Raw genomic sequence first — 55,766 nt, 5'->3', positions numbered from 1 at the left:
GCCGCTGGTCACGGTCGAGGAATCGACCGCGGCGAAGATCGATACGGCCATGAAGCACGCCGGCTTGATTAATTGAGGATGAGGCGCCACCTCTCCACATCATGAATCAAGTCAGAAAAGCCGATCCCAACAACAAGACCGTTGCGGAAAACCGCAAGGCACGGTTTTCCTATGAGGTGCTCGACACGATCGAGGCCGGCTTGGTGCTGACCGGCACCGAGGTCAAGTCCCTGCGCCAAGGCCAGGCCAATATCCAGGACAGCTATGCCTCGGTCGAAGGCGGCGAGATCTGGCTGATCAATTCCTATCTGCCCGAATATCTGCAGGCCAACCGCTTCAACCACGAGCCCAGGCGGCGGCGCAAACTCCTGCTCAACAAGCGCGAGATGGCCAAGCTGTCGCAGAGCGTCGACCGCGAAGGCATGACGCTGGTGCCGCTGAAAATCTATTTCAACGACCAGGGCCGCGCCAAGCTGCTGCTCGCCGTCGGCCGCGGCAAGAAATTGCACGACAAGCGCGAGACCGAGAAACAGCGCGACTGGTCGCGTGAGAAGGGCCGGCTCTTGAAGGAGCGTGGGTGAGAGACATCAGGCGGTAGCCCTCGAAAAGCCAGTTTGGCTTCCAAATTTCGGGCAAGCGCAATCGGCAGATACCAGAGGGGATCGCTTTGAAGAACCGGATCATCCTCTGGGGATTGATGAGCCTGGCGTTTGCAGCGATGGCGGTGGCCGGCGGCTTCTTCTACTTCCACACCTATTCTCCCGACCGTAGCAAATATCCGGTCAGAGGCATCGACGTCTCGCATCATCAAGGCCAGATCGACTGGCGGCGCGTTGCCGCCGACGATGTCGCCTTCGCCGTCATCAAGGCGACCGAGGGCGGCGATCATGTCGATCGTGCTTTTGCCGCCAATCTACGTGAGGCCCGCGCGGCCGGCCTTGCCGTAGGCGCCTATCATTTCTTCACCTTCTGCCGGCCCGGCGCCGACCAGGCGAAGAATTTCATCTCGGTGGTACCGCACGATCAGCCCTTGCTGCCGCCGGTCGTCGATGTCGAGTTCGGCGGCAACTGTCCGCAGCGCCCATCGCCCGAGCAACTGAATGCTGAACTCCAGGCTTTCCTCGGACCTGTCGAGCAGGCATTCGGCAAGACGGCGATCGTCTATCTGACCGATGAGGCCGAGGCTGCCTATGCCGGGCAGATCGCCGCTCGCCCGCTCTGGCTTCGCTCGCTGCTGGTGGAACCTGACCGCCACGACTGGATCTACTGGCAGTACCACAATCGCGGGCGCATAGACGGTATCGAGGGTGACGTCGACCTGAACGTTCTGCAGGGCGGGCTGGAGAAATTGGCGGCGCTGCTTGCGCCGGCGCATTGAGGAGTGAATCTATATCTTCAGGAACGCCGCGATCTCGCTGAAAACGCTGACGAACATCGCCTCGGTCAGCACGCCCGTATTGGTGTTGTAGCGTGAGCAGTGATAGCTGGAAAACAGCGTGATGCCACCGGCCGGCAACTGCCCGCCATGCCTGAATGGATAGGCGGCGACGCGCTCGCCGAGCGCCCGCACGGTCGACTGGTGCGCGATCGATCCGAGCGCCAGCACTGCGCGTAGCTTGGGAAAGCGTGCAATCGTCGGCACCAGGAAGCTGCGGCAGGTCGAGATTTCGGCGCCGACAGGCTTGTTCTCCGGCGGCACGCAGCGCACGGCATTGGTGATCGCCGTGCCGACAAGCTCCAGCCCGTCATCGGGCCGCGCCTTGAACTCACCGCGTGCAAAGCCGTGCGCGATCAGGGTCGAGTAGAGCAGGTCGCCGGCATAGTCGCCGGTGAAGGGGCGGCCGGTGCGGTTGGCGCCGCGCAGACCGGGCGCCAGCCCGACGATCAGAAGCTGGACGGTGTCCTCACCCTGCGGCGGCAGGAAGGTCGGCACCGGCGCGTTGAACCATGACGGCTCGCGTTGCCGCCACTCGGCGACGAAGTCATGCAGCCGCGGGCAGAGCGGGCAGTCGCGGCTGGGTTCGGAAGCGGGGAGGGCGGTCAAGGTGCCCGCCCTCAGTAGTCGTCCTCGTCGACTTCAGCCGGCTCGGGCCGGCGCACGGGCCGCTCGGAAGGATCGCGGCCGACTTCGTTCTTCAGCGTCGTCAGGTCGATGAAATGGTCGGCCTGGCGGCGCAGATCATCCGAGATCATCGGCGGTTGCGAGGCCATGGTCGAGACGATCGACACCTTGCGGCCGCGCCGCTGCAGCGCCTCGACCAGCGTGCGGAAGTCGCCGTCGCCGGAGAAAATGACATAGTGGTCGACGACATCGGCGAGCTCCAGCGCATCGACCGTCAGTTCGATGTCCATATTGCCCTTGATCTTGCGGCGGCCGGTCGAGTCGGTGAACTCCTTGGCCGGCTTGGTCACCACCTTGAAGCCGTTATAGTCGAGCCAGTCGATCAGCGGGCGGATCGAGGAGTATTCCTGATCCTCGACCAGCGCCGTGTAATAATAGGCGCGCAAGAGATAGCCGCGCTTCTGGAAACTCGACAACAGCTTGCGATAGTCGATGTCGAAGCCGAGCGCCCGCGACGTAGCGTAGAGATTGGCACCGTCGATGAACAAGGCGATTTTTTCACGTGGGTCGAACATGGAAAATATTCCTTTTCGAAAAATGCGGCCGTCTAAACGAAATGCGGTAGCGACTATCGGTCGGGCTCATAATAAACCGGCTGACCTTGTCCATCCGAGATAACGCCAGTTTGGTGGCAATCCAAGGCGTGATGGGGCAATGCAAGCAATTGTGATCGCGGCGTCGAGCGAACGACGCGGGCGGTTTGCCAAATCCAGTGTTTAGGCAGGGATTGGGCGCCAACAGTCCCGCCAATGCCATGATGCTTGTATTTTGGCGGCGTTCGGGTTATGGACCGCGCCTGTTTTCCATCAAATCCAGGCATGAAAGGGGCAGTCCATGGCCCGCGTAACCGTTGAAGATTGCATCGACAAGGTCGACAACCGCTTCGAGCTGGTGCTTTTGGCCGGCCATCGTGCTCGCCAGATCAGCCAGGGCGCGCAGATCACCGTTCCTCGCGACAACGACAAGAACCCGGTCATTGCCTTGCGCGAGATCGCCGACGAGACACTGTCGCCCGACGACCTCAAGGAAGATCTGATCCATTCGCTGCAGAAGCATGTCGAGGTCGACGAGCCCGAGGCCGATGGCGAGGTGATCGCCGACCAGACCGGCGGCGCTGTCGCGGCCACCGAAACCGACGAAGCCGAGGACAACATCACCTTCGATCGCATGACCGAGGAAGACCTGCTGGCCGGCATCGAAGGTCTGGTACCGCCGGAAAAGAGCGACGACTACTAAGAGAGTTTTCTGGACCTGCCCGGAACACGTTTCCGGCACTTCCGTCCCGGCAGTTTCGTGGCTATCTATGACATGCGCCGTACAGCAGTGCGGCGCATGATTCATTTCATCGCTGAGAGATTCCGCCCATGATGCGTCAGTATGAGCTTGTCGAGCGCGTCCAGCGCTACAAGCCTGACGTCAACGAGGCGTTGCTCAACAAGGCCTATGTCTATGCCATGCAGAAGCATGGCCACCAGAAGCGCGCTTCCGGCGATCCCTATTTCTCGCATCCGCTCGAAGTCGCCGCCATCCTCACCGAAATGCACATGGACGAGGCGACGATCGCCGTCGCTTTGCTGCACGACACGATCGAGGACACCACGGCGACGCGGGCCGAGATCGACGATCTGTTCGGCCCCGAAATGGGCAAGCTGGTCGAGGGCCTGACCAAGCTGAAGAAGCTTGATCTCGTTTCCAAGAAGGCAGAGCAGGCCGAGAACCTGCGCAAGCTGCTGCTGGCGATCTCGGAAGACGTCCGCGTGCTGCTGGTCAAGCTCGCCGACCGGCTGCACAACATGCGCACCCTCGACCACATGCCGGAAGCCAAGCGCCTGCGCATCGCCGAGGAGACGATGGACATCTATGCGCCGCTGGCCGGGCGCATGGGCATGCAAGGCATGCGCGAGGAACTGGAGGAGATCGCCTTCCGCTACATCAATCCGGAAGCCTACCGTGCCGTGACCGCGCGGCTCGCCGAGATCTTCGAGCGCAACAAGGGCGTGCTGACCGATATTGAAAAGGCGCTGTCGGCGCTGTTTGAAAAGCATGCCATCAACGCCGGCGTGAAGAGCCGCCAGAAGAAGCCCTGGTCGGTGTTCCGCAAGATGGAAGCCAAGGCGCTGTCCTTCGAGCAGCTGTCCGACATTTTCGGCTTCCGCGTCGTCGTCGATACGGTCGAGGACTGCTACCGCGCGCTCGGTGCCATCCATACCACATGGTCGATGGTGCCCGGCCGCTTCAAGGACTACATCTCGACGCCGAAGCAGAACGACTACCGCTCGATCCACACCACCATCGTCGGCCCCTCGCGCCAGCGCGTCGAGCTGCAGATCCGCACCCGCGAAATGAACAAGATCGCCGAATACGGCGTCGCGGCGCACTCGATCTACAAGGACACCGGCGGCAAGACGAACGGCGCCGGCCATGCGATCTCGAAGGAGACCAATGCCTATGCCTGGCTGCGGCGCACCATCGAGCAGCTTGCGGAAGGTGACAATCCCGAGGATTTCCTCGAAAACACCAAGCTGGAACTGTTCCAGGACCAGGTGTTCTGCTTCACGCCCAAAGGCATGCTGATTGCCTTGCCGCGCGGCGCCACGCCCATCGATTTCGCCTATGCGGTGCACACCGATGTCGGCGACACCTGCGTCGGCGCCAAGGTCAATGGCCGCATCATGCCGCTGATGACGGAACTGAAGAATGGCGACGAGGTCGAGATCATCCGCTCCAAGGCGCAGGTGCCGCCGGCGGCGTGGGAATCGGTCGTCGTCACCGGCAAGGCGCGCGCCGCCATCCGCCGGGCCACCAAGAACGCCATCCGCAAGCAGTATTCCGGTCTCGGCGCGCGCATTCTCGAACGCGCCTTCGAACGGGCCGGCAAGAATTTCACCAAGGAAAGCCTGAAGCCGGTCCTGCACCGGCTGGCACGCAAGGACATCGAGGACGTGCTGGCGTCCGTCGGCCGTGGCGAACTGGCTTCCACCGACGTCATGAAGGCGGTCTTCCCCGACTATAAGGACGAGCGTGTCACGCCGGCAGCGCCCAAGCAGCGCGAGGAGGGCTGGTCGAAGATCCGCAACGCCGCCGGCATGCTGTTCCAGATTCCGGGCCGGGCCGCGCGCAAGGACAAGGACCAGCCGCGCGACGGCGCCGTGCCGATCCGCGGCGTGCGCGGCGACCTGCCAGTGCGCTTCGCGCCGGAAGGCGCGGTGCCGGGCGATCGCATCGTTGGCATCGTCCAGCCGGGCACCGGCATCACCATCTATCCGATCCAGTCGCCGGCGCTGCAGGCTTTCGATGACCAGCCCGAGCGCTGGATCGACGTGCGCTGGGACATTGACGAGCGCACCAAGGAGCGCTTCCCCGCGCGTGTCTCGGTCACCGCCATCAATGCGCCGGGCTCGCTCGCCGATATCGCCCAGGTCGTTGCGTCCAACGACGCCAACATCCATACGCTGTCGATGGTGCGCACCGCGCCCGACTTCACCGAAATGCTGATCGATCTCGAAGTCTGGGATCTGAAGCATCTCAACCGGCTGCTGTCGCAGCTCAAGGACAATTCGAGCGTCAGCGACGCACGGCGTGTGAATGGCTGACACGGCTGATCTATCTGGGGGCAGGCGCAGATGAAGACCGATGAAGTGCTGGGCATTTTCCGCGAGGCGGGTGCTGTTCTAGAGGGGCATTTCATCCTGACGTCGGGCCTGCGCAGTCCAGTCTTCCTGCAGAAGGCGCGGGTGTTCATGCATGCCGACAAGACCGAGCGGCTTTGCAAGGCGCTGGCCGAAAAGATCCGGACAGCGGTGCCAGGCAAGATCGACTATGTCGTCGGCCCGGCGATCGGCGGCCTGATCCCGGCCTACGAAACCTCGCGCCATCTCGGCGTGCCGGCGATCTGGGTCGAGCGGGAAGGGGGCGAGTTCCGCCTGCGCCGCTTCGAGATCGCCAGGGGCGCGCGCGTCGTCATCGTCGAGGACATCGTCACCACCGGCCTGTCGATCCGCGAAACCATCGAGTGCCTGCGCGAGCTTGGCGCCGAGGTGGTGGCTGCCGCCTGCATCATCGACCGTTCAGCTGGCAAGACCCATGTCGGCGTGCCGTTGATCGCGCTCGCCGAATACGAGGTTCCGGCCTATCCGCCCGACCGGCTGCCGCCGGAGCTTGCGGCGATACCGGCGGTCAAGCCCGGCAGCCGCAACATCTGACCGTTCATGTCGCCCAAAAGTGCGCGGCGGTTTTGGGAGTGACGACATGCGTGAAGGCAAATTCGAAATGATCGTCGGGATCGATCATTTCGTGCTGACGGTGGCGTCGCTCGAAGCGACCTGCGCCTTTTACCAGCGCGTGCTGGGTTTCGAGCGCATCGACACGCCGGGCCGGCCGACGGCGCTGGCTTTTGGCGGCCAGAAGATCAATGTCCACGAGATCAGCCGCACCTTCGAGCCCAAGGCGAAGGCGCCGACGCCAGGGTCAGGCGATTTCTGCCTGATCACCGAACGACCGCTCGACGAAATCCGCGCCCGTCTTGAAGCCAATGGCGTTGTGCTCGAACTGGGGCCGGTCGAACGCATCGGGGCGCGCGGTCCGATGATGTCTGTCTATTTCCGCGATCCGGACGGCAATCTTGTCGAAGTCAGCCGGTACTTGCGGTGATGTCTCAGGCATCCGGCTGCGACCATAGGCCGAAGCCATTCTCAAATTCGCCGCGATTGTCAGGTGTTGAAGACGTGGACCTTACCAAAGATCATGGCGGCGCGGTCGCTGTACAGGTACCGTTCGGTTGTTGTCGGGCTTGCGGATCGCTATATCAAAGTCGCGATTGCCTTCGGGTGACCGTAAAGCGCAAGATGTGGCGGTTGAAGCCCGGCTGAAGATGGCCGGCACGCAAGCTGTAAAGTATCGGGAATAGGAAGAGAGTGCTTTTTCGTCGCCGCAAGCCTGATGGCCTTTTGGAGCGGGTGCGCACCTATCTGTGGCCGCGCCGGTCGTTCACGCGCTCGCTGCAGTATTTCTCCAAGCGCATCCTGCGGCTGAAGGCCACGCCGCACGCGGTGGCAGCCGGTGTGGCGGCTGGTGTCTTCGCTTCGTTCTTTCCCGTGGGCTTCCATTTCATCATTGCCGCCGTTCTGTGTTGGGTGATCGCCGGCAATCTGGTGGCGGCGGCACTCGGCGCTGTTTTCTTCGGCAATCCGCTGACTTTTCCCATTCTGTGGGGCGCATCCTGGGAAACCGGCAAGCTCATCCTGCACGATCGCCTGCCGGCGCATGGTCCGCCGGCGCATCTGGGCGAGATGCTGCACACGCTTTCCTTCGCGAAACTATGGCATCCCGTGCTGGAACCCATGCTGATCGGCGCGGTGCCGCTCGGGCTGGTGTTTGGCCTCCTGTTCTACGGCGTCACGCGCTGGGGCATGAATGTCTTTCGCGAGCAGAGGCGCAAGCGGCTGGCCGAGCGCGCAAGCCGCCGCGAGCAACCGCCTCATCCCGGAGCAAGCATCGGTTCCGCTACGCGATGATCATCGGCATCGGCAGCGATCTGATCGATATCAGGCGTATTGAGAAATCGCTGGAGCGTCACGGTCGGCGTTTCATCGAGAGAATCTACACCGAGGTCGAACAGGCGCGTTCGGAGAACCGCCGTGCCCGCGCCGCTTCCTACGCCAAGCGCTTCGCCGCCAAGGAGGCCTGCGCCAAGGCCCTCGGCACGGGTCTGGCGCAAGGTGTGTTCTGGCGCGACATGGGCGTCGTCAACCTGCCCAGCGGCGCGCCGACCATGGCACTGACCGGCGGGGCGCTGGCACGGCTCGAAAAAATCCTGCCCCCAGCGCACAAGGCGGCGATCCACCTCACCATCACCGATGATTTCCCGCTCGCTCAAGCCTTTGTGATCATCGAGGCGCTGCCCGTCGAACAAGCGCCACATTGATTGCATCTGACGGACCGGCATTGACGTTGCCCAGCGCGCGCCGAGACTCTATACATCCAACGCACAATCGAGGACGACATGAGCGTGGCTGAAAAATCCCAGAAGAAATCCGGCGGGCTTGGCGAAACCGTCAGCGTCATCGTCCAGGCGCTTTTGCTCGCGCTGGTCATCCGCACGCTGCTGTTTCAGCCCTTTTCGATCCCGTCGGGATCGATGCGGCCGACACTCCTGGAAGGCGACTATCTGTTCGTCACCAAATGGTCCTACGGCTATTCGCGCTATTCGCTGCCGTTCGGGCCCGATCTCTTCTCGGGCCGCATCTGGGGCTCCGAGCCCAAGCGCGGCGACGTTGTGGTGTTCAAGTTCCCGCCGGATCCGTCCGTCGACTACATCAAGCGCGTGGTCGGCCTGCCCGGCGACAAGATCCAGATGAAGAATGGCCAGCTGTTCATCAACGGCGTCGGCGTGCCGCGCGTGAAGACCGGCCAGATCGACAATCCCGATATCACTGAAATGCCTCAGCCGATCGACGTCTACCGGGAAACCCTGCCCAACGGCGTCAGCTACGACACGCTCGACCTCAATCCGAATTCGATCGGCGACAACACGCGCGAATTCGACGTGCCGCCCGGTCACTATTTCATGATGGGCGACAACAGGGACAATTCCGCCGACAGCCGGTTCACCGTCGGCTACGTTCCGGCCGAAAACCTGGTTGGCCGCGCCAACCTTGTCTTCTTCTCGATCGCCGGCAAGGCCAGCCCTCTCGAAATCTGGAAATGGCCGTCGCTGATGCGCGTTTCGCGCCTGTTCCATTTCGTCAACTAGGGTCATGGCGGCAACAAAACGGTTGACCGCCGATGCGCTCGCGCAAGCGCTGGTGGAACGCACGGGCCATGCTTTTGCCGACCGCCAACGCTTGCAGCGCGCGCTGACCCACGCCAGCGCCCGCGGCGCCAATGCCGGCACCGATTACGAGCGTTTCGAATTTCTCGGCGACCGGGTTCTCGGCCTGGTCGTTGCCGATATGCTGCTGGCGGCGTTTCCCGACGCGGCGGAAGGCGAATTGTCGCTGCGGCTCAATGCGCTGGTCAATGCCGAGGCGCTTTCCGAGATCGCCGAACATATCGGGCTGCCGGATCTGATCCGCGCCGGATCGGATGTGCGCGGGCTCGAGGGGCGCAAGCGCGTCAATCTGCGCGCCGATGCCTTGGAATCGCTGATCGCCGTGCTCTACCTCGACGGAGGGCTGGAGGCGGCACGCGCCTTCATTCACAAATACTGGCAGCCGCGTTCGCAGGCTTCCGGTGCGGCGCGCCGCGACGCCAAGACCGAATTGCAGGAATGGGCGCATCAGGCGGCAAGTGCGGTTCCCGCCTACCAGATCGACAGCCGCGAGGGGCCGGACCACGATCCATTGTTCACCGTCAGCGTCAGGGTCGGTGCATTTCAACCGGCGATCGGCAGTGGCCGTTCCAAACGTGAAGCGGAGCAGGCAGCCGCGGCTGCCCTTCTGCTGCGCGAAGGTGTATGGAACGCGGCATGACCGATATTGAAACTGCCGAAACCCCCACCACGCATTCCGGCTTCGTCGCGCTGATCGGCGCGCCGAATGCCGGCAAGTCGACCCTGGTCAACCAGTTGGTCGGCGCCAAGGTGTCGATCGTCACCCACAAGGTGCAGACGACGCGTGCCATCGTGCGTGGCATCGCCACCCATGACAATGCGCAGATCGTCTTCGTCGACACGCCCGGCATCTTCAAACCCAAGCGGCGCCTCGACACCGCGATGGTGACCACCGCCTGGGGCGGCGCCAAGGATGCCGATATCGTGCTTTTGCTGATTGATGCCGAGCGCGGCATCCGGGGCGACGCCGATGCCATCCTCGAACGGCTGAAGGATGTGCGCCAGCCGATGGCGCTGATCCTCAACAAGGTCGACCGGGTCAAGCATGAGACGCTTCTGGCTCTGTCCGCGGCGGCGAACGAGAAAGTGCCGTTCAAGCGCACCTTCATGGTCTCGGCGCTGACCGGCTCCGGCTGCAAGGACCTGCTCGATTATCTGGCGCAGGCGCTGCCGGCCGGCCCCTGGTACTATCCGGAGGACCAGATTTCCGACCTGCCGATGCGGCAACTGGCGGCCGAGATCACCCGCGAAAAACTCTATCTCAGGCTGCATCAGGAACTGCCCTATTCCTCGCATATCGAGACCGAGAAATGGGAAGAGAAGCCGGACGGCTCGGTGCGCATCGACCAGACCATCTATGTCGAGCGCGACAGCCAGAAGAAGATCGTGCTCGGCCACAAGGGCGAGACCATCCGCGCCATCGGCCAGGCGGCGCGCATGGAGATAGCGGGCATCCTCGAGCAGAAGGTGCACCTCTTCCTTTTCGTCAAGGTGCGCGAGAACTGGGGCGATGACCCCGAACGCTACCGCGAGATGGGGCTCGAATTCCCGCAGTAGCGCCCTGGCGTGTCATCGACGCGGCGCTAGCCGACCGCAGTCGCTGACATAATGTGATTCCTCGGCCGTCTTTGTTCTCGTTCGCGCACCTGTTGCGCTGGGCTCCCTAAAGCCTGTCCGGTGGCACGCACCGGCATGTGATTGTCATGGAGCGAGAGCGCTACCGCCACAAATCGGGAACGCGACAGCGCGCGCCGGTGCGTTTCGATTGCTTTGGCAGATAAGGCCAACCCAGCGACCAGCGTGGGTATCCATCGCAACCTCGATGTGGATTGGATGCCAGTCAACGATAGATGGAACGAAAAATAACCGCCGATTGTTGTCGTAGATGGCCAAAAAGTCCCATTTAGCGAGGTTCTTTTGGAATGTTAACCTGTTTAGAATATAGTTAGTCGAGAAATTATCGGGATATATATTGATTTCATGACGTTGTGCCGATTGTGCCATTTGCTATACGGCGAGTGTTATTTGTGCAACATGGAATTAATCTGTTCGAATAATCGCTGTTATTTTCAAAACCGTCATTGAAGGCGGAAGATTGATGGGTATGTTCGCCGCGAAAAGGGGACGCGGTGCGCGCCTTTTTCGTTGTGGGGGTGAGGCGGGAAAACATATCCGCCAGCCACAAATCCGAAGCCATTTAAACTATGACTGGAGAGGTCAGAAAATGAACATCAAGAGCCTCCTTCTCGGCTCAGCCGCGGCCCTGATCGCGGTCTCCGGCGCTCGCGCCGCGGACGCCGTCGTTGTCGCCGAACCGGAACCGGCCGAATACGTCAAGATCTGCGACGTCTACGGTGCCGGCTACTTCTACATCCCGGGCACCGAAACCTGCCTGCGCATCGGCGGCTATGTCCGTTATGACATCGGCGTCGGTGACTCCGGCTCGTTGGATGGTGTCAACCATGTCCCGGACCATCAGGACGGCGACACTCATTCGACCTACTACAAGAACACCCGCTTCACGCTGAAGACCTGGACCGGTCAGGAGACCGAACTCGGCACCCTGAAGACCTACACCGAGACCCGCTTCAATTTCGGCAACAGCAGCGGCGACTATACTTCGGGCTCCACTGACTGGCAGGGCCGCAACAAGTCTACGTCGCTGCGGTTCGCCTACATCCAGCTCGGCGGCCTGCGTGTCGGCAAGGACGATACGGCTTTCGATACGTTCATCGGCTATGCCGGCGCCGTCATCCAGGATACGCTGGTTCCGTATGGTGGGCAGGAGAGCAACGTCGTTCAATACTACTTCGACGCGGGCAACGGCATCACCGCGGTGGTCTCGCTCGAAGAAGGCGCCGGCGCCAACACGATCGACAGCTACGTTCCGCATGTCGTCGGCGGCTTGAAGTACAAGGCCGACTGGGGTGCGCTCACCGGTGTTGTCGCCTATGACAGCAACTACGAGGAAGTGGCCGGCAAGGTTCGTTTGGACGTCAACGTCACCAAGGAACTGTCATTGTTCGTCATGGGTGGCTACGGCACCGATGACAACCTGACCGACCCGACCAACGCTGTCAACGCGAAGGGCCGTGGCTTCTACAAGCAGTGGGGCGGCAACTGGGCAGTCTGGGGCGGCGGCACCTACAAGTTCAACGACAAGACTTCGTTCAACGCCCAGGTCTCCTATGACGACTGGAAGAACCTCGGCATCGCCGCCAACGTTGCCTATACAGTTGTGCCCGGCATGACGGTCACGGCCGAAGTCGACTACCTGAATGCTGGAAAGTTCGACGACGCCGACTTCAGCAACTGGACCAAGGCCAACAAGAAGAGCAGCGTCGGCGGCATTCTCCGCTTCCAGCGCTCGTTCTAAAGCATCGACTGACCCTACCAGACCGCCCGCAGCGTATCGCTGCGGGCGTTTTTTTGCTCGCCGTCCCAGTGCCCGGTCTGTCAGGTACCCAAACCGCATACCTTGATTTCGCTGTCCAACGGGTGAAAAGCTCTAGGCATGGAATGGCGCGACGAGGGAATCATTCTCGGCACCCGCAAGCATGGCGAAACCAGCGCCATCCTCGAGGTGATGACCCGCGCGCATGGCCGCCATCTCGGTCTCGTGCGCGGCGGCCGCTCGCGCAAGCAGCAACCCGTTCTCCAGCCCGGCAATCGCGTCGACCTCTTGTGGCGGGCCCGCCTTGACGAGCATCTCGGCACATTCCAGGCCGAGGCGATCGAGATGAACGCTGCCAGGCTGATGGACAGCGCCGTTGCCGTCTACGGCCTGCAGACCATGGCCGCGCATCTGCGCCTCTTGCCCGAGCGTGACGCTCATGGCGGCCTTTACGAGGCGCTTTCCGTGATGATCGTCCATCTCGATGATGCCGACGCCGCCGGCGAACTGGTGGCGCGCTTCGAGCTTCTGATCCTTGATGAACTCGGTTTCGGCCTCGACCTCAGCCAATGCGCCGCCACCGGAACGAAGCAGGATCTGGCCTATGTCTCGCCGAAGTCGGGTCGTGCGGTGTCGCGCGAAGCCGGCGCGCCATGGCGCGACAAGATGCTGGCGCTGCCGGCCTTTCTGCAACGCGGCTCCGGCCTGCGCGGAGATCCTGCGGCGGTCGAGGACGCCTTCCGGCTGACCGGGTTTTTCTTCACGCGCCACGTCTATGAGCCGCGTGCCATCGAACAGCCCGATGCCCGCGCCGGCTTTCTCGCCGCCTTGCGCAAGCATCATGCGACGCTCAAGGCCATTGCCGGAGACAATGCCGCATGATGGAGGTCGACCTTTATCCAGACCGGTTCGTCGCTCGGCGGCAAGTCCTTGGTTTTCGGTACCGAGACATGTTCCAGCCGCCGATCTGGCGGCGCGTTGAGTTTTTCAGCCGTGTAGCCGCCGTATTTGGATGTCAGTGAGATGAAACGTCAGTGAAAACTGGCCTGGTTTGGGGGAACCGCCATGTTTGAAAGTCTGATCGGCCTTGTCGCCATCATCGCCTTGTTCGTTATCATTTCGCGCCAGCAGAGCCGCATCGGTCTGATCGAACGCGAGCTTGGCGCGCTGCGCAGTCTCGTCCTTTCAGGTGCCGTGCCGCCGGTGGCCAAACCGGCAGAACAGATAGCTGCCGAGGGCAAGGCTGACGCGGCGCCGATGGCTGCGGCAGCGGCCGATATCGCCTCGCCGGCGGTGAGTGAACCGATCGTACAGGCGCCGGCTACAGAAACGGAAGCTCCAGCTGGCGAGGCTGTGTCCGGCCCCTGGTCCGCGGGCGAGGCTCCGAAGGCAGCAGAACCTGTCGAGCCGGTTGCAGCGCCCAAGGCTCCCGGCAAGCCGGATATCGAGACGGCACTCGGCACGCGCTGGGCGGTCTGGGTCGGCGGCATCGCGCTGGCGCTGGGTGGCCTGTTCCTGATCCGCTACACAATCGAGGCCGGTATTTTCGGCCCCGGCGTGCGGCTCACCATGGCAGCGGTGCTCGGGCTGGTGCTGGTTGCCGGCGGCGAGTTCATCCGCCGCACCGGCTTCAAGGTGCCGGTGCAAGGCGTTGCCGGCGCCTATATTCCGGCGATCCTGACGGCGGCCGGTGCCTTCATCCTGTTCGGCACCGTCTATGCCGCCCACGGCATTTACGGCTTCATCGGCCCGGCGCTTGCCTTCACGCTGCTTGGTGCCATCGGTGTGGCGACGATCGCGGCGGCCCTGGTCCATGGCCAGGCGCTGGCCGGCATCGGTCTTGTCGGCGCCATGGTGACGCCGGTGCTGATCGCCTCGCAGGCGCCTAATCCCTGGGCATTGTTCGGCTACCTCGCCATCGTGCTTGCCACCACCGCTGTCATCGCCCGCATGCGTGACTGGACAGCGCTGATGGCCGCCGCCTTTTTCGGCACCGGCATCTGGACCATTCTTTACATGACCGACGCGCCGGGCGCGAACCTCTCCGCCATCCTGTTCATCGACGCCGTCACCCTGGCCGTGCTCGCTTTTGTCTGGCTCGGCCGCCATCGCGACGAAACCGCCAGGGCCTTCGACTGGCCGTCCATCGTGCCTGGCCTGTTCGTTGCCTTCTCGGCGCTGGGCCTGTCGATCGACCCGGCCTTCGCCGCAGCCGGCTACGCCTTGCCAGGCGCCGTGATCCTCGCGGCGATGGTGGCCGTCGCGCTTTATCGCCCGCTGGCGCTGCCGCTGCTTTACGCCGCCGGACTGGCAACGGTCATGATCTATCTTGGCATCATCCCGCCAACCTCGATCGCATCCGACTTTTCGGCCGGCGCTCTCGGTGTCGATGGTTTGCCCGTGGCGACGTCCAATGCACTGACTTTGCGCATCGGCCTTGCGCTGGGCCTGGTCTTCATCGGCTCGGGCATGTGGGCCGCCCGCAAATTCGCGGCATCTGCCTCGTTTCGATCCGCCTCATGGGCGGCATCGGGTGTCATCGTGCCGTTGGTCATCCTGCTGGCACTCTGGTTCACCTTCGGCAATCTGGACCGCGATTTTGTCTACGCCGCCGTCGCCGCACTGCTGGTCGTGGTTTTCGCCGGAGGCGGCGAATGGATCGCGCGCGCCGAAGAGCCTTCGCTCAAGGGCGGGTTGGCCGTGTCGTTTGCTCTGGTCGGTGCGGCGCTCGCCAGCCTCTTGATGCTGCACATGGCTTTCAATTCCGGCTGGACCACTATTCTGCTTGGTGCAGCAGCCATCGTGCCGGCGCTGGCTACGCGTTGGCGCTCCTACCCGGTGCTCGGCTGGATTCCGGTTGGCGCCGTGATCGCCGTACTTGGCCGTGTCGCCTTCGATCCGACCATCGTCGGCGCCGAGTTCCTGTCGACGACACCGGTGTTCAACTGGCTGCTGCCGGGCTATGGCGTCCCGGCGCTCGCCTTCGGCTTCGCCGCCTGGCAACTCGCCCGCACCACCAATGGCCGGCCGCGCCTCGCCATGGAAGCGGCGGCGGCGCTGTTTGCGCTGCTTGCCGTTGCCATGCTGGTGCGCCACGCCATGCATGGCGGCGTCATCGACACAGGTCCGATGACGCTCGCCGAACAGGCGATCTACACGCTGATTGCCATCGGCGCCGGCGCCATCCTGGTCGCTATCGACATGCGCTCGCCAAGTTCGGTGCTGCGCTATGGCTCAATGGCGGCGGGCGTGGTTTCTGTCGCCCTGATCGTCATCCTGCACTTCGTGGTGCTCAATCCGCTGTTTACGGACGAATCGACCGGCCGGATTCCGGTCTTCAACCTGTTGTTCCTCGCCTATCTCCTGCCGGCCGTCGCCGCCGGCGGACTGGCGCTCTATGTCAGGGACAAGCGGCCGAAATGGTATGCGCAGATGTTGGCGGTGGTGGCGGCCATGCTTGCGCTGGCTTATGCCACCCTGTCGGTCAGACGGCTGTTCAAGGGTGAGTTCATCGGCCTGTGGAGCGGGCTCGGCCAGCTGGAAACCTACACCTATTCGGCGCTCTGGCTGGCGATCGGCGTGGCGCTGCTCACCGCCGGCGTCTGGCTGAAGTCGCAGGTGCTGCGCATTGCTTCGGCCGCGTTGATCGCGATCGCCGTGCTGAAGGTCTTCCTCTTCGACATGTCGGAGCTGGAGGGCGTACTCAGGGCGCTTTCCTTCATCGGCCTCGGCGCCGTGCTGATCGGCATCGGCCTGTTCTACCAGCGACTTTTGACGCAGGCGGCGAGGGAGAAGATACCGGTCGTCGAACAATGACGGCAGGCGTTCAATCGAGCCGGGAATAAACCGGCTCCCGCCAGCGTTATCTCATTGCTTGGGTGACCGGGGCGGCGGACCGCTTCGCGCTGGCCGCTTGCGTCGCGCCGGGAAGGCGCGTTGAATCGGGATCAACAAGGGCGATTTCAGAACCAGCGGTCATGGACGAAAAGAAGGCAGCAATCCTTGGCGAAATACCGCGCCTGCGCCGCTACGCACGCTCGCTATTGCGCGACCGGGATTCTGCCGACGACCTCGTCCAGGATTGCCTCGAGCGCGCACTCGTGCGGCTCGACAACTGGCAGACGGGAGAAAGCCCCAGGAGGTGGCTGTTTACGATCATGCATCATTTGTTCATCGACCAGATGCGCAAGGTGAACCGTCGCGGTGAAGCGGCGATGCTGCCCCTGGAAGCGGGCGAGGCGGTTGCCCAGCCGGCCGAGCAGTTGGACGGCATAGCCTCACGCGAGATCATCGACGCGCTGCAGGCGATCAGCCCCGATCGCCGCGCGGCCCTTGTCATGGTCGCCATCGAGGGTTTTTCCTATGCCGAGGCCGCCAACATGCTGGGCGTGCCCGCCGGCACGCTGATGTCGCGCATTGCGCGCGGGCGTGAGGAACTGCGCGGTTTGCTGGATGACACGGCGCGTCGCCGCGCGATAAGGATCGTCGAGAAATGATCCGCCACGATTTTTCAGAACGTGACATCCATATGGCGCTCGACGGCGAACTGCCGGCCGACGAGCGCGCCGCCTATGATGCCTGGCTCGACGCCAATCCCGAGATGAAGGCCAGGAGCGCCCGCTTCACAGCCGACCGGGAGGCAGTGCGCTCGGCCTTTGCCGGCGTGCTGGATGAACCTGTTCCCGCGCGCTTGCGCAAGGTGGTGCTCGGCGAAGCGCCGGTTAAGGCTGCGATGCCGCGCTCGCGCTGGTGGCTTGCGGCTGCCGCCGCGGTGCTTTTGGCCACGGGTGGATTTGGCGGCTACTTTGCCGGCATGGACGCCATCCGACAGGAGGATCCGGCGGAAGATCGGCTCGCCGAACAGGCGATTGCCGCCCATGTCATATACGCCGCCGAGAAGCGGCATGCCGTGGAAGTGCCGGCCAGCGACAAGGATCATTTGCAGACCTGGCTGTCCAACCGGGTCGGGCTGAAGCTGGTGGCGCCGGACCTGACCGCGAACGGCTTCCAACTGGTTGGCGGCCGCTTGCTGCCGGCCGGCGACAGCAAGGCCGCGATGCTGCTCTACGAGGACGACAAGGGCGAACGCATATCCCTCTTCGTCACCGCGGAATCGGTGGAGAATGCCAAGGGCACCTATGCTTCGGCGCAGGACGGCCCGCAGGCCGTCTACTGGCTGGACAAGGGCTATGGCTGCGCCGTCGTCGGCTCGCTGCCGCGCGAGCAATTGGCGGTCGTGGCCAAGAATGCCTATGGCCAGCTTCTGGCAGGCCTCGCAAGCTGAGTTGGCCGCAATTGTTCGCAGCCGGTCGCCTATCAAAACAGCGATCCTGTTCAAAGCCCGCGAGCTTCCTTGCCTCGGCGGAAACTGTCACAATTCGGCCCTAATCAAGGAGCGATAGCGCTTGATGAATACCGGCGCTTCGGCTGGTGTTTGCGACGCTTTTGACCGGGGCCGTTTCCGCAACGCAATCGAGGTTTTTGCGAGTCGCATGCCTGCCGAGATCCGCACGGCCCGCGCGTCTGACGTCGATGATCTCGCCGCCATCGAGAAAGCCGTTTTTTCGAGCGATCGCATTTCCCGTCGCTCCTTTCGCCTGTTCATAGAGCGCGAGACCGCCGAGACGCTGGTCGCCGAGCTCGACGGCCGCGTCGCGGGCTACGCGATCGTGCTGTTTCGCAAGGGCAGTGGGGTGGCGCGGCTCTATTCCATAGCCGTCGGCCCATTTTTCGGCGCGCTCGGCATCGGGCGCCAGCTTTTGACCGCGGCGGAGGAGGCGGCCTTCGGGCACGACCGCATGATGCTGCGTCTCGAAGTGCGCGAGGACAACGGCCGCGCCATCGGCATCTACGAGCAGGCCGGCTACCGCAAGATTGGCCGCGAGCCTGGCTATTACGAGGACGGCGCGACCGCGCTTCGTTATGAGAAAACCCTGCGCGGCGACCTTCCGGTCGCCACAAGGGTGCCGTTCTACCAGCAGACCTGCGAGTTCACCTGCGGCCCATGCTGCCTGATGATGGCGATGGCGAATTTCGATCGCGGCTTCGTGCCCGATCCGGTGATGGAAATCCGCCTCTGGCGCGAAGCCACGACCGTCTTCATGATGTCGGGTCCGGGCGGCTGCGAGCCATTCGGCCTGGCTGTCTCGGGTTATGAAAGCGGACTCGCGGCGGAGATCTTCGTTTCCTTCTACGGCGCGCTGTTCCTGCAATCGGTGCGCAGCGAGGACAAGCGCCGTGTGATGGAACTGGCCCAGGTCGACTTTCGCCGCCGCGCGGAACTTTACGGCATCCCGGTGAATTACCGCCCGTTCACCCTAGATGACATCAGAACCGCGATCGCCGCGGGAAAACTGGTGCTGGTGCTGATCAGCGGCTTCCTTATGTTCGGCAAGAAGGTGCCGCACTGGGTGCTGGCCATCGGCGACGACGGCGACCATATTCTGATCCACGACCCCTGGGTCGAGGACGAAAGGCAGGAAACCATCCTTGATGCCGCCAACATTCCCGTGCCCTACGGCATCTTCATGAACATGGCGCAGTTCGGCCGCGACGGACTGCGTGCCGCCATCACCTTGGGGAAGCGCGACACACAATGACCTGGGTCATCCTTACCGGCCGGCAGAGCGATCTCGACCAGGTGGCGACACCGCACAAGATCATCACCAATCGCGACTATCTCGCGCATCCGTCGCTGTTCCGCGGCCAGCGGCCGAAGGTCATCAACCTGTCGAACAATTACGGCTACCAGAGCCGCGGCTACTATGCCTCGCTGCTGGCGAGTTCACGCGGCCACAAGGTCATTCCGACCGTCGAGACGATGATCGACCTGTCCGAACGCAAGCTCTACGAACATGCGCTGCCGGAACTGGAACTGGCGCTCAACAAATGCCGCAAGGACCTCGGCGGCGCCTTTCCGGCCAAGGTGTGCATCTTCTTCGGTATCGGCCCGTCGAAAGTCTGGGACCGCTTCTCCAAGCTCCTTTTCGACTGGTTCCGGGCGCCGGCACTCGAGGTCCACATCAAGGACAGCGCCGAATGGGCCTCGATTCGCAAGATCGGCTTCCATCCGCTGGCGCGCATGACCGAGGATGAGGAAAAAAGTTTCATCCAATGCCTGGAGACCTACACCAACCGCGAATGGCGCGACACCAAGGGGCGCACGCCGGCGCGCTACACCTTCGCCACGCTGGTCGATCCGCACGAGGAACTGCCGCCGTCGGAAATCTCGTCGCTGCGCTACTGGGCCAAGATCGCCGAAAAGATGGGCGTCGAAATCGAGCCCATCACCAGGAAGGACCTTGCCAAGCTCGCGAACTATGATGCGCTTTTCATCCGCGAGACCACCTCGATCTCCAACCACACCTATCGTTTCGCCCGCCGCGCCCAGCAGGAAGGCATGCCCGTCATCGACGATCCGCTATCGATGATCCGCTGCACCAACAAGGTCTATCTCAACGAGCTGATGGCCTACAACAAGGTGCCGGTGCCGCCGACGGTGATGATCGCCGGCACCTCCGACTTCGAACTGGCCGCACAGACGCTGGGCTTCCCGCTGGTGCTGAAGATCCCGGATTCGTCCTTCTCGCGCGGCGTCAAGAAATGCGAGAATCTCGAGGAACTGACACGGCTTGCGACCGAGTGGCTGGAGGATTCCGACCTTCTCATCGCGCAGAAATTCATTCCGACCGAATATGACTGGCGCGTCGGCGTGCTCGGCGGCCAGCCGCTGTTTGCCGTGCACTATCTGATGGCCAAGAAGCACTGGCAGATCGTCAATCACAAGGCCAATGGCAAGCCCGACCAGGGCGGCATCAAGACCTTCACGCTGAAAGAGACGCCGCCCCATGTCGTCGAGACGGCGGTCAAGGCGGCGCGCTGCATCGGCGACGGCCTCTACGGCGTCGACCTCAAGGAGACCAAGGACGGCGTCTTCGTCATCGAGGTCAACGACAACCCAAATCTCGACCATGGCTGGGAGGATTCCGGCGAGAAGGACGAGGTCTGGGTGCGGCTGACGCAGTGGTTCCTGGAGCGCCTCGACCGGCCGGGGCGGTAACGGTCAACCAAGGGGAAGACATGCAGTTCATCGTGATCGAGGATTTCACCGGCTGCGACCGCAAGGATATCTACCACCGCTTCTGCGATCGGGGCCGCCTGAAGCCGGAGGAGCTTGTCGTGCACCACAGCTGGATCGCCGCGGATATGAGCCGCTGCTTCCTGCTGGTGGAGACGGACGACGTCACACTGCTGCAGCGCTGGGTGATCGAATGGGCTGATCTGGTCGAGTTCGAGATTGTTCCGGTGGCGACGAACAAGGACATGGTGGCGGCCTTGAGCGGGCACCTCTGACTAAAGGACGGGTCAGCGGAGCGCCGGCGAGCCCACAGCGCGCCGGCATTCCTCTATCAGCCAATCGCGGAACGCCGCCACGACATCGCGCCTGGCGCTGCGCTCCGGAATGGTCAGGCAATAGGGCTGGCGCAGCGCGATCGCCCTGGCGGCGGGTCGGTCCAGCCTGCCGTCCTCCACCGCTTCGGCACAATAGACCCCTTGCGCCAGTGCCACGCCCAGCCCCGAAATGGCGAGGTCGAGGGCGGCGCGCGACGAGTTGGCCGACAGGCCCCGCTGCGCCGCCCGTCCGGGCTGGGCACCTTCAGCCTCGAACCAGTTGCGCCAGGACGGAAACGAGGCGCCGGTCGGTCCCCAGTCGGTGTGGATCAGCGGCAACCCGGCGAGTGCCTCCGCCTTGATCGCGCTGGCAAGCCCCGGTGCGCAGACCGGATAGACGGCGTCCCGGGTGATGTCCTCGGTCGGGTGCTCGCGATAGTGCAGACCGTAGGAGAGCCTGATGTCGATCAGTTCACGGTCGAACGGCACCGGGTCGTCGTCGCCACGCAGCGAGATGTCGGCGGCACCGTGGCTGGCGACGAAGCCCGCCAGACGCTGGGAAAGCCAACCCATGGCCATCGAAGGCGGCACCGATACCACCAGGCGCGGGCGGAAGGCATCGCCGCCCAATTCGCGCGAGACACTGCCGATTTCCTGGAAGGCCATGGTCAACCGTGGCAGCATTTCCACGCCGGCCTCGGTGAGCACAACCGTGCGGTTGACCCGATGAAACAGCTTGCGCCCCATCTGTTCCTCGACGGTGCGGATAAGCTGGCTGACGGCGGCGGCCGAGACCGAAAGCTCTTCCGCTGCCGCGGCGAAGCTGCCCGTGCGCGCCGCGGCCTCGAAAGCCTGAAGTCCTTTGAGCGATGGAGATGTGACCATGATCGCCAGATAGATAAGGTGAGCTTATCCAAATCGCAGGAATCGTCGTTTTTGGAAAGCTTTTTCACCGCCTAGATTGGGCCTTGTCAAATCGCCAGCCTGGATCGAAACCGATGGACCATCGCGACATCATCGCGTCACTAACCCCGGAAGAGCGCGGTCGCCTGACCGCCAAGTCCAACGCTGCGGGTCTCGTTCAGCTCGGCGCCCATTGGGGGGCGATTGCGATCATTGGATCGCTGATCGCCGCGAAAGTACCATTCTGGCCGCTGCTGATACTGCCGCAAGGCATCCTGATCGTCTTCCTGTTCACGCTGCTGCATGAGACGGTTCATCGCACGGCCTTCGCGACGCAGTGGCTGAACGATGCCGTGGCGCGCGTATGCAGCCTGGCGCTGGCGCTGCCGGCCGACTGGTTCCGCTATTTCCATTTCGCCCACCACCGCTTCACCCAGGACCCCGAAAACGATCCGGAGCTGGCCTTTCCCAAGCCGGAAACGCTAAGACAGTATCTCGTGCATGTTTCCGGCATCCCGCTGTGGTGGGGCCATCTCAAGACGCTCTACGCCAATGCGGTTGGCGGCAGCCAGGAAAGCTATGTGCCGCCGAAAGGCCGGCCCAAGGTGCGGGCCGAAGCGCGCGCCATGATTGCTTTCTACGCGGTCGTCCTTCTGCTTGCCGTCTATTTCCGGCTCTCCGTGCTTTTCTATGTCTGGATCATTCCCGCTCTGCTGGGGCAGCCGTTTCTGCGCCTCTATCTGCTGGCCGAGCACGGCCGCTGTCCGTTCGTGGCCAACATGCTGGAGAATACGAGAACCACGCTGACCAACTGGGTGGTGCGCAAGCTCGCCTGGAACATGCCGTTCCATGCCGAGCATCACGCCTATCCCGGCGTGCCGTTTCACCAATTGCCGCAGTTTCACGCGCTGATCGAGCGGCATCTGAAGGTGGTCGAGCCGGGCTATGTCAGCTTCCACGAGAAATATATCGAAACGCTGAATTGACCGATGCCATCAGCCGGTCTGGCTGTGTAGCGCACGCGCCTTCAACAGACGCTGGATGTCCGCTGCCTTCGACGGCACGCCGATCAGATAGCCTTGCGCCTCTTCACAGCCATTGTCGCGCAGCATGTCGAGTTGTACCTCGGTCTCGACGCCCTCGGCGGTGACGACAATACCAAGCTCGTTGCCGAGGCCGATAATGGTGCGGACGATCGCCGCCGTGTCGCGATTGCCCATATCGCGGATGAAGGAGCGGTCGATCTTGATCTTGTCGACCGGGAAACGCCTGAGATAGCCGAGCGAGGAATAGCCGGTGCCGAAATCATCCAGCGCGATGCGGATGCCGAGATCGCGCAACTGCCGCAGCGTCTTCAGCACGGCCTTGCTCTCGTCCATCAGCACGGTTTCGGTGATTTCCAGCTCCAGCTGTCCGGCCGGCACCCCGGAAAAGGCCAGGGCCGAGATGACGCTGCGGGCAAACCCGCCGCTTTTGAGCTGCACGGCCGAGACATTGACCGCGATGCGCAGGCCGGGAGGCCAGCTGGCCGCCGCTGCGCAGGCCTTCCTCAGCGCCCACTCGCCGAGCGGCACGATCAGTCCGGTCTCTTCGGCGACGGGAATGAACGCGTCTGGCGCGACCGTGCCGCGCGTCGGGGAATGCCAGCGCATCAAGGCCTCCGCGCCGATGATCTCGCCGGAGGCGATGTTCATGATGGGCTGGAAATCGAGATCGAACTCCTGGCGCGGCAGCGCCGCGTCGAGGTCGACCTCGAACGCCCGCCGGGCCTGCACGATGGCATCCATCGCGGGCTCGAAGAAGCGATAGAGGTTTCTCCCTTCGCTCTTGGCCCGATAGAGCGCCGTATCGGCGTTTTTCAGCAGCGTATCGGCGTCCTTGCCATCTTCAGGGAAAACGGCGATGCCGAGGCTGATGCCGATATGCATATCCCGGCTCTTGTCGCGAAACGGTTTTGCGATGGCCTCGACGATGCGCTTCGCCAGTTTTTCAGCATCGGCGATGCCCCTCGAGTTGAACTGCATGACGACGAACTCGTCGCCGCCGAAGCGGGCGACCACGTCTGTTTCATTGCGCAGGCAACGCTGCAGCCTCTCGGCGACGCTTTTCAGGAGCCAGTCGCCGGCGGGATGTCCCCAGGTGTCGTTGATCGCCTTGAAGCGGTCGAGATCGAGCGAGAAGATCGCCAACGGCGGTGCCGCCGCATCCTCCAGCGCCACGTCGAGCCGTTCGCGGAACATCGAGCGATTGGGCAGTCCGGTCAGCGTGTCGTGATGCGCAAGATGGATCATGCGCTCTTCGGTGCGTCGACGTTCGGTGACGTCGTCGAAGGTCACCACCCAGCCGCCGCCACTCATCGGCTGACGCGTGACCAGGATCGTCCTGCCGTCGGTTAGATAACGATAGGCCTCGTGCATTTTTGCCGCTTTCAGGCAGGCTTCGGTTTTGGCGACTTCGCTGTCGACGTCGATCTTCTGGTAGATGCCGAGCTCCAGCAGTTTTTCGAGCGCGTCGCGATGCGTCGTCCCAAGCGGAAAGTCCGCCGCGGTGGCGTTGTAGAGCTCTAGAAAACGCCGGTTGCGTACGATCATCTTGCCGTCGGCGTCGTACATCAGCAGGCCTTGCGACATGTTGGCGAGTGCCGCGTCGAAACGGCGATGCTGCTCCTTGAGATCCTGCTCGGCGCGCCGCTGTTCGGTGATGTCCTCGTAGATCGAGACCCAACCGCCGAGGGCCAGCGGGCGGTGCGAGATGTTGATGATGCGACCGTCCGACAGCGTTTCTTCGTAGGTCGAGGGTTTCGCCTGGTCGATATAGGGTTTGCGGATGGCATAGAGCTCGTCGGCGCTTTGCGAGGCGATGCCGATGTCGACACTGTGCCGCAGGATGTCGATGAAGCGGATGCCCGGTCGTACCAGCTTGGCGTCGAGGCAGAAGATGTCGATGTAGTTGCCGTTGCAGATGATCATGCGTTCGTCGGCATCGAACATGCACAAACCGTGCGACATGTTCTCGACAGCGGCGGAAAAGCGCTCGTTCTGTTCGCGCAACTCGTCTTCCATGTGGCGAGAGCGCTCCACGCCTTCGGCTGCCCGCTCCGGGACGATCGAACCATCCTTGACATCCACGACGGGCATGAGGCGCGCCTGCGGTGCGTGATCGAACACCACACTGTTGCCGTTTCCGGTTAATTTAGCGTTCTCTACCCTACCGCCGATGTCGCAACTGGATGCCGCGACTTCTCAAGCGCCGAAAACCGCTTCAGGAAGGCATCCTGCGCCCAGGTCACCGAGCGTGGTGTGAAATCGAAGCGCTCGGCGGAGAAACCGCGCGGACGGCCGAAGAATTCGGTCGCTTCGGCGGTCGAGAAGCCCGCAAGCAGCGTTGCCTCGAAATAGGCGGCGATCTGGTCGGCGCGCTTGATGTCCCTGCGCACCGCCGCGGCCGGTTCGGGAGGCAGCGAGAAGCGCTGATGGATGGCGCGCTGCAGGCGCAATTCGCAGTCCTTGTAGCTGCCGCCCATCACCGACTTGAACGGCGAGATCATGTCACCGATGACATATTCAGGTGCGTCGTGCAGCAGCGCGGCGAGCCGGTCGGTGGCAGAAGCCTGAGGCACCAGATTATTGAACAGGGCTTCGACCAGCAGCGAGTGCTGGGCGACCGAAAACGCATGCTCGCCGCTGGTCTGGCCGTTCCAGCGGGCGACGCGGGCGAGCCCATGGGCAATGTCGGAAATCTCGATGTCGAGCGGCGAGGGGTCGAGCAGGTCGAGCCGGCGGCCGGACAGCATGCGCTGCCAGGCGCGTGGCGGCGCCCCGGTGCGGTCCGCCGCCATCAGGCTTCCTCCGCGCTGACGGTTTCCTGCGGAAAACTGAATTTGGCCCAAGTGGGAATGGCCATCGTCACCGGCACATCGCCAGCCAGGATCGGCTGGCCGGCGTCGAGCGCCGCCTTGACCCTGTCGATGCGGGCAATGGCAAGCCCGATGTCGCCGGCGCTCGAGCCGAGCGTGCCGACCGGCCGGCCCTCGACGGTGAGTTCGGTGCCGGAGGCGGGCAGGGCAAGCCCAGCTTGCACGATCAGCACACGTCGCCTGGCGGTGCCGCGATGCTGCATGCGCGAGACCACTTCCTGGCCGACATAGCAGCCTTTCTTGAAGCCGACGCCGCCGGTCTGGTCGAGCAGCACGTCATGCGGGAAGGCGTCGCCCAACGCATAATCGGCACCGCTCTCCGCGATGCCATGGGCGATGCGGAAGGCCTGCCATGCAGCGATGTCGCCGGCGTCCGCAATGCCGGCATAGGTGCGTGTGACGCTTTCCTTGGCAAAGCGCTTGTCGGCAAACGCGGTTGAATCATTTTCTGAGGCGATTGACTCCTTTCCCCACGCAACTGCGACAAGGGACTGTTCCGACTTGGCAATCTCGACCTTGGCGCGAAGCTTGTAGAGCATCAGCCGGCGAATGAAATCGTCTGAAATGTCGGCCCGGCATTCCAACCGGAAGGCGTTTTCGCCGGCACGCGAGATCAGGAAGTCGAACAGGATCTTGCCTTGCGGCGTCAACAGCGCGCCCGGCTTGGCTTCGCCGGCGCCGAGTGTATCGAGATCGGTGGTCAGGATGTTTTGCAGAAAGTGCTCGGCATCCGGGCCGGAGACGGAGATGAGCGCGCGGTCTTTCAGCAGGGCAAAGGGCATGGGGAGGATAAAAGCCTGATCTTGCAAAACGGTTGGCCATTACGTAAGCCGCTGACACTCCCCCCGCAAGAGAGCATGGCCATGACCTACGACCTCATCCTGACAGGCGGCACAGTGGTCAACCATGATGGCGAGGGGGCACGTGATATCGGCGTGAAGAATGGACGCATCGCCACAATAGGCGATCTCCGCCAGGCCTCGGCCGGCGAGACGATCGACTGTGGCGGCCTGCATATCCTGCCGGGCGTCATCGACAGCCAGGTGCATTTTCGCGAGCCTGGACTGGAGCACAAGGAAGATCTGGAAACCGGCTCGCGGGCGGCGGTGCTTGGCGGCGTCACCGCGGTGTTCGAGATGCCCAACACCAACCCGTTGACCACCAGCGAGGCAACGCTGGCCGACAAGGTCCGACGCGGCAGCGGGCGCATGCATTGCGACTTTGCGTTCTGGGTCGGCGGTACCCGCGACAACGCCAGGGATGTCGGCGAGCTCGAGCGGCTGCCGGGCGCCGCGGGCATAAAGGTTTTCATGGGTTCGTCCACCGGCGACCTGCTGGTCGAGGATGACGAAGGCGTCGCCTCGATCCTGCGGAACACCCGCCGCCGTGCCGCCTTTCATTCGGAGGATGAGTTCCGCCTGCGCGAGCGCCTTGGCGAACGCATCGAGGGTGAGCCGTCATCGCATCCGGTCTGGCGCGACGAGATCGCCGCCTTGCGCTGCACCGAACGGCTGGTGCGCATCGCGCGCGACGTTCGTGCCCGCATCCATGTCCTGCACATCTCGACCGCCGAGGAGATCTCATTCCTCGAACGGCACAAGGACGTCGCGACCTGCGAAGCGACGCCGCACCATCTGACGCTGAGCGCCGACGACTATCTCAGGCTCGGCACGCTGATCCAGATGAACCCGCCGGTGCGTGCCTCCCGCCACCGCGACGGCGTCTGGCACGGCATCGCGCAAGGCATCGTCGACGTGCTCGGCTCCGATCACGCACCGCACACGATGGCCGAAAAGGCAAAACCCTATCCGGCCTCGCCCTCGGGCATGACCGGTGTGCAGACGCTGGTGCCGATCATGCTCGACCACGTCAACGCAGGCCGGCTGACCTTGCAGCGCTTCGTCGATCTCTCCAGCCACGGCCCGCAGCGCATTTTCGGCATGGCCAGAAAAGGCCGCATCGCCGCCGGCTACGACGCCGACTTCACGGTTGTCGACATGAAGCGGCGCGAGACCATCACCAATGCGCAGGCCGGTTCGAAGGCGGGCTGGACGCCTTATGACGGCAAGGAAGTCACCGGCTGGCCGGTCGGCACCGTCATTCGCGGCCGCCGCGTCATGTGGGAAGGCGAAATCGTGACGCCCGGGCAGGGCACGGCGGTGGAGTTTTCCGAGGCCCTTGTCGTCTGAGCTTCCTTTCCCCTTTGATCAGGGGCAAGCCCTTAGTCTCCGGCGACGAAAAATGTCCACTGGCCCGCAGGCGTGATGCCGACGCGATAGAAAATATAGGCGCCGAACTGCTTCATGTCGTCGAAATCGCCGGCGGTGACGATCTTGAACAGTTCGACCCGCTGCTTGGCGTCGAGCTTGTCCAGCGGCAGCGCGAAGAAATACGGCCAGACATAGAGTTCCTGCGCTGTTCCGGCGTCGACATGGACATAGCCGGCGCTGAGCACTTCCTCCAGTATGGCCAGGATCTCCTGGCCGTCAGGGTCGCCGGACAGGCCCTTGAGGAAGGCGATGGCGTCGCCGTCGATGTCGGCCAGCGACAGCTGGGTCATACTGTCGCCCTTGCCGATCAGGGGCCGCAGCTTTTCAATGTCGCCGCTCTTGCAGGCCTCGATGATCAGATCATGCATGCGCCGCACGGGCTCGGGCAGCTTGCTAAGGTCGTAGACGACCTCGGGCAAGGGTGCTTCGGGATCGACACGCGGCCTGTTGGTGCCGCCATCCGCTGGACTGTCGGGCTCCGCCGCGTCCGGAGCGGCCGGCTGCTGGCCGGTCGAAGGCGGCGTTCCCACCGGGTCGGGCATGGGAATCGCGCCGCCGGGCGACGAAACGTCGTCATCCGCTGACGGTGTGACAGGCGAGGGAAGTTCTTCGCGTTGGATCTCGCTCAGCGCATGAGCAGGGCTGCTTGCCAGGCACGTTACAAAGGCAATCGCGGCACAGTACGCGGCGAGACGGATGTAGAGGACCAAGCCCTTAGGCCGGCCTGACATCGGAAAATTCACTGCCCGTATCTCCTTGGCCCCGGGCATAATGCCCAAACGGCACTCGATCGTCAAAGAACCGGATGTCGGTTCAGTGCCGCAGCCGCTCGGGTTCGAAGGCGCCAGCAATCACCTTTTCACGCATGCGGTCGAGCAGGGCAAGGGCCGATGTCTCGCCGTTGGCGCGCAGCATTTCACCAAACGCGGTCTCAAGCGCCGCCTCGGCAATGATCTCGGGCTCGATGCCGGCCGAAAGGCCCTCGGCCCAGGCTTCGCTGTGGCTTTCCACCGCCGTCAGGCGCTTTTCTTCCCTGACCAGCGCGTCGATGTCGTTGACACCATGTTCCATAAGCGATGTCCACCCTTTCAAGCTGCGATCCCTCAGTGCGGATCAGGCTTGATCTGTTCCGTTTACACGCAGCCTTAAGTAAGTATCTGTAAATACGACATTTTTTTGATCGTCTTTTACAGCAGACGGCTGTGTTTGGCGAAGCTGCGTTTCAACCCGGATCAAACTTAGCCGATTAGGCCGGCCTGCGGGGTGAAAACCTTCAGTTTGAGTTAATTTCGCATTCTTGCGGTAACGTTTGATTAACGTTGTTGCAGAAGTGCAACATCAGGATTGCACCAAGACACAGATCGCTACAAGCCGGATTTGTCTGATAGGACCAGCGACAGCGCGGATATCTGTTGATGGCCGCCTAATTGCCGTAGCGCGAGGCGATGTCGCGCGACAGCGTCTCGCCTTCCTTCATGTAACGGCTGATGGCTTCCGTGGCTGAAGCCGTGCACTGCGTATAGGTGCCGCCGAAGGAACGATAGCCGCGATTGAAGCTGGCGATGAAGCGGGCGCGACGCTCCGGATCCGGATTTTCCGATTCGAGCAGTTTTTCCATTTGGCCACGCCACTGGTCGCCCTTCTCGCCGCACAGATTGCGCAGGAAATGCAGCGACCCCAGCACCTCCGCCAGCCGCATCAGTCCCGGCTCGAACGGTGACTCGGCGCTGAACGCCGGCCGCGCGGCCACGGCCGTACTGACGGCAAGGCACAAAGCGACAAGGAAAGGAGCGCGGCTCATAAGTCTATGTGGCCAAACAATTTGTCGCCTGCAAGGCGTTTCCGGCGCGGCGGTTGGGGAATTCAGCGGCTTTCGGGGGAACCAGCTGGTCGGCCAAGCAGATCCTCCGCCACCGCGAACACCGAGCCGGCAAGCGGCAGCGCCGCCATCTCGCGGAGCGTGTAGAAGGCTGCTGTCGCGGCATCGTCGCTGGCCACGGCCTCGCCGCCGGCATAGGCGGCACCGAAGACCGTGAGGCGGTAATCAACAGGGTGGGAATCGTCCCTGCCGTCGATATGGATTTCCCGAAGCGGGCGAAAACCGGTGGCACGCAAGCCGGTCTCTTCCAGCAGCTCGCGCCTGACAGCATCCTCCAGCGTCTCGCCGGCCTCGACCTTGCCGCCAGGAAAGGCGTAGAGACCCTGTGAAGGTTGCCGTGCCCGCTTGACCAACAGCACGGTGTCGCCGCGCACCACGGCTACCGAGACCGCCGGCAGTATCTTTCGTGTATCGTTCATGGCTCCCACCGTTCGGCCGCCGCAGCCCGCTGTGGACGGCCGCCGCCGGACAGCTTTAGCGGTTGCAGTGCGGCTGTTCCATTGTCACTTTCCGGCGGCGCCATTCGAAGGCAGGAGCAATCGATCATGTGCGGACGTTTCGCCTTGACCGCCACACCGGATCAGACCGCTGCCTTTCTCGGCCTGGCGGAGCTGGAGGATTTCCCGGCCCGCTACAACATCGCGCCGACGCAACCGGTGCTGATGGCGACCGCCGCTGCGCCGCGGGCACCGGGTTCCAATTTGCCCGATCGGCAACCGATGCTAGTGCGCTGGGGGCTCATTCCCACCTGGGTCAAGGACACAAGGGAGTTTCCGCTGCTGTTCAACGCGCGCTCGGAAGGCGCAATCGAAAAGGCCTCCTTCAAGGCCGCCATGCGCCATCGCCGCACGCTGGTGCCGGCGTCAGGCTTCTACGAATGGCGGCAGAGCGGGGGCAAGAAGGGGCAACCCTACTGGATCCGGCCCAGGCAAGGCGGCCTGGTCGCCTTTGCCGGCCTGATGGAGACCTATGCCGAGCCCGGCGGTTCGGAAATGGACACCGGCGCCATCCTGACGGTCAACGCCAATGCCGCCATCGCCCACATCCACGATCGAATGCCTGTGGTCATCGATCCGGGGGATTTCGCCCGCTGGCTGGATTGCCGCACGTTGGAGCCGCGCGATGTCGCCGACCTGCTGCGGCCGGCGCAACCGGATTTCTTCGAAGCTATCCCCGTCTCCGACCTCGTCAACAAGGTCGCCAACACCGGCCCGGAGATTCAGCAGAGGGGCGAGGTCGGGCCGGAGCCCGAGAAGACCAGGCGCCAGAAGCCCGACGCGGACGACAGTCAGATGACGTTGTTCTAGCTGAAGTTTCTGTCTGGAGGCTTATACGCCTCATGCCCGGCGCCTTTGGAGCCGGCCGCACTCTGCTTCAGGCAGCGCGGGGCGATATGATCTTCGGCGCCGGCTTCTTTTTCTTCGCGGTGTGAAGAAGGGCGGCGACGATCGCGGCCGGGCCGATGGCGCGATAGTGGCTGGCCAGCGCCGGTTGCTTGGCGCGGGTGGCTTCCTGCTTGCTTCGAGGCATGTTTCTCTTCCCAGGTAACGTTTTCGTGTTCGCGTTTGACCGTCGAATCCGACCAAATCGTGACGTTTGGTGATCTAGCCGGCCAATGTTTCATGACTGTGCCGACATGTTTAATAAAATGTTTCACTGCCTGATTCCGCGTGATCGAGCGACGCGTTTGCCAATCTTTACGGCGTTTTTCTCGGAAGCAGCGACTTGACGGCAACACTGACCAAGGCGATAAAGCCGCCCATGAAAACGTCTTTCGCCATTTGTGGCATTTGCATTATTGGCTAGCCTCGCGCTGGTCCGGACGTTTTCGCCTCATCTTTCCCCAGAGTGGACAAACGCCCCGGCCAGCAGGCTGGAGTCTGATTTGCGCCTCGGCGCGGGACTGGCTCCATCCAGATAAAAAGTTCTGAACCGGGAAGGCATGGAATGTCCGACGCATCGCAGGGCCTGCGCCTCTACAACACGCTGACGCGCACGAAAGAGAATTTCGTTCCGATCGATGCGCTCAATGTGCGCATGTATGTCTGCGGCCCGACCGTCTACGACTTCGCCCATATCGGCAATGCCAGGCCGGTTATCGTCTTCGACGTGCTGTTTCGCCTGCTGCGCCATCTCTATGGGCAGGCGCATGTCACCTATGTGCGCAACATCACCGACGTCGACGACAAGATCAACGCGCGTGCGCTGCGCGATTTCGGTGGCGAGATATCGGCCGGAAAGCTGTCGCTCAACGAAGCGATCCGGCGGGTGACCGAAAAGACCGCCGACCAGTTCCACAGGGATGTCGCCACACTCGGCTGCCTTGAGCCGACGGTCGAGCCGCGCGCTACCGAATTCGTCGAGCCCCGCGCCGACGGCAAGGCCGACATGATCACCTTGATTCAAAGCCTGATCCAACGCGGCCATGCCTATGTCGCGGCGGGCGAAGTTCTGTTCGACACCGCGTCGATGCCGGACTACGGCCAATTGTCGAAGCGCAATCTCGACGAACAGCAGGCCGGCGCCCGCGTCGCCGTCGATGCGCACAAGAAGAACCCTGGCGATTTCGTGCTGTGGAAGCTGTCATCGCCGGAAGAGCCGGGCTGGCAGAGCCCGTGGGGCAGGGGCCGGCCGGGCTGGCACATCGAATGCTCGGCGATGTCGGCAGCCTATCTCGGCGAGGTGTTCGACATCCATGGCGGCGGCCTCGATCTCATCTTCCCGCATCATGAGAACGAGATCGCCCAGTCGCGCTGCGCCCACGGCACATCAGTCATGGCCAATGTCTGGATGCACAACGGCTTCCTGCAGGTCGAAGGGCAGAAGATGTCGAAGAGCCTCGGCAATTTCTACTCGATCCACGAACTTCTGGAGACCGAGACCTTCGGCGGCCGCAATTGGCCGGGCGAGGTGCTGCGACTGGCGATGCTGATGACGCACTACCGCGAGCCGATCGACTTTTCCGTGCGCAAGCTGGAGGAGGCGGAGAACACGCTGCGCAAGTGGAAACGCGCCGCCGATCTGGCGCCTGCGGCAGGGCGGTTGCCGGTGGAGGTCATCAATGCCTTGTCGGACGATCTCGCCACCTATGCTGCCTTCCAGGTCCTGACGCAGTTGGCTGGCGAGGCCGCGGAAGGCAACGAAGCCGCCGCCGCGCTGAAGGCGTCACTGCTGTTCCTTGGCTTCGATGTTGCCTCGGCAAAGGTCGACCAAGACAAGATCGCCAAGGCAATCGCCAATCGCCTCGCTCTCATCGCCGCCAAGAACTGGGCCGAAGCCGACCGCATCCGCGACGAGCTTTTGGCGCAAGGTGTACAGTTGAAGGACGGCAAGGATCCCGCCACAGGCGAGCGCATCACCACTTGGGAGGTAAAGAGATGATCGACCATCTCGGCATCGACGTTGCAGATTTCGACGCTTCGAAGGCTTTCTATGACAAGGCGATGGCGCCGCTTGGTGCTTCCCTGCTCTATATGGTGCCGCTGGAATACACCGGCGGCGAAAAGGTCGGAGGCTATGGCCGTGATCGGCCGGTGTTCTGGTTGCAGGAAGGCAAGCAGGGGCAAAAGGCCCATCAGCATGTCGCTTTCACCGCGCGCAGCCGCGCCGAGGTCGATGCCTTCCATGCCGCGGCCCTTGCCGCCGGCGGCAAGGACAATGGCGCGCCGGGCCTGCGCCCGCACTATCATCCGAACTATTATGGCGCGTTCGTCTTCGATCCCGACGGCAACAATGTCGAGGCCGTCTGCCATGATCCGGAGTGAGCCATGAGCCTTGACAACCGGCCGGTCTACACAGGCGGCTGCCAATGCGGGGCGGTGCGCTTCCGCGTCGAAGGCGCGCTTGGCGATGCCTCGATCTGCCACTGCCGGATGTGCCAGAAGGCGAGCGGCAATTTCTACCTGCCGTTGGTCTCGGTGCGCGGCGCCAGGGTTGACTGGACACGAGGTGAGCCCAAGCGCTTCCGTTCCTCCAATGCCGCCCGGCGCGGCTTCTGCGCCGAATGCGGCACGCCGCTGACCTTCGAGGCGCCCGACGGCATGGCGCTGGCGATCGCCGCTTTCGACGATCCGGCTGGTATCGCACCGACCATCCAGTGGGGTACGGAGGCAAAACTGCCTTATGTCGACACTATTCCGCAACTGCCGGGCGAGGACACGATGGCGGACATGGGTTCGGCTCCCTATCTCGCCGAGCTTGTGTCCTACCAGCATCCCGACCACGACACCGACCAATGGCCGCCGGAGGAAAGACCATGATCGAAACTGTCCGAACCGGCGGTTGCCAGTGCGGCGCCGTGCGCTTCCGCATCAAGGGCGCGCTCGGGCGCTCGTCCATCTGCCATTGCCGCATGTGCCAGAAACAGTTCGGCTCGTTCTTCGGTGCGCTGGTGACGGCACCCAGGGGCGGTGTCGAATGGACGCGTGAGGAACCAAGCTATTTCCAGTCTTCGGTCAACATCGATCGCGGTTTTTGCGCCCGCTGCGGCACACCGTTGACCTACCGCCAGCCCGGCGGGCTCGAGATCGCGATCGGCGCCTTCGACGATCGCTCGGATCTGGCGCCGCAAATTCAGGTCAACTATGCGGCGAGGCTGCCCTGGGTGGAAAAAATCTTCGAGGCGCCGGTCCATGACGATCCCGACTTTTATGCAAGGCAGGAGCAGATCATCTCCTTCCAGCACCCCGATCACGAAACGGCCAACTGGCCGCAACAGGGCCTGAAACTATGAGCTTGCGTACCCTCTACCCGGAGATCGAACCGTTCGACAGCGGCATGCTCGATGTCGGCGATGGCCATCAGGTCTACTGGGAGCGTTCCGGCACCAAGGGCGCCAAACCGGCCGTGTTCCTGCATGGCGGGCCGGGCGGCACAATCTCGCCCAAACACCGGCGGCTGTTCGACCCAAAACTTTACGACGTCATCCTGTTCGATCAGCGCGGCTGCGGAAAATCGACGCCGAACGCCTCGCTGGAGGCCAACACGACCTGGCATCTCGTCGCCGACATCGAGCGCCTGCGCGAAATGGCCGGCTTCGACACATGGCTGGTGTTCGGCGGCTCCTGGGGCTCGACGCTGGCGCTCGCCTATGCCGAGACGCACCCCGATCGCGTCAGCGAACTGGTTGTGCGCGGCATCTACACGCTGACCCGCGCCGAGCTCGAATGGTACTATCAGTTCGGTGTCTCCGAGATGTTTCCCGACAAGTGGGAGCGTTTCGTGGCGCCGATCCCCGAGGTCGAGCGCGGTGAAATGATGGCCGCCTACCGCAAGCGGCTGGTCGGCTCGGACCGCAAGGCGCAGCTGGAAGCAGCCCGCGCGTGGAGCCTGTGGGAAGGCGAAACCATCACGCTGCTGCCGGAACCGGAAACCAGCGGCAAGTTTGGCGAGGACGACTATGCCGTCGCCTTCGCTCGCATCGAGAACCATTATTTCGTCCATGCCGGCTGGCTCGACGAGGGGCAGCTTCTGCGCGATGCCTGGAAGCTCATGGATATCCCCGGTACCATCGTCCATGGCCGCTACGACATGCCGTGTCCGGCACGCTATGCCTGGGCCCTGCACAAGGCCTGGCCGAAAGCCGATTTCCATCTGATCGAGGGCGCCGGCCATGCTTATTCGGAGCCCGGCATCCTCGACCGGCTGATCCGTGCGACGGACAAATTTGCAGGCAAATGACCATGACCCGCGAACGCCTCTATCTCTTCGACACCACATTGCGCGATGGCCAGCAGACGCCGGGCATCGACTTTTCCGTCGAGGACAAGATCGCGATTGCAAAACTGCTCGACGATTTCGGCATGGACTATGTCGAGGGCGGCTATCCCGGCGCCAATCCGACCGACACGGCGTTCTTCCAGCAGAAACGCACGGCACGCGCCAAATTCGTCGCCTTCGGCATGACCAAGCGGGCAGGGGTCTCGGCCTCGAATGATCCCGGCCTTGCGGCGCTTGTGCAGTCGAAATCCGACGCCATCTGCTTCGTCGCCAAGAGCTGGGACTATCACGTCCGCGTCGCGCTCGGCTGCACCAATGAAGAGAATCTGGAGTCGATCAAGACTTCGGTCGAAACCGCTGTCACCTCGGGCAAGGAGGCGATGGTCGATTGCGAGCACTTTTTCGACGGCTTCAAGGCCAATCCGGACTATGCGCTGGCCTGCGCCAGGACGGCATACGACGCCGGCGCGCGCTGGGTGGTGTTGTGCGACACCAATGGCGGCACGCAGCCATCGGAAGCGCGCACCATCGTCGCCAAGGTCATTGCATCAGGCATTCCCGGCGATCATCTTGGTATCCACGCCCATGACGACACGGGCCAGGCGGTTGCGAATTCCCTGGCCGCGGTCGAGGCCGGCGTGCGCCAGATCCAGGGCACGCTGAACGGCATAGGCGAGCGCTGCGGCAACGCCAACCTGATCACGATCGTGCCGACACTGGCGCTGAAGCCGGCATTCGCGGATCGCTTCGAGACCGGCATTTCGGCCGAGGCGCTGACCGGCATTTCGCGTCTGTCGCGCGCATTCGATGAATTGCTGAACCGAGCGCCGGAAGCGCAGGCGCCCTATGTCGGCGCCTCGGCTTTCGCCACCAAGGCCGGCATCCATGCCTCCGCACTGGCCAAGGAGCCGGCGACCTATGAGCATGTGCCGCCGGAATCCGTCGGCAACCGCCGTCGCGTCATGGTCTCGGACCAGGGCGGCAAGGCCAATTTCCTCGCCGAACTGAAGCGGCGCGGCATCGAGGTGCCCAGGGACGATCACCGGCTCGATGCGCTGATCGCGGTCGTCAAGGAGCGCGAGGCCGAGGGCTATGCCTATGAGGGCGCCGATGCGTCCTTCGAGCTGCTCGCCCGCAAGATGCTGCACGGCTTGCCGGAATTCTTCAACGTCACCTCGTTCCGCTGCATGGTCGAGCGCCGCTTCGACGCCAATGGCCAGCTGAAGACGGTGTCCGAAGCGATCGTGAAAGTGCTGGTCGACGGCGAGGAAAAAATGTCGGTGGCGGAAGGGCACGGCCCGGTCAACGCGCTCGACATCGCGCTGCGCAAGGATCTCGGCAAATACCAGAGCGAGATCGTCGATCTCGAGCTCGCCGATTTCAAGGTGCGTATCCTCAATGGGGGCACCGAGGCCATCACCCGCGTCCTGATCGAATCGCATGACGGCACCGGCGCGCGCTGGTGGACGGTCGGGGTTTCCGAAAACATCATCGACGCCTCGTTCCAGGCACTGATGGATTCGATCATCTACAAGCTGATGAAGAACCGTGAGATGGCCGGGCTTGTTGCCGCCGAATAAGGTTGAACCATCAGCGAAAGTCCATTGATCCATCAGAACTTTGCGATGGTCTTGCCAAGGTTACTGGGCCATAGCGTTGGGCCATGGTCACTGAAGCAATTACCCTGGACGCGGAATCAAAGGCCCGCCGCGGCTTTCTGCTGGCGCTGGGCGCCTATCTCTTGTGGGGGATGCTGCCTTTCTACATGAAGGCCGTGGCGCACCTGCCGCTTGCCGAGGTGATCGCCCACCGCATCGTCTGGTCCGTGCCGATCGCCGCGGCGGTCCTGGTCTGGGCCGGCCGTACGGCGGACTTCAAGGCGGCAATTCGGTCGCCCCGCACCATTGCCATGGCGGCGCTGACGGCGGCGTTGATTTCGGTCAACTGGGGCATCTATGTCTGGGCGATCGCGGTCGACCGCACCGTCGAGACCGCGCTTGGCTATTACATCAACCCGCTGGTCAGCGTCGTCGTCGGTGCGCTGCTGCTTGGCGAGCGGCTCGACCGTCTGCAGATCGCGGCGGTGGTGCTGGCGACGGTCGCCGTCACGGTGCTGACAATCGAGGGCGGCAAGCTGCCCTGGGTGTCGCTGGCGCTGGCGTTTTCCTTCGCCGCCTACGGCTTCTTCCGCAAGACGCTGCCGATCGGGCCAAGCCAGGGCTTTCTGCTCGAAGTGCTTTTGCTGTCCGTGCCGGCTCTCGGCTATATCGTCTACCTGATCGCGACGGGACAGGACCACATCGTGTCGAGCACCGGCACCGACACGGCGTTGCTGATGGGCTGCGGTCCGGTCACGTCGGTGCCGCTGCTTTTGTTTGCGTTCGGCGCCAAGCTTTTGCGCCTCTCGACCATCGGCATCATGCAATACATCGCGCCGACCATGGTTTTCCTGATCGCGGTTCTGATCTTCGACGAGCCGTTCGGCACGGCACAAGCCATTGCCTTTGCCCTGATCTGGACGGCGCTGGCGATGTATTCCTGGTCGATGCTGGTCACGGCGCGACGGGCGGCGGCTACATCTGTCCGAGCCGTCTGACGAACAGGTACGTCACGCCGGCGATCAGCAGCGAAACCGCCGTCACCACCCAGAAGCCCATCGGCGTGTCGACCAGGGGCAAACCGCCGACATTCATGCCGAACAGGCCTGAGATGATGGTCATCGGCAACAGCACCGCCGTCATGACGGAGAGAATGTAGAGAAGCTGGTTCGACTGCATGGTCAGTTTCGCCATCAGCTCGTCCTGCAACAACCTTGTGCGTGCCTGCAACTGCTCGCCGTCATTATAGAGGGTGAGGGCCCGGTGCGAGAGTCTGGCCGCCATATCATTGATCAGATCAGGCAGCTCGTCGCGATGCGAATGGTCGAGATGCCGGAACAGGTTGGTGAGCGTCGCCATCTGGCGGTGGATCACCACCAGTTGCCGGCGCGCCTCGACCAGCGCCTGGCGTTCATTGTGCCATGCATCGCGCACGACGCGATCCTCTATGCCGTCGAGCGCATCGCCAAGCTTGCCGAGCTCGCCCGACATGCCGTCGAGCGACTGGCCCATGACCGCCTCGATCAGGTCCGATGGCGAGCGGAATTTCCGCGATCCGTTCTCCACCGCCTTGCGGACGGCGTCGACCGACTCCAGCGGCTGTTTGCGGGCGCCGATCAACATCGTGTCGTTGAAGGCGAAGCGGAAATGGACGAGCCCGCGCGCCTCCGAGAAGTCATGCTTGAGGTCCGGCAGATCGCCATAGAGCCAGCCATCCTCATAATCGATGTGGCAGCCATGGCTGGGGGCGAGGAATGCGTCGCGCGCCGGGGCCGGCAGGGCCAACTCGGCGCCGATTTCCTGGCGTGCGTGGAGGTCGGTGATCTGGTAGCTGCGCCAGGTCCAGTGGGCTTGCGCCGGATCCTTGGTGCGCACGCCTTCAGCGGTGAAATGGTAGATGAAGAACAGCCCGTGTTCATCAGGCAAATAAGGCGAAAGATCGGTGCCTTCGGCGGGGAGGGCGATGTTCACTGTCGCTTCTCCAGATGGTCCAAGCAACGAACCGCGCAAGCGGCTCACTGCAAGGTCTTAGCATGCGGGAAGCCGGTTTCGTGTGACAGTTTCTTGACATCCGCCGATCTCGGTGTGTCGAGCAGGAGCGCGGTAACGGCGCCTTCACCGCCACCGCATCGCGATCGGGGTAACTCAGCGCTTCGGCCCAAACCCGGGGTAGGGGTTAAGCGGCACGATGGCGGCGATCTCCATCATGCCGGCCTTGATCAGCGGCAAGGTGGCGAGGTGGCCGCGCACTTCGGCGTCGTCGGCCGCCTCGAACATCATGCCGCTGCCGGGGATGTCGCCGCGGTTCCAGACCTGGCGCACCGCGCCTTCGGCGTAGAGCGTGCGGCGCTGCTCGGCCTCGCCGGGCAGAAGGGGTACAAAGTCGGCGTCGCCAAACTTTGCGGTGTTACGGGTGAGAAGGGCAAAGAACTGCATGTCGGTCTCCTTCGGTTGGGATGACCGACTATTCCTTTGACTAGTCAGACTGTCCAAGACTGATTAGGATAAAGTTGAGACCTTTGAGGTCGTAAAGCTCGGAGAAAAAGTGTTCGACCTGCGCCAGCTCCGCTACTTCATCACCGTCGCCGAAACCGGCAATGTCGGTCGCGCCGCCGAAATCCTGCACATCTCGCAATCGCCACTCAGCAGGCAGATCATTCAGCTCGAGGAGCAACTGGGCGTCACTCTGTTCGAACGGGCAAAGCAGCGGGTTCATCTCAATGCGGAGGGCCGCGCCTTCCTGACCGAGGCCCGCGCTCTGATTGCCAATGCGCGGCGCGTGGAGGAGTTCGGCCGCAGCCTCGCCAGCGGCGCGGTCGGCCGTCTCGCCATCGGCTATGTCGAGGGCGCCGTGCATGCAGGCCTGGTCGCCGGCATGCTCAGGCAATTCCGCCGCGAGCGACCGCAATTGCATCTCAGCCTGATGAGCCTGCGCTCTGCCGCGCAGTTGGAAGGTCTGCGCCAGCGTACGCTCGATCTCGGCCTGGTCTATTCGCCGCCGTCGGCCGACTATCCCGAAATTGCCTCGATGCTGGTCCGCCGCGAGCCGCTGGTCCTGGCGATACCCGATGGCGATGCGCTTACGGCTGTCGCCGACATCGGCCCGCATCATCTCGACGGCCGCCCGTGGATCACCGTGGTGCGCCAGCCCGCCGACACCAACCGCGGTCAGTTCCTGGCCGCTTGCATCGAGGCTGGCTTCGTACCCGACATCGCCTATGAAACCGCCGATCCCTTGACCTCACTCGGCTTGGTCAGCGCCGGGCTGGGCCTGGCGACGGTGCAGGAAAGCCTGCGAAGCGCCGCGCCGCCGGGAATAGTCTTCCGCGACCTGCCCTGGTTCAAGCGCAGCGTGGCGATTTATCTCGCCTGGCGCCGGCAGGACGAGCGCGCGGTGATTGGGGATTTGCGGAAGGCAGTAGGCGGTAGGCGGTAGGCAGGCCCAATTTCCCACTGCCTATTCCCTACATCTTGTCGATCACCGACTGCACACCCTCGGTCGGGGCGTCGACGGAGGAGCCTGCCACCATGATGGCGGGGACGATGGCCTCCGGGTCGTTGACGACCAGCGGCTTGACCCGTTGCGCGGTGTGGATGAAGCCCTCTGCCGTCATGTGTTCAAGCAACGCCGTCATCGGGTCCCAGAATCCGTTGATATTGCCGAAGACGATCGGCTTGCGGTGATGGCCGAGTTGCGCCCAGGTCATGATCTCGACGATTTCCTCGACTGTGCCGATGCCGCCCGGCAGCGCCACAAAGGCGTCGGATTTCTCGAACATCTTGTGCTTGCGCTCGTGCATGTTGTCGGTGATCAGCAACTCGTCGAGCCGGTCTAGCGCGCTTTCGGTTGCTTCCCTGTTGATCAGGAAGCGGGGAATGATGCCGGTCACCTTGCCGCCGGCCTTGAGCGCGCCTTCGGCGACGGCGCCCATAATGCCTTTGGTGCCGCCGCCATAGACCAGCCGCAGGCCCGCTTTGGCAATCGAGCGTCCAAGCAGGTGCCCGGCCTTGGCATAGATTTCATCGCGGCCGGGAGACGAGCCGCAATAGACGCAGACGGATCGAATCGTGTTCATGCGGATGATTGGTGATTGGGTCTGAATGCGTGGTCAAGCCCCAAGGGTTGACAAGCCGAGGTTTTTCTTGACGGCCCGTTTTTCTTGTCGGCATTGGCAAAACACGCTAGACCGGCATTAGGTGGCTAAGGGGTAGGGAAATATGGCAATTAATCCACTGAAGGCATTCCTGTTCGCGGCGGGTGGGACCGTCGCGGCCGCGGGAACCGCCTATGTATCGGGCGCACTCGACCCGTATCTTCATCCAACGCCGCCGGCGAAGGTCGCGGCCTTGGCGCCGCCCGAGGCGCCGAAACCGGCTGATCCCGGCACGGAAGGGCGACTGCCGGCGCCGGCGGTGCCGGCTGCTCCCGCCGCAGCACCACAGGCGACTGCTCCAGCCGCACCCGCGACAGAGGCTACGGCTCCGGCAGCGCCTGCACCGGCCGCACCCGTGGCAGCCGGCCCGATCTCGCCGACTTTCGATGTCGTGCGCGTCGAGGGCAATGGCTCGATCGTCATTGCCGGCAATGCAGCGCCCAATTCAAAGGTCGAGATCCTGAGCGGCACGACGGTGCTTGGCTCTACCGTGGCAGGTCCCGATGGCGCCTTTGTCATCGTGCTCGACGACCCGCTGAAGCCTGGTGACTATACGATTGCCTTGCATTCGACCGTCGGCACCGTCGTGACCGTCTCGGTGCAGACCGCTGTCGTTTCGGTTCCCAAGGAAGCCGCCGGCCAGGTGCTGGCCATGGTCGAAGAGCCAGGCAAGCCGGCCGAACTGCTGACGGTCCCGGCGCCAGGGACCAAACCGGCAGCACCTGCCACCGGCGACCAGGCTGCTGCTCCGGCGCCGGCCGCTCAAGCGCCCGCAACTGCTCCTCCGGCGCCCGCGGCACCGGCCCCGGCCGTCGCCGGTGCCGCGCCGGCAACACCGCCAGCCGCCGTGGCCGAACCCAAGATCGTCGTCGAGGCGGTCGAGATCGACGGCAACAAGATCTTCGTCGCCGGCCTCGCCGACCCAGGCCGCAAGGTGCGCGCCTACGCCAACGACATCCTGCTCGGTGACGCGCTGACATCGCCGGACGGTCATTTCCTTGTCGAAGCGACGCGCGACATTCCGGTCGGCAGCTACACCATCCATGTCGACGGCCTCGATGCCGACGGCGTGAAGGTCGTGGCCCGCGCCGCGGTGCCGTTCGAGCGCGAGCCGGGCGAAGCGGTTGCCGCCGTGGCGCCTGCCGGGACCAAGCCGGCGGATGCCAAGCCAGCTGAGACCAAGCCTGCCGCATCGGCAGCCGCCGAAGCACCCGCCGCTCCGGCTCCTGCCGCACCGGCAGCGCCGGCTGCGGAGGCTTCGGCCGTTGTCGCTGCCACCACGCCGCCAAGCGACGTGCCGGAGGCCGTGGCGCCCAAGCTCGAACATGCCGACGGCGCCGTGATTATCCGCCGCAACGACACGCTGTGGCGGATTTCGCGACGCGTCTACGGCCACGGCGTGCGCTATTCCACCATCTACCTCGCCAATCAGGATCAGATCAGGGATCCCAACCACATCTGGCCCGGCCAGGTGTTCAAGGTCCCGGAAAAGTCCAAGGAAGGCGAAGCCGCCGACCTCAAGGCAATGGGCGAGCAGGCGACGACGGCGCCGACCAAGGCGCAGTAGAAGCCTACATCGATCAACTGGCATCGCCTGCTTGGTTGGAGTGAAGGGCGAAACCGTTTGCCCCGGGATCGCCCAGCTCAGGGCGGAGATTCATGCTCGGAATGAGATAATCTCCGCCATTTTGCCGACGGTATGGGATGGGTGTCGTCGTCGGCAGCGTCCGCATCCTCTCACGCAGCTGTTCAGCCACGGGTTGGAAGCCGGTCTCGTCGAGACGATCGACCTTGTAGACCACGAACGGCGGAAGCACGTCGTATCCGGGGTAATAGAGGATCCCGTGATTGATCGGGAACAGCAGGTCGTCGATGGGGCCGTTGATCCCGCGTGGCGTGTAGTGTTCCTCCCAGCCCCCGGCGGTCACGATCAACATAGCGCGTTTCCCGACAAGGGTGCCCTCGCCATAGCGATCGCCCCAGTGCCGATCACTATGCTCACCAACGCCATAGGCGAATCCGTAGGCGAACACACGGTCGACCCAGCCCTTGAGGATTGCCGGCATGGCGAACCACCAAAGCGGGAACTGCAGGATCAAGGTGTCGGCCCACAGCAGCTTCTCGATCTCGGCCTGCACATCTGCGGTTAGCGTGTTGGCCTCGAAACTCTTCTTGGAAGCCGCGACCGGGATGAGCCGCGCATCGGGTTCAAGCGACGGGAAGTCGGCGCGATCGACTTCGGATTTCCAGCCATCGGCGTACAGGTCCGATACGCGCACCTCATGCCCCTGAGCCTCGAGTTCCCTTGTGGCGACGTCACGAAGGGCGCCGCTCAGCGAGCGTGATTCAGGGTGAGCGAAGACGAGCAGAACTTTCATGGGTCAGATCCAATATTGAGGAAACTGACGGCAAGGTAGCCAATGGCCGTTCAATCCACTATATGCAGGTAATGCATAATATTGTGCCGGATAATGGATAAGTCAGAAATTACATTCGAGCGCATGCGTACCTTCATTCGCGTGGCCGAGCGTGGCAGCCTGTCGGCCGTAGCGCGGGAATTTGGTGTCGGGCAGTCAACGATCACGCGGCATGTGCGGGAACTGGAAGAAGCTGTCGGCGTGCCTTTGCTTAGCAGGACGACCCGGCGGGTCACGATGACCGCCGAAGGCAGCCGCTATTATGCCAATAGCGTTCAGATCCTGCGCCTCGTCGAACAGGCTAGCGATGAGGCCCGGGGCACGCGTGGCGCGCCCGCCGGCACGATCCGGATAAGCTGCACGGCAGCTTTCGGTGTCTTGCACGTCAGCCGCCTGATCTTCGCTTTTCAGGACCGTCATCCCGACATCGGGATTGACCTCAGCCTCACGGATGAGCGGGTGGACCTCGTCCGCGAGGGTGTCGATATCGCCGTCCGGCTGGGGCCGCTCACGGACAGCTCGTTGAAGCTGCGGGCCCTCGGCCAGTCGCGGCGTCTGCTCGTGGCGTCTCCGGATTATCTGGCGGCGCGGGGACGGCCCGTCGTCCCTTCGGATCTGTCCCGGCATGAGGGCATCCGGATGTCGATCGTGGCGGGCAGCGAAACGCTCGCTTTGCAGGGCGCCGGCGGCGAACGCCACACGGTGCCTTTCGCGGGGCGGTTGCGGATCGATCATGGACTTGCCGCGCGGCAGGCCATGATCGCTGCTCGCGGGATCGCGCCGGCGCATCGATGGCTTGTGGACGATCTCCTGGCGGCGGGCTTGCTCGAGACGATACTGGCGGATTATTCGCTGCCATCCGTCCCGCTGAACATGTTGATTGTCCCGGAGCGCGCAGGCGTCGCAAGGGTCCGCCTGCTGGTCGAATTTCTGGCTGAACAGATCGCCGCTATTCCAGGGATCGAGAAATCCATCTCGGAGCATTGATGCATGCTGCCCAAGAGTTACCTCGATTTTTGGGGGGACGACATGCATGGAAACAAAGACCTAAAGCGCGTCGCATGAATCCGGTTCTGCGCTTTTGCCGCCGTTCGATCTGCCCGGAAGAGTAGCTTGCGGCGGTGCCGTCCATCGTCTATCGCCGATGAACGATGACCGAATCCGCCCTTGAAACAGATCGCGCTGCCGGCGCTCCACCCAACCGCAGCTCGGATAGCCACGCTGTCGCGGCGCAATTTGCGGCGTTGTCGCATCCGGCGCGCATTGAGATACTGAAGCACCTCTCGGCCAGCAATTCCTGCTGCTGTCGCGAGGTCGTCGACCGTTTCGATCTGGCGCAGTCCACCGTGTCGCAGCATCTGAAAATACTGGTCGAGGCCGGTCTGGTCCGCTTCGAGCCCGACCGCCAGCGCTCGCGCTATGCCGTTGATCGCGTAGCCCTTGCCGATGTATCGGCATCGCTGAACGCCCTCGTCAATTCCTGCTGCTCCGGCCGCTGACCCTCTCACCCAAAAGGCAAGAAAAGTGGTCGAAAAAACCGTCTCCGCCGACACCTCAACGCTCACGACATTGCGCAATTTGTGGCCCTATATGTGGCCGGCCGACCGCGCCGATCTCAGGGCGCGTGTCACCTGGGCTACGCTGCTGCTGGTCGTCGCCAAGCTAACGCTGGTGGCCGGTCCCTATTTCTTCAAATGGGCAACCGATGCGCTGGCTGGCGGCTTCAAGACGCCGCCGCCGCTGCCGTCTTTCATGCTCGCCCCGGTGATGCTGGTCGTCGCCTACAATGTGCTGAGGCTGGTTCAACTCGGCTTCAACCAGTTGCGCGACGCGTTGTTTGCCCGCGTTGGCCAGCATGCCGTGCGCCAGCTTGCGTTCCGCACCTTCGTCCACATGCACCAGCTGTCGCTTCGCTTCCATCTGGAGCGCCGCACCGGCGGCCTGTCGCGCATCATCGAGCGCGGCACCAAGGGTATCGAGACGATCGTGCGCTTCATCATGCTCAACACGGCGCCGACCATCCTCGAATTCGCGCTGACCGCCGGCATATTCGGTTTTACCTATGGCTGGAAATATGTGGCCGTGGTGGCGATCACCGTCTGGCTCTATGTCTGGTTCACAGTCAAGGCGAGCGACTGGCGCATCTCGATCCGTCGCGACATGAACGACAGCGACACCGACGCCAACACCAAGGCGATCGACTCGCTGCTCAATTTCGAGACGGTCAAATACTTCACCAATGAGCGCATGGAAGCCGACCGCTTCGACCGTTCGATGGCGCGCTACGAGGTCGCCGCCACCAAGACCTGGACCTCGCTCGGCTGGCTGAATTTTGGCCAGGGCGTCATCTTCGGCCTCGGCACGGTCGTCGTCATGTGCATGTCGGCGCTGGAGGTGCAGGCCCACACGCAGACCGTCGGCGATTTCGTCTTCATCAACGCCATGCTGGTGCAGCTTTCCGTGCCGCTCAACTTCATCGGCTTCATCTACCGTGAAATTCGCCAGGGCCTTACCGATATTGAGCACATGTTCGACCTGCTCGACGTGCCGCAGGAGATTGTCGACAAGCCGGACGCCAAGCCGCTCACCGTCGGCGCGGGCAAGGTCGAGTTCCGCGACGTGCATTTCTCCTATGATCCCAATCGCAAGATCCTGAAGGGTGTTTCCTTCGACGTGCCGGCCGGCAAGACGGTCGCCATTGTCGGGCCGTCGGGCGCCGGCAAGTCGACCATCTCGCGGCTGCTGTTCCGCTTCTATGACGTGCAGGCCGGCCAGGTGCTGATCGACGGCCAGGACATCCGGGATGTCACCCAGGACAGCCTGCGCGCGATGCTCGGCATGGTGCCGCAGGACACGGTGCTGTTCAACGACACCATCGCCTACAACATCCGCTACGGCCGCGTCGGCGCGAGCGAGGAGGAAGTCCGCAAGGCCGCCGAACTCGCCCAGATCGGGCCGTTCATCGAAAAGCTGCCAGACGGCTACAAGTCGATGGTTGGCGAGCGCGGGCTGAAGCTTTCCGGCGGCGAAAAGCAGCGCGTCGCGATTGCCCGCACCATCCTGAAGGCGCCGCCGATCCTGATGCTCGACGAAGCGACTTCGGCGCTGGACAGCCACACCGAGCAGGAGATCCAGGCCGCGCTCGATCTCGTCAGCAAGGGCCGCACCACCATTGTGATTGCCCACCGTCTGTCGACGGTGATTTCCGCCGATGAGATCATCGTGCTCAAGGACGGCCAGATCGCCGAACGCGGCACCCATGTCGAGCTGATGCGCAAGCACGGCCTCTATGCCTCGATGTGGGACCGCCAGCGCGAGGCGACCGAAGCCGAGGAGCGCCTGCGCCTTGCCCGCGAGGGCGACGAGTTCGGCGTCATCGTTCGCCGGCGGACGTCGGAGGTAAATTGATTTTTCCGCTTGACCTCAACTTAAGTTGAGATTGTACGCCGCTCCTGGAGCCCCGAAAACACCATCATCCAGGAACGGAACAATCGAAATGAACGACATAAATCAGAACGTTAACGGCGGCAGCGTGTTCAGGGTGGACAAGTTCGTCGTGCCGGCCGCCGCCCGCGAGGAGATCCTCGTCAAGGTCAGGACGACGCACGAATTGCTGCGCCAGCAGCAGGGTTTCGTGCAGGATTTCCTGCTCGAACAATTTTCAGGGCCGGGCGAATTCAACCTGGTGACGATCGTCGAATGGGAGAGCCAGGCCGCCGTCGACAAGGTCGTTCCGATCGTCAAGGCCGCGCACGAGCGCATCGCCTTCAATCCGCAGGAGACGATCGCCCGGCTTGGGGTGCGCGCCGACATTGCCAACTATCAGCGGATTCCCGAGGCATAGAGCAACGTGAACTGCTCCAGGCTTACGGCCAGCCGACGCCGGGTGCCGGCGCTTCCACGCTGAGCACCTGGCCGGTGCGTGCGTCGCTGACCATGTGCTCGAAGCCGCGCCACTCGGCAGCGACGATGAACAGCATCCTCCTGTCCGCACCGCCCAGCATGCAGGCGAAGCAGCCGCGATCGACGGTGACGGTCTGCAGCACCTCGCCGCCCTCGCGCATCCGCACGCAGTGCTTGTTGGGGACATCCGCGTACCAGATCGCGCCTTCGGCATCGAGGCAGATACCGTCGGGATAACCGTCGAGGTCGGCCCAGACGCGCCGGTTGGACAGGCCGCCGTCGGCGGCGATGTCGAAGGCGGTCAGCCGGTTGCCATGGGATTCGGCAAGGATCAGGGTCTTGTTGTCCGGGGTCACCGCCATGCCGTTGGCGAAGGCGATGTCGTCAGCCACTTGGCGGAGCGCGCCATCCGGCGTGATTAGCACGATGGTGCCTGGGCCGAAATGCTCACCGGCAGCCGGCGCGGGGCCGCCGCCATTGACATAGATGTTGCCGCGCCCGTCGACGACGATCTCGTTCCACGGGCTTTTCGACAGACCGCGCAGATCGGCATGGGTGACGAGCCTGCCATCAGCCTCCTGCCGCAACAGCAAGCCTTCGCGGCCTGAGACGACAAGCAGGCGTCCATCCGGCAGCCAGTCGATTGAATAGGGCAGGACGGCCGGCACGGTGAGCATGATTTCGCGATTGCCGTGCGCATCCATCGCGATGATCTCGCCGGTACCCCAGTTGCAGACCCAAAGGCGTCCGTCATGCCAGCGTGGGGATTCGCCGAAGGCAAGGCCGGCGGTGACGAGACGCGCCGGTGCGGCCGATTGTATCTGCATTACGGACCTCCTTGTTGCGCGTCATCATGGCTGAAAAGGCTTTGGAAGGACGCTGTCACACCCAAGGACGGGCGAGGGGCCTTCTTTCCGACAGCCGCCTTGTTATTCCGTTCAGGGAACATTGCCGGTAGGGCGTTGGCACCGCATGACGGCGGCTTGTCGGTTGTCGTCGGTATCGACCCGCGGGTCTTGACCGCACCGCCAATATCGCACGTGCTGTAGCCCGTCGTCGCGCCCGCCAGCCGCAGCCAATGTGGCGTCGCCGATTGTCGCGTTGCGGGCAGGGGGTGTTTCGGCTATTGAGGCCGGACCTGAAACAGGGACCGCCCCCACCCCATGAGCCTTGTCGACACGGTCAAGAACGCATTCGTACCGATCCATCGTGAAGGCTACCCCTTCATCGCGGCCTTTGGCGCGGGCACACTTTTCCTTGGCTATTTCTCCTCGATACTGTTCTGGATCGGCCTGATCCTGACCGCCTGGTGCGTCTATTTCTTCCGCGATCCCGAGCGCGTCACGCCGGTCGACGACCGCCTGGTCGTCAGCCCCGCCGACGGCATCATTTCTGCGGTCGGCCCGGCCGTGCCGCCGCGCGAGCTTGGCCTCGGCAATGTCGAGATGACCCGCATCTCGGTGTTCATGAATGTCTTTTCCTGCCACGTGAACCGCGCGCCCGTGCGCGGCCGCATAACCAAGATCGAGCATCGGCCCGGAAAATTCCTCAACGCCGAACTCGACAAGGCCAGCACCGAGAACGAGCGCAACGGCCTGGTCATCGAGAGCCCCAACGGCACGGTGGCCGCCGTCCAGATCGCCGGCCTGGTGGCGCGCCGCATCGTCTGCTGGGCCGAGGCCGGAGGCTCGATCGGCACCGGCGAGCGTTTCGGCCTGATCCGCTTCGGTTCGCGCGTCGACGTCTTCCTGCCTTTGGCCGCGACGCCGCGTGTCGCCGTTGGCCAGACGGCGGTCGGCGGTGAAACCGTGCTCGCCGAATTCGGCGGTGTCGCCGGCACCCCGCTCGTCAGGATTTCCTGAGCCTTGGGCGCGCCGTTCAAGAAGTTCGAGGCCCATGCCAGCGGCGGTCCGCGCATCCGCGAGATCCCGATGCGCATGGTGCTGCCCAATCTGGTCACCGTGCTTGCCATCTGCGCCGGCCTGTCCGGCATCCGCTTTGCCTTCGAAGACCGCTTCGAGACAGCGGTGGTGATGGTGCTGCTGGCTGCCTTTCTCGATGGCATCGACGGCCGGCTCGCACGCATGCTGAAGGCGACTTCGAAATTCGGCGCGCAGATGGATTCGCTCGCCGACATCGTCAATTTCGGTGTCGCGCCGGCTCTGGTGCTGTATGCCTTCCTGCTCGATCGCGCCGGCTCGCCGGGTTGGATAGCCGCCCTTCTGTTCGCCATCGCCTGCGGGCTCAGGCTCGCCCGCTTCAACGTGCTCGACGACGAGAAGGCCGAGCGGCCCCTGTGGCAGTCGGAATATTTCGTCGGCGTACCCGCGCCGGCGGGCGCGGTGCTGGTGATGCTGCCGCTCTATCTGTTCTTCCTGAGGCTCGGGCTGGAGCCAAGCCGCCCAGCCGCCTTCGTCGCCACCGGCTTCACCATCCTTGTCGCCTTCCTTCTCGTCAGCCGGCTGCCGGTCTATTCCGGCAAGAGCATCAAGATCCCGGGCGACAGGGTGCTGCCGGTCATTCTGGCCGTGGTGCTCTACATCCTCTTGCTGATGACCTATCCCTGGTACACGCTGACGGCATCGGTCGCGGGCTATCTGATCTTCCTGCCGTTTTCCGTGCGCGCCTATTCCAAGCGCGCCAAGCTCGAAGGCGAGAAGGTGCCGCCTTCGGACATAGGCTGATCGCTAGACTGGTCTAGGTCGCAAGCCGCCAAGCAACAGATCGCCCCAGGCGGAGGCAAAGCGTTCATCGCTGATCTCGATTGCACGTTCACCCCAGATCGCTTCGAAGACCCGGAACATGGCGACGCTGCCGACGATCACGGCGGCGATCGCCTCGCTGTCGTGCGGGCGCAATTCGCCCTGACGCTGGCGCTCCCGCAGCCATTCCGCGACAGCAAGATAAGTGCTTTGCATGATCTCGCCACGTGCGGAGGCTTTCAGCGCGGGGAAATGCTCCAGGTCGCGCCACAAGATCCGAAGCACGTCGCGGTTGGCGCCGAGCTTTTCAAGCATGCTCTCCACAAGCCGCCGCGAACTTTCGTCGATGGAAAGCGTTGTCTCGCCAAGTTCGGCACGGCCTTCCCGTGCCGTATCGACAAACTGATCGATCGCGGTGGCAAGCAGGTCCTCTTTTGAAGGGAAGTGCTTATAGAGTGCGCCGGAGCCGCGCGACAGGCCTGCCGCCTCCTGAATGTCGGGAACGCTCGTCCGGTCGTAGCCTCGCTCGGCAAACAGTCGGATGGCTTCACGCAGAATGCGTTCCCGTCCAGTTGATGGCGGTTTCATAGCGGATCCCAGCTCCATGACTAGGTAGGGGATTCTCAGAGGACAATAACACCACGCGCACAATCACAAACGGCGCTAGCCGGCGGCCTGGCGATGCGAATCGACTGCCACGTGCTTGTGTCGTTCGCAAAGCCACGCCCTCCAGTTCCTTTGACCAAGCCGCTCATTGGTTTCGACCAAACCCATTTTGAAGCTCATCTTGCGGCTGACCGGCAGTGGCAGGACGAGCCGCCTGAGCCCGAGCGCATCGCAGTATTGTCGTGCGAAACTCGAGAAGGGCATCAGATCCGGGCCGCCGATCGCAGGGCGTACACCGCGCTTCCCGTCATTCACCGCCTCCGCCAGATAGCGGGCTACATCTCGCGTATCGACGGGATTTGAGAGCGAATTTGGCAACGGCCAGACAGGCAGCCATTTCAGCCCACCCAGCATCTGCTCCAAGAGGTAGTAGAATGGCGTTGCGCGAATGACTGACCACGCAAGCGGGCACTCCCGCACAAGCTGTTCGCCCGCCAACTTTGCTCGGGCATAGGGCAGGCTGCTGAATTCGAGGCCGACGATCGACACGAAGATGAAGTGGCCGATACCGGCGCGACGCGATGCTGCAAGCAAGCGCCGCGTGCCTTCGACATCGACGCTTGTCGGGCTGAAGAAGAAGTCAATCGGCCTCATGCCGCGCCTGGCGATGGGCGAGAGGGTCGCGGCATGGATCACGGTGTCGATGCCGCCAAGCGCGTCATCGATGCCTTCGCCGGTTGCCAAGTCGCCCAAGGCCCATTGCAGGGAGGGATCATTCATCGGCTTCCTGGCGAGCAATCTGACGACGTGACCGGCCTGGGACAGCGCCGGCACAAGATCGCGACCGAGATGTCCGGTCCCTCCCGTGACAAGGATTTTTGCCATGTGCAGCTTTCCTCCAGGTTGGAAATCTTGCTCCGATGGAGAGTGAATGGTCACTCACCACTTTGGCGATTCTTTGGCGAGGGGCCATCTTCAGGGGTGTCGAGGCATGGAAGAAGCGTGAATCCTACCGGATCTCGCCGATCATCCCGGCTTGCCTGAGGTGAAACGATTGGTTGGATCTGGCGGCGTTACGCCGCGATGCCCCGCCCCAGCCTGTCGATCGCCAGCTTTCTGGTCGAGACATAATCGGTCTTGCCGGAACCGAGCACCGGGATTTCCTCCACCTTGACGATGTCGTTCGGCACCATCAGTTCGGCGGCCCCGGCCTTCTTGCCGAACTGGCGCAGCTCTTCAGGATTGGCATCGTCGGCGGTGGTGACCAGCACGATGCGTTCGCCGCGTCTCTTGTCGGGCACCGCCACCGCCGCATGGCGTTCTTCCGGCCACAGCGACTGCACCAGCATCTCGACCGCGCCCAGCGACACCATCTCGCCGGCGATCTTGGCGAAGCGCTTGGCGCGGCCGCGAATGGTGATGAAGCCTTCGCGGTCGACGGCGACGATGTCGCCGGTGTCGTGCCAGCCGCTCAGCGGCTGCAACTCTCCGGGGCGGTCTGATGTCATGTAACCCATCATCAGGTTCGGTCCGTCGAGCCACAACTGGCCGGCATCCGATATGCCCTCGACCGGCTCCAGCTTCATGCGCATGGCCGGCAGCAGCCGCCCGACCGTACCGTCGCGCCCATGGAGGGCGGTGTTGACGGCAACCACCGGCGCGGCCTCGGTCAGCCCAAACCCTTCGATGATCTCGGCCTGGAAGCGCTCGCGGTAGACGCGGCGGGTTTCCGGCTTCACAGCCTCGGCGCCGGCAACGACGAATCGCAGGCTGGAGAAGTCGCCGTCCTTGGCGGTGCGCGCATAGTTGGCGAGGAAGGTGTCGGTGCCGAACATGATGGTCGGCTTCACCTTGCGGGCGATCTCGGGGATGATCTTGTAATGGAGCGGCGAGGGATAGAGGAACAGCTTTACCCCGGTGACCAGCGGCAGGATGGTGCCGCCCGTCAGGCCGAAGGAATGGAACACCGGCAGCACGTTGAGCAGGATGTCGGCCGGCGAGATGGTGATGCGCGCCTCGGCCTGCATGGCATTGGCGAGAAGGTTCTTTTGCGACAGGACAACCGCCTTCGGCGTGCCCTCGGAGCCGGAGGTGAACAGGATCACGCCCGGCTTGGCCGCATCCTGGCGCTGCAGCGGCAAACGCCACAGCAAGGCGGCGGCAAGCTTGTCCAGCGCGGTGACGCTGGTCCGAACATCTTCCAGCCACAGCAGCCTGGCACCGCCCTTTTCGACCGCGGCGACGATATCGGCGAGATCGGCCTTCTCGACGAAGGCCCGCGATGAGATGACGGTGCGGATGACGGCCGTGCGCACGGCGGCGGTGACGCTCGCCGGCCCGGCCGTGTAGTTGATCATCGCCGCCACCCGGCCCGCTGACAGAAGTCCGACGAATGACAGCACGACGCCATTGGCGTTGGGCAGCATTATCCCCACCGCTTCGCCTGGCGCCGTCACCGCCTCGAAGCGCCTGCCCAGCACGCGGGCACCGATGAACATCTTGCGGTAGCTCAGTGCGCCCGAGATGACGTCCTCGATGATCGGATGCGAGGCGCCGACCCTGGCTGCCGCATCGCGCATGGCCAGGAACAGGCCGCGGTCGAGGTCGTTGCCGAAAAGCCGGGCCTCGGCGACGCGGTCGAACAGCGAATTGGTATTCGAGGCCTGGTCCGGATTGCGTGCCACCAGTTCGGCGATGGTCATCGGCTCCAGTACGCTGATCGAGAGCCGCGGAAACCAGTGCCGCGGGGCCTTGGCCGCCGGCGTCAGGGAAACAGGCAGGCTGCGGGCACCGGCGACAAAGATCGGCACGATGCGGGCGTCAGCCTGCATGGCAATGCGGGTGACGGCGCGAAACAGCCGAAACGTCTTGACGTCAGGCTCGACTGCGTCCGGCAGATAGACGGCGAGCCGGCCCTTGCCCTTCAGCACACGCACCAGCCGGCGGCTGACGAAAAGATGTTCGGCATTGAAGGCGATCGTTCGGCCAAGCTCACGCCAGGGTTCCAGCCACGGCGAGCGTGCCGAGACCTCGTCAAGAATGTGCAGCGTGTCATCCGGCAGCAGCGACAGCATCAGCGCTGGTTCGAAGCGCGACTGGTGCGAGATGACGTAGATGACGGGAGCCTGCGCCTTGCGCGCGATCCTGATGCGGCTGTCGTTGATCCGGTAGGCGAGCTTGAACGGCACGTAGAGCATCGCCTGGCTGAAACGCAGGTCGAGGCGGAATTTCTCCACCACGCCGATCAGCAGCCAGGCCAGAACGAGACCCGCAAGCAGCGCCAGTGTCAGGATCATGCCGCTTCTCTCCCAACGACTTTTGTCATCGCGGCTCTTCCGCGGCCGCCTCGGCGCAGAGGGTAGCGCAAGTGGGCGCTAGGTCAATGTGGGAAGAGACGGTGTTGCTTCTCCCCCGGAGGGAGAAAGAACGACCCTTACGCTGCCTTCAACCGCCCGCTGATGAAACGGAACTCCTGCGTCTTGCCGCCATAGCCATAGGCGGCTGCCGGAACTTCATGCACGAAGGCATAGCTTTCCTCGTGCACACTGCCCAACAGGCGGCCGAAGGCATCGAAGAGGGCCTTGAGATAGGCGTCCAGCTCGAGCTTGGTGTTGGTGCCGTCGACCACCTTGATATCCAGCCAGAACGTGTTGGTGCCATGCTCGGCCAGCGACTTGCCGCCGGCGAACCAGTGCTGCGGATCGACATAGGACATGGCAACGGCGGTGATCGTGGGATCCTTGCGCAATTGCGTGGCGGTGATCTCGGTTATTTCCCTGGCGATGCTGGCGGACAAGGCGGCGTCCGGCTTGCCGGTGACGCTGATATTGATGATAGGCATTTTTCGTCTCCTTGGTTTCCAGCGGCGTCTGATTGCCGTTGGAGAGACCATGCCACCATCATTGAGTCAAAAAAATCGAATTGTTTTCAACAGAAGATTCGATATTATCGAATTATGGAAATGTTCGATCCAGATCTGCTCAAAACCTTTCTCGCTTTCGTCGACAGCGGTTCGCTGGCGCGGGCGGCTATCAGCGTTGGCCGTTCGCCTTCGGCGGTGACCACCCAGATGCAGCGGCTGGAGGAGATCGTCGGCGAGCCGCTGCTGGCGCCGCAGGGCAGGGGCCGCGGCCTGACGCCGGCCGGGGAGGATCTCGTCGGCCACGCCAGGCGCATTCTTGCCGCGCACCGCGAGGCATGGCTGGCGCTGAAGGGGGCGCGGGCAGCCGGGCGTGTCGCCATCGGCACGACGCAGGATTTCGCCGACAGCGGCCTGCCGGATCTGCTGCGTGCCTTCGCCACCAGCCATCCGCGCGTCAGGATCGAATTGCGGGTTGGCCGCTCCGCCGAACTGACGCAGGCGCTGCAGGCCGGCAGCCTCGATCTGGCGATTGTCATGCGCCAGGCGGCCGCGCCGGACGAGGTCGGCGTGCTGCGTGAGCCGATGATGTGGCTGTGTTCTGGGAAAGGGCTCGCCTGGCGGCAGGAAGAGTTGCCGCTGGCGCTGCTCGATCCCCATTGCGGGTTTCGCGAGGCCGCACTGGCGGCGCTCGATGCGGCCGGCCGCCGCTACCGCATCGCCGCCGGCAGTGCCAGCCTGGCCGGCCTTCGCACCGCGGTGAATGCCGGCGTTGCGCTGACCTTGCGGACCCCGCGCTTTGCCCATTCAGGCATCGTCGAAGCGCCGCGCGAGCTGAGCCTGCCACCGGTTCCGATGGCCGAATTCGCGATCCGGCTGCGTGCCGATGCTGATGCTTCCGCGGGCGATCTGGCGGCGCTGCTCAGCGGCAACCTGGCCCTGTCCCAGCCGCCCGGCTGATTTGGCGCCAGCCTATCGCGAGATAACGCCGACCTGCGGTCGGCTTGTGGGGAAAGAAAACGCCGACCTTACCGTCGGGCCCATTTAGAAAGAAAAAGCCGACCTTGCGGTCGGCTTGGAGTAAGACGGGCCGAGGGGTTTGGGG

The 55,766-nt window shown here is 63.3% G+C and carries 59 protein-coding genes (1 of these 59 running past the window's edge); 39 read left to right on the top strand and 20 right to left on the bottom strand.

Annotation, left to right across the window (positions count from 1 at the left end; all coding sequences use genetic code 11):
• From dapA to CK227_RS22040, 3 genes are all read left to right on the top strand, one after another.
• Positions 1-76: the 3' end of a 4-hydroxy-tetrahydrodipicolinate synthase gene (gene dapA, locus CK227_RS22050; protein WP_095770937.1), read on the top strand. The gene continues 806 nt to the left of window position 1, outside the view; 76 of the gene's 882 nt are visible here — the last part of the coding sequence; the start codon falls outside the window, past its left edge; the stop codon is at positions 74-76.
• Positions 77-101: 25 nt separating this feature from the next.
• The gene (gene smpB, locus CK227_RS22045; RefSeq protein WP_006202221.1) at positions 102-581 is read left to right on the top strand and encodes an SsrA-binding protein SmpB; all 480 of its coding nucleotides are present in this window, start codon (positions 102-104) and stop codon (positions 579-581) included.
• Positions 582-667: 86 nt separating this feature from the next.
• Positions 668-1,378, top strand: coding sequence for a GH25 family lysozyme (locus CK227_RS22040; RefSeq protein WP_095770734.1), 711 nt, complete (start codon positions 668-670; stop codon positions 1,376-1,378).
• Positions 1,379-1,387: 9 nt separating this feature from the next.
• Here CK227_RS22040 and CK227_RS22035 read toward each other — a convergent pair whose 3' ends face one another.
• A complete protein-coding gene (locus tag CK227_RS22035) occupies positions 1,388-2,044 on the bottom strand; it encodes a uracil-DNA glycosylase (protein ID WP_095770733.1) in 657 nt (218 codons plus the stop codon).
• An 11-nt stretch (positions 2,045-2,055) separates the two neighbouring features.
• Positions 2,056-2,637, bottom strand: a complete 582-nt coding sequence (locus CK227_RS22030) for an NYN domain-containing protein (protein WP_010915096.1) — start codon at positions 2,635-2,637, stop codon at positions 2,056-2,058.
• A gap of 319 nt (positions 2,638-2,956) precedes the next feature.
• Between CK227_RS22030 and rpoZ the strand changes: the two genes are divergently transcribed.
• The 17 genes from rpoZ to CK227_RS21945 all read left to right on the top strand — a co-directional run bounded on the left by rpoZ (position 2,957) and on the right by CK227_RS21945 (position 20,697).
• Positions 2,957-3,358, top strand: coding sequence for a DNA-directed RNA polymerase subunit omega (gene rpoZ, locus CK227_RS22025; RefSeq protein ID WP_095770732.1), 402 nt, complete (start codon positions 2,957-2,959; stop codon positions 3,356-3,358).
• A 128-nt stretch (positions 3,359-3,486) separates the two neighbouring features.
• Positions 3,487-5,715, top strand: a complete 2,229-nt coding sequence (locus tag CK227_RS22020; protein WP_010915098.1) for a bifunctional (p)ppGpp synthetase/guanosine-3',5'-bis(diphosphate) 3'-pyrophosphohydrolase — start codon at positions 3,487-3,489, stop codon at positions 5,713-5,715.
• A gap of 30 nt (positions 5,716-5,745) precedes the next feature.
• On the top strand, positions 5,746-6,324 hold the full coding sequence (gene pyrE / locus CK227_RS22015) for an orotate phosphoribosyltransferase (RefSeq protein WP_095770731.1): 579 nt from the start codon (positions 5,746-5,748) through the stop codon (positions 6,322-6,324).
• 46 nt (positions 6,325-6,370) lie between these two features.
• Entirely contained in the window at positions 6,371-6,772 is a 402-nt protein-coding gene (locus CK227_RS22010) for a VOC family protein (RefSeq protein ID WP_095770730.1), read from the top strand.
• Positions 6,773-7,035: 263 nt separating this feature from the next.
• Entirely contained in the window at positions 7,036-7,635 is a 600-nt protein-coding gene (locus tag CK227_RS22005) for a DUF2062 domain-containing protein (protein WP_095770729.1), read from the top strand.
• Positions 7,632-8,045: a holo-ACP synthase gene (acpS, locus tag CK227_RS22000; protein WP_095770728.1), complete on the top strand. Its 414-nt coding sequence runs from the start codon at positions 7,632-7,634 to the stop codon at positions 8,043-8,045. The genes CK227_RS22005 and acpS overlap by 4 nt, the downstream gene beginning before the upstream one ends.
• 78 nt (positions 8,046-8,123) lie before the next feature.
• The gene (gene lepB / locus CK227_RS21995; protein WP_010915103.1) at positions 8,124-8,873 is read left to right on the top strand and encodes a signal peptidase I; all 750 of its coding nucleotides are present in this window, start codon (positions 8,124-8,126) and stop codon (positions 8,871-8,873) included.
• Between the two features lie 4 nt (positions 8,874-8,877).
• Positions 8,878-9,591, top strand: coding sequence for a ribonuclease III (gene rnc / locus CK227_RS21990; protein WP_095770727.1), 714 nt, complete (start codon positions 8,878-8,880; stop codon positions 9,589-9,591).
• A complete protein-coding gene (gene era, locus CK227_RS21985) occupies positions 9,576-10,508 on the top strand; it encodes a GTPase Era (RefSeq protein ID WP_095770726.1) in 933 nt (310 codons plus the stop codon). Before rnc ends, era begins: the two co-directional genes overlap by 16 nt.
• A 667-nt stretch (positions 10,509-11,175) precedes the next feature.
• On the top strand, positions 11,176-12,327 hold the full coding sequence (locus tag CK227_RS21980; protein ID WP_095770725.1) for a porin: 1,152 nt from the start codon (positions 11,176-11,178) through the stop codon (positions 12,325-12,327).
• A 138-nt stretch (positions 12,328-12,465) separates the two neighbouring features.
• Complete coding sequence (recO, locus tag CK227_RS21975; RefSeq protein WP_095770724.1) at positions 12,466-13,227, top strand: DNA repair protein RecO; 762 nt, start codon at positions 12,466-12,468, stop codon at positions 13,225-13,227.
• Between the two features lie 183 nt (positions 13,228-13,410).
• Complete coding sequence (locus CK227_RS21970; RefSeq protein ID WP_095770723.1) at positions 13,411-16,161, top strand: DUF2339 domain-containing protein; 2,751 nt, start codon at positions 13,411-13,413, stop codon at positions 16,159-16,161.
• Between the two features lie 161 nt (positions 16,162-16,322).
• Positions 16,323-16,841 (top strand): RNA polymerase sigma factor, encoded by a 519-nt coding sequence (locus CK227_RS21965; protein ID WP_095770722.1) that lies wholly within the window; start codon positions 16,323-16,325, stop codon positions 16,839-16,841.
• Positions 16,838-17,629 carry an anti-sigma factor gene (locus CK227_RS21960; RefSeq protein ID WP_095770721.1) on the top strand — a complete coding sequence of 264 codons (792 nt, stop codon included), beginning with the start codon at positions 16,838-16,840 and terminating at the stop codon, positions 17,627-17,629. Before CK227_RS21965 ends, CK227_RS21960 begins: the two co-directional genes overlap by 4 nt.
• Before the next feature lie 208 nt (positions 17,630-17,837).
• Positions 17,838-18,944, top strand: coding sequence for a peptidase C39 family protein (locus tag CK227_RS21955; protein ID WP_095770936.1), 1,107 nt, complete (start codon positions 17,838-17,840; stop codon positions 18,942-18,944).
• Positions 18,941-20,404, top strand: coding sequence for a RimK family protein (locus CK227_RS21950; RefSeq protein ID WP_095770720.1), 1,464 nt, complete (start codon positions 18,941-18,943; stop codon positions 20,402-20,404). Before CK227_RS21955 ends, CK227_RS21950 begins: the two co-directional genes overlap by 4 nt.
• 20 nt (positions 20,405-20,424) lie before the next feature.
• Complete coding sequence (locus tag CK227_RS21945) at positions 20,425-20,697, top strand: DUF3303 family protein (protein WP_095770719.1); 273 nt, start codon at positions 20,425-20,427, stop codon at positions 20,695-20,697.
• A gap of 12 nt (positions 20,698-20,709) precedes the next feature.
• Here the strand turns inward: CK227_RS21945 and CK227_RS21940 are convergent, their stop codons facing one another.
• Positions 20,710-21,621, bottom strand: a complete 912-nt coding sequence (locus tag CK227_RS21940) for a LysR substrate-binding domain-containing protein (protein WP_095770718.1) — start codon at positions 21,619-21,621, stop codon at positions 20,710-20,712.
• A gap of 113 nt (positions 21,622-21,734) precedes the next feature.
• Here CK227_RS21940 and CK227_RS21935 point away from each other — a divergent pair, with 113 nt between their 5' ends.
• Positions 21,735-22,625 carry a fatty acid desaturase family protein gene (locus CK227_RS21935; RefSeq protein ID WP_095770717.1) on the top strand — a complete coding sequence of 297 codons (891 nt, stop codon included), beginning with the start codon at positions 21,735-21,737 and terminating at the stop codon, positions 22,623-22,625.
• 9 nt (positions 22,626-22,634) lie between these two features.
• Here CK227_RS21935 and CK227_RS21930 read toward each other — a convergent pair whose 3' ends face one another.
• From CK227_RS21930 to CK227_RS21920, 3 genes are all read right to left on the bottom strand, one after another.
• A complete protein-coding gene (locus CK227_RS21930; RefSeq protein ID WP_095770935.1) occupies positions 22,635-24,776 on the bottom strand; it encodes an EAL domain-containing protein in 2,142 nt (713 codons plus the stop codon).
• Between the two features lie 65 nt (positions 24,777-24,841).
• Entirely contained in the window at positions 24,842-25,477 is a 636-nt protein-coding gene (locus CK227_RS21925; protein ID WP_095770716.1) for an HD family hydrolase, read from the bottom strand.
• Positions 25,477-26,337 carry a folate-binding protein YgfZ gene (locus tag CK227_RS21920; protein ID WP_095770715.1) on the bottom strand — a complete coding sequence of 287 codons (861 nt, stop codon included), beginning with the start codon at positions 26,335-26,337 and terminating at the stop codon, positions 25,477-25,479. The genes CK227_RS21925 and CK227_RS21920 overlap by 1 nt, the downstream gene beginning before the upstream one ends.
• A gap of 75 nt (positions 26,338-26,412) precedes the next feature.
• On the opposite strand from CK227_RS21920, the gene CK227_RS21915 reads away from it, so the two are divergent.
• A complete protein-coding gene (locus CK227_RS21915; RefSeq protein ID WP_179296329.1) occupies positions 26,413-27,744 on the top strand; it encodes a dihydroorotase in 1,332 nt (443 codons plus the stop codon).
• 32 nt (positions 27,745-27,776) lie between these two features.
• Here CK227_RS21915 and CK227_RS21910 read toward each other — a convergent pair whose 3' ends face one another.
• From CK227_RS21910 to CK227_RS21895, 4 genes are all read right to left on the bottom strand, one after another.
• Positions 27,777-28,568, bottom strand: a complete 792-nt coding sequence (locus tag CK227_RS21910; RefSeq protein WP_179296328.1) for a hypothetical protein — start codon at positions 28,566-28,568, stop codon at positions 27,777-27,779.
• A 70-nt stretch (positions 28,569-28,638) separates the two neighbouring features.
• Complete coding sequence (locus CK227_RS21905; RefSeq protein WP_008874920.1) at positions 28,639-28,896, bottom strand: hypothetical protein; 258 nt, start codon at positions 28,894-28,896, stop codon at positions 28,639-28,641.
• Positions 28,897-29,248: 352 nt separating this feature from the next.
• On the bottom strand, positions 29,249-29,626 hold the full coding sequence (locus CK227_RS21900; RefSeq protein WP_095770714.1) for a TIGR02301 family protein: 378 nt from the start codon (positions 29,624-29,626) through the stop codon (positions 29,249-29,251).
• A gap of 62 nt (positions 29,627-29,688) precedes the next feature.
• A complete protein-coding gene (locus CK227_RS21895; protein ID WP_095770713.1) occupies positions 29,689-30,123 on the bottom strand; it encodes an NUDIX hydrolase in 435 nt (144 codons plus the stop codon).
• 126 nt (positions 30,124-30,249) lie between these two features.
• On the opposite strand from CK227_RS21895, the gene CK227_RS21890 reads away from it, so the two are divergent.
• Positions 30,250-31,011 (top strand): SOS response-associated peptidase, encoded by a 762-nt coding sequence (locus tag CK227_RS21890; RefSeq protein WP_095770712.1) that lies wholly within the window; start codon positions 30,250-30,252, stop codon positions 31,009-31,011.
• Positions 31,012-31,078: 67 nt separating this feature from the next.
• On the opposite strand, the gene CK227_RS21885 is transcribed toward CK227_RS21890, so the two are convergent.
• Entirely contained in the window at positions 31,079-31,234 is a 156-nt protein-coding gene (locus tag CK227_RS21885) for a hypothetical protein (protein WP_095770711.1), read from the bottom strand.
• A 417-nt stretch (positions 31,235-31,651) separates the two neighbouring features.
• On the opposite strand from CK227_RS21885, the gene cysS reads away from it, so the two are divergent.
• The 7 genes from cysS to rarD all read left to right on the top strand — a co-directional run bounded on the left by cysS (position 31,652) and on the right by rarD (position 38,018).
• Positions 31,652-33,085: a cysteine--tRNA ligase gene (cysS, locus tag CK227_RS21880; RefSeq protein WP_095770710.1), complete on the top strand. Its 1,434-nt coding sequence runs from the start codon at positions 31,652-31,654 to the stop codon at positions 33,083-33,085.
• Positions 33,082-33,468 carry a VOC family protein gene (locus CK227_RS21875; protein WP_095770709.1) on the top strand — a complete coding sequence of 129 codons (387 nt, stop codon included), beginning with the start codon at positions 33,082-33,084 and terminating at the stop codon, positions 33,466-33,468. Before cysS ends, CK227_RS21875 begins: the two co-directional genes overlap by 4 nt.
• A 3-nt stretch (positions 33,469-33,471) precedes the next feature.
• Positions 33,472-33,963, top strand: a complete 492-nt coding sequence (locus CK227_RS21870; RefSeq protein ID WP_095770708.1) for a GFA family protein — start codon at positions 33,472-33,474, stop codon at positions 33,961-33,963.
• The gene (locus CK227_RS21865; protein ID WP_095770932.1) at positions 33,960-34,436 is read left to right on the top strand and encodes a GFA family protein; all 477 of its coding nucleotides are present in this window, start codon (positions 33,960-33,962) and stop codon (positions 34,434-34,436) included. The genes CK227_RS21870 and CK227_RS21865 overlap by 4 nt, the downstream gene beginning before the upstream one ends.
• A complete protein-coding gene (gene pip / locus CK227_RS21860; RefSeq protein ID WP_095770707.1) occupies positions 34,433-35,383 on the top strand; it encodes a prolyl aminopeptidase in 951 nt (316 codons plus the stop codon). The genes CK227_RS21865 and pip overlap by 4 nt, the downstream gene beginning before the upstream one ends.
• Positions 35,380-37,002: a citramalate synthase gene (gene cimA / locus CK227_RS21855; RefSeq protein WP_179295752.1), complete on the top strand. Its 1,623-nt coding sequence runs from the start codon at positions 35,380-35,382 to the stop codon at positions 37,000-37,002. The genes pip and cimA overlap by 4 nt, the downstream gene beginning before the upstream one ends.
• Positions 37,003-37,085: 83 nt before the next feature.
• Positions 37,086-38,018 carry an EamA family transporter RarD gene (gene rarD / locus CK227_RS21850; RefSeq protein WP_095770705.1) on the top strand — a complete coding sequence of 311 codons (933 nt, stop codon included), beginning with the start codon at positions 37,086-37,088 and terminating at the stop codon, positions 38,016-38,018.
• Here the strand turns inward: rarD and CK227_RS21845 are convergent.
• Together CK227_RS21845 and CK227_RS21840 are read right to left on the bottom strand one after the other, a co-directional pair.
• A complete protein-coding gene (locus CK227_RS21845) occupies positions 37,996-38,991 on the bottom strand; it encodes a transporter (protein ID WP_095770704.1) in 996 nt (331 codons plus the stop codon). The two genes, rarD and CK227_RS21845, sit on opposite strands and share 23 nt — an antisense overlap.
• 174 nt (positions 38,992-39,165) lie before the next feature.
• A complete protein-coding gene (locus CK227_RS21840; protein ID WP_095770703.1) occupies positions 39,166-39,456 on the bottom strand; it encodes a muconolactone Delta-isomerase family protein in 291 nt (96 codons plus the stop codon).
• Between the two features lie 109 nt (positions 39,457-39,565).
• Between CK227_RS21840 and CK227_RS21835 the strand changes: the two genes are divergently transcribed.
• On the top strand, positions 39,566-40,456 hold the full coding sequence (locus CK227_RS21835) for a LysR substrate-binding domain-containing protein (RefSeq protein ID WP_095770702.1): 891 nt from the start codon (positions 39,566-39,568) through the stop codon (positions 40,454-40,456).
• A gap of 28 nt (positions 40,457-40,484) precedes the next feature.
• Here the strand turns inward: CK227_RS21835 and CK227_RS21830 are convergent, their stop codons facing one another.
• Entirely contained in the window at positions 40,485-41,096 is a 612-nt protein-coding gene (locus CK227_RS21830) for a TIGR00730 family Rossman fold protein (RefSeq protein ID WP_095770701.1), read from the bottom strand.
• A gap of 142 nt (positions 41,097-41,238) precedes the next feature.
• Between CK227_RS21830 and CK227_RS21825 the strand changes: the two genes are divergently transcribed.
• On the top strand, positions 41,239-42,741 hold the full coding sequence (locus tag CK227_RS21825; protein ID WP_095770700.1) for a LysM peptidoglycan-binding domain-containing protein: 1,503 nt from the start codon (positions 41,239-41,241) through the stop codon (positions 42,739-42,741).
• Positions 42,742-42,754: 13 nt separating this feature from the next.
• Here CK227_RS21825 and CK227_RS21820 read toward each other — a convergent pair whose 3' ends face one another.
• Positions 42,755-43,552: an NAD(P)H-dependent oxidoreductase gene (locus tag CK227_RS21820; RefSeq protein WP_095770699.1), complete on the bottom strand. Its 798-nt coding sequence runs from the start codon at positions 43,550-43,552 to the stop codon at positions 42,755-42,757.
• Between the two features lie 93 nt (positions 43,553-43,645).
• On the opposite strand from CK227_RS21820, the gene CK227_RS21815 reads away from it, so the two are divergent.
• The 4 genes from CK227_RS21815 (at position 43,646) to CK227_RS21800 (ending at position 47,435) form a co-directional block, all read left to right on the top strand.
• The gene (locus CK227_RS21815) at positions 43,646-44,578 is read left to right on the top strand and encodes a LysR family transcriptional regulator (protein WP_095770698.1); all 933 of its coding nucleotides are present in this window, start codon (positions 43,646-43,648) and stop codon (positions 44,576-44,578) included.
• A gap of 164 nt (positions 44,579-44,742) precedes the next feature.
• Positions 44,743-45,090, top strand: a complete 348-nt coding sequence (locus CK227_RS21810; protein ID WP_095770697.1) for a metalloregulator ArsR/SmtB family transcription factor — start codon at positions 44,743-44,745, stop codon at positions 45,088-45,090.
• Between the two features lie 25 nt (positions 45,091-45,115).
• Positions 45,116-46,999 carry an ABC transporter ATP-binding protein/permease gene (locus tag CK227_RS21805; protein ID WP_095770696.1) on the top strand — a complete coding sequence of 628 codons (1,884 nt, stop codon included), beginning with the start codon at positions 45,116-45,118 and terminating at the stop codon, positions 46,997-46,999.
• 88 nt (positions 47,000-47,087) lie between these two features.
• Entirely contained in the window at positions 47,088-47,435 is a 348-nt protein-coding gene (locus tag CK227_RS21800; RefSeq protein ID WP_095770695.1) for an antibiotic biosynthesis monooxygenase, read from the top strand.
• A 22-nt stretch (positions 47,436-47,457) separates the two neighbouring features.
• Here the strand turns inward: CK227_RS21800 and CK227_RS21795 are convergent, their stop codons facing one another.
• Positions 47,458-48,321 (bottom strand): SMP-30/gluconolactonase/LRE family protein, encoded by an 864-nt coding sequence (locus CK227_RS21795; protein ID WP_095770694.1) that lies wholly within the window; start codon positions 48,319-48,321, stop codon positions 47,458-47,460.
• A 336-nt stretch (positions 48,322-48,657) separates the two neighbouring features.
• Between CK227_RS21795 and CK227_RS21790 the strand changes: the two genes are divergently transcribed.
• On the top strand, positions 48,658-49,356 hold the full coding sequence (locus CK227_RS21790) for a phosphatidylserine decarboxylase (protein WP_095770693.1): 699 nt from the start codon (positions 48,658-48,660) through the stop codon (positions 49,354-49,356).
• Between the two features lie 3 nt (positions 49,357-49,359).
• Positions 49,360-50,178, top strand: coding sequence for a phosphatidylcholine/phosphatidylserine synthase (locus tag CK227_RS21785; protein WP_032929550.1), 819 nt, complete (start codon positions 49,360-49,362; stop codon positions 50,176-50,178).
• Between the two features lie 3 nt (positions 50,179-50,181).
• On the opposite strand, the gene CK227_RS21780 is transcribed toward CK227_RS21785, so the two are convergent.
• From CK227_RS21780 to CK227_RS21765, 4 genes are all read right to left on the bottom strand, one after another.
• Positions 50,182-50,784: a TetR/AcrR family transcriptional regulator gene (locus tag CK227_RS21780; protein ID WP_179296327.1), complete on the bottom strand. Its 603-nt coding sequence runs from the start codon at positions 50,782-50,784 to the stop codon at positions 50,182-50,184.
• Between the two features lie 75 nt (positions 50,785-50,859).
• Entirely contained in the window at positions 50,860-51,687 is an 828-nt protein-coding gene (locus CK227_RS21775; RefSeq protein WP_095770691.1) for an NAD-dependent epimerase/dehydratase family protein, read from the bottom strand.
• A gap of 188 nt (positions 51,688-51,875) precedes the next feature.
• Complete coding sequence (locus CK227_RS21770; RefSeq protein ID WP_095770690.1) at positions 51,876-54,098, bottom strand: AMP-binding protein; 2,223 nt, start codon at positions 54,096-54,098, stop codon at positions 51,876-51,878.
• 137 nt (positions 54,099-54,235) lie between these two features.
• Positions 54,236-54,643, bottom strand: a complete 408-nt coding sequence (locus CK227_RS21765; RefSeq protein ID WP_095770689.1) for a 4-oxalocrotonate tautomerase family protein — start codon at positions 54,641-54,643, stop codon at positions 54,236-54,238.
• 114 nt (positions 54,644-54,757) lie between these two features.
• Between CK227_RS21765 and CK227_RS21760 the strand changes: the two genes are divergently transcribed.
• Complete coding sequence (locus CK227_RS21760; RefSeq protein ID WP_095770688.1) at positions 54,758-55,621, top strand: LysR substrate-binding domain-containing protein; 864 nt, start codon at positions 54,758-54,760, stop codon at positions 55,619-55,621.
• Positions 55,622-55,766: the final 145 nt, after the last annotated feature.

The sequence above is a fragment of the Mesorhizobium sp. WSM4308 genome (assembly GCF_002294905.1).
Taxonomy (GTDB): Bacteria; Pseudomonadota; Alphaproteobacteria; order Rhizobiales; family Rhizobiaceae; genus Mesorhizobium.
Note: the sequence above shows the minus strand (reverse complement) of the source record. Positions and strands in the feature narration are given on the sequence as shown.

Excerpts from the sequence above, each read along its gene's own strand:
- recO (WP_095770724.1), top strand. The coding sequence starts at position 12,466 with ATGGAATGGCGCGACGAGGGAATCATTCTCGGCACCCGCAAGCATGGC.
- CK227_RS21930 (WP_095770935.1), bottom strand. The coding sequence starts at position 24,776 with ATGCCCGTCGTGGATGTCAAGGATGGTTCGATCGTCCCGGAGCGGGCA.
- CK227_RS21945 (WP_095770719.1), top strand. The coding sequence starts at position 20,425 with ATGCAGTTCATCGTGATCGAGGATTTCACCGGCTGCGACCGCAAGGAT.
- CK227_RS21895 (WP_095770713.1), bottom strand. The coding sequence starts at position 30,123 with ATGAACGATACACGAAAGATACTGCCGGCGGTCTCGGTAGCCGTGGTG.
- pyrE (WP_095770731.1), top strand. The coding sequence starts at position 5,746 with ATGAAGACCGATGAAGTGCTGGGCATTTTCCGCGAGGCGGGTGCTGTT.
- CK227_RS21790 (WP_095770693.1), top strand. The coding sequence starts at position 48,658 with ATGAGCCTTGTCGACACGGTCAAGAACGCATTCGTACCGATCCATCGT.
- CK227_RS21770 (WP_095770690.1), bottom strand. The coding sequence starts at position 54,098 with ATGATCCTGACACTGGCGCTGCTTGCGGGTCTCGTTCTGGCCTGGCTG.
- CK227_RS21760 (WP_095770688.1), top strand. The coding sequence starts at position 54,758 with ATGGAAATGTTCGATCCAGATCTGCTCAAAACCTTTCTCGCTTTCGTC.
- CK227_RS21825 (WP_095770700.1), top strand. The coding sequence starts at position 41,239 with ATGGCAATTAATCCACTGAAGGCATTCCTGTTCGCGGCGGGTGGGACC.
- CK227_RS21960 (WP_095770721.1), top strand. The coding sequence starts at position 16,838 with ATGATCCGCCACGATTTTTCAGAACGTGACATCCATATGGCGCTCGAC.
- CK227_RS22010 (WP_095770730.1), top strand. The coding sequence starts at position 6,371 with ATGCGTGAAGGCAAATTCGAAATGATCGTCGGGATCGATCATTTCGTG.
- CK227_RS21925 (WP_095770716.1), bottom strand. The coding sequence starts at position 25,477 with ATGGCGGCGGACCGCACCGGGGCGCCGCCACGCGCCTGGCAGCGCATG.
- CK227_RS22020 (WP_010915098.1), top strand. The coding sequence starts at position 3,487 with ATGATGCGTCAGTATGAGCTTGTCGAGCGCGTCCAGCGCTACAAGCCT.
- lepB (WP_010915103.1), top strand. The coding sequence starts at position 8,124 with ATGAGCGTGGCTGAAAAATCCCAGAAGAAATCCGGCGGGCTTGGCGAA.
- cysS (WP_095770710.1), top strand. The coding sequence starts at position 31,652 with ATGTCCGACGCATCGCAGGGCCTGCGCCTCTACAACACGCTGACGCGC.
- CK227_RS21905 (WP_008874920.1), bottom strand. The coding sequence starts at position 28,896 with ATGGAACATGGTGTCAACGACATCGACGCGCTGGTCAGGGAAGAAAAG.
- CK227_RS21970 (WP_095770723.1), top strand. The coding sequence starts at position 13,411 with ATGTTTGAAAGTCTGATCGGCCTTGTCGCCATCATCGCCTTGTTCGTT.
- CK227_RS21800 (WP_095770695.1), top strand. The coding sequence starts at position 47,088 with ATGAACGACATAAATCAGAACGTTAACGGCGGCAGCGTGTTCAGGGTG.
- CK227_RS21870 (WP_095770708.1), top strand. The coding sequence starts at position 33,472 with ATGAGCCTTGACAACCGGCCGGTCTACACAGGCGGCTGCCAATGCGGG.
- CK227_RS21885 (WP_095770711.1), bottom strand. The coding sequence starts at position 31,234 with ATGCCTCGAAGCAAGCAGGAAGCCACCCGCGCCAAGCAACCGGCGCTG.
- rpoZ (WP_095770732.1), top strand. The coding sequence starts at position 2,957 with ATGGCCCGCGTAACCGTTGAAGATTGCATCGACAAGGTCGACAACCGC.
- CK227_RS21955 (WP_095770936.1), top strand. The coding sequence starts at position 17,838 with ATGCCTGCCGAGATCCGCACGGCCCGCGCGTCTGACGTCGATGATCTC.
- smpB (WP_006202221.1), top strand. The coding sequence starts at position 102 with ATGAATCAAGTCAGAAAAGCCGATCCCAACAACAAGACCGTTGCGGAA.
- CK227_RS21935 (WP_095770717.1), top strand. The coding sequence starts at position 21,735 with ATGGACCATCGCGACATCATCGCGTCACTAACCCCGGAAGAGCGCGGT.
- CK227_RS21840 (WP_095770703.1), bottom strand. The coding sequence starts at position 39,456 with ATGCAGTTCTTTGCCCTTCTCACCCGTAACACCGCAAAGTTTGGCGAC.
- CK227_RS21775 (WP_095770691.1), bottom strand. The coding sequence starts at position 51,687 with ATGGCAAAAATCCTTGTCACGGGAGGGACCGGACATCTCGGTCGCGAT.
- CK227_RS21875 (WP_095770709.1), top strand. The coding sequence starts at position 33,082 with ATGATCGACCATCTCGGCATCGACGTTGCAGATTTCGACGCTTCGAAG.
- CK227_RS21940 (WP_095770718.1), bottom strand. The coding sequence starts at position 21,621 with ATGGTCACATCTCCATCGCTCAAAGGACTTCAGGCTTTCGAGGCCGCG.
- CK227_RS21965 (WP_095770722.1), top strand. The coding sequence starts at position 16,323 with ATGGACGAAAAGAAGGCAGCAATCCTTGGCGAAATACCGCGCCTGCGC.
- CK227_RS21900 (WP_095770714.1), bottom strand. The coding sequence starts at position 29,626 with ATGAGCCGCGCTCCTTTCCTTGTCGCTTTGTGCCTTGCCGTCAGTACG.
- CK227_RS21915 (WP_179296329.1), top strand. The coding sequence starts at position 26,413 with ATGGCCATGACCTACGACCTCATCCTGACAGGCGGCACAGTGGTCAAC.
- CK227_RS21820 (WP_095770699.1), bottom strand. The coding sequence starts at position 43,552 with ATGAAAGTTCTGCTCGTCTTCGCTCACCCTGAATCACGCTCGCTGAGC.
- CK227_RS21765 (WP_095770689.1), bottom strand. The coding sequence starts at position 54,643 with ATGCCTATCATCAATATCAGCGTCACCGGCAAGCCGGACGCCGCCTTG.
- rnc (WP_095770727.1), top strand. The coding sequence starts at position 8,878 with ATGGCGGCAACAAAACGGTTGACCGCCGATGCGCTCGCGCAAGCGCTG.
- acpS (WP_095770728.1), top strand. The coding sequence starts at position 7,632 with ATGATCATCGGCATCGGCAGCGATCTGATCGATATCAGGCGTATTGAG.
- CK227_RS21865 (WP_095770932.1), top strand. The coding sequence starts at position 33,960 with ATGATCGAAACTGTCCGAACCGGCGGTTGCCAGTGCGGCGCCGTGCGC.
- cimA (WP_179295752.1), top strand. The coding sequence starts at position 35,380 with ATGACCATGACCCGCGAACGCCTCTATCTCTTCGACACCACATTGCGC.
- CK227_RS21920 (WP_095770715.1), bottom strand. The coding sequence starts at position 26,337 with ATGCCCTTTGCCCTGCTGAAAGACCGCGCGCTCATCTCCGTCTCCGGC.
- CK227_RS21810 (WP_095770697.1), top strand. The coding sequence starts at position 44,743 with ATGACCGAATCCGCCCTTGAAACAGATCGCGCTGCCGGCGCTCCACCC.
- rarD (WP_095770705.1), top strand. The coding sequence starts at position 37,086 with ATGGTCACTGAAGCAATTACCCTGGACGCGGAATCAAAGGCCCGCCGC.
- pip (WP_095770707.1), top strand. The coding sequence starts at position 34,433 with ATGAGCTTGCGTACCCTCTACCCGGAGATCGAACCGTTCGACAGCGGC.
- CK227_RS21890 (WP_095770712.1), top strand. The coding sequence starts at position 30,250 with ATGTGCGGACGTTTCGCCTTGACCGCCACACCGGATCAGACCGCTGCC.
- CK227_RS21830 (WP_095770701.1), bottom strand. The coding sequence starts at position 41,096 with ATGAACACGATTCGATCCGTCTGCGTCTATTGCGGCTCGTCTCCCGGC.
- CK227_RS21980 (WP_095770725.1), top strand. The coding sequence starts at position 11,176 with ATGAACATCAAGAGCCTCCTTCTCGGCTCAGCCGCGGCCCTGATCGCG.
- CK227_RS21795 (WP_095770694.1), bottom strand. The coding sequence starts at position 48,321 with ATGCAGATACAATCGGCCGCACCGGCGCGTCTCGTCACCGCCGGCCTT.
- era (WP_095770726.1), top strand. The coding sequence starts at position 9,576 with ATGGAACGCGGCATGACCGATATTGAAACTGCCGAAACCCCCACCACG.
- CK227_RS21815 (WP_095770698.1), top strand. The coding sequence starts at position 43,646 with ATGGATAAGTCAGAAATTACATTCGAGCGCATGCGTACCTTCATTCGC.
- CK227_RS21780 (WP_179296327.1), bottom strand. The coding sequence starts at position 50,784 with ATGAAACCGCCATCAACTGGACGGGAACGCATTCTGCGTGAAGCCATC.
- CK227_RS21950 (WP_095770720.1), top strand. The coding sequence starts at position 18,941 with ATGACCTGGGTCATCCTTACCGGCCGGCAGAGCGATCTCGACCAGGTG.
- CK227_RS22030 (WP_010915096.1), bottom strand. The coding sequence starts at position 2,637 with ATGTTCGACCCACGTGAAAAAATCGCCTTGTTCATCGACGGTGCCAAT.